Genomic DNA, 49,583 nt, shown 5'->3' on the forward strand with positions numbered 1-49,583 from the left:
GTACTGGTTTAAAGTTAATCCACTATACAAATATAAATATTGATACAAACATTACTTATGAAACCATCTTCTTACGCTGCCGATAAAAAAGGTAAAAGCGGTATCAAACGCATCATCAACGCATTCGGCTATTCCAAAGACGGGCTTGCCGCCGCCTACCGCTATGAAAGCGCGTTCCGCCAAGTATTGTGGCTGAACCTGATTTTGATTGTCTTGACCTTCATCCTCAATTTCGACTCCGCGACCAAAATGCTGCTGATTATTGCGTCGTTTGTTTCGCTGATTACCGAATTGTTCAACACCGCCGTTGAAGCCGCCGTTGACCACACTTCCACCGAAAAACACGAATTGGCAAAACGTGCCAAAGATGCCGGCTCCGCTGCGCAATTGCTCGCTTTGACGATGTTGGGTATCGTGTGGGCGATTGCATTGTGGCGCGGGTATGTTTAAATTTACTTTGAGATGATTTATACTTACTAAGTATTAATTCTCATGAATTAATTTGAATCATTTTGTTTAATCTGAGTCAAAGCATTCAGACGACCATTGCATGTAGGATAAGAACAGTATTACCGACATGCAATGTCGCGCGGAAAGCTTTTGCCGCAACAAAACCACCCATTTCATCATAAAGGAGCAATACATGAAAAAATTATTGGCAACCCTGATCGCAGCAGGTTTGGTATCCACCGCTTCCGCAGCCGGTGTTCACGTTGAAGACGGTTGGGCGCGTGCCACCGTCGAAGGCATGAAAATGGGCGGCGCGTTCATGAAGATCCACAACGATGAAGCCAAACAAGACTTCTTGGTCGGCGGCAGCAGCCCAGTAGCCGACCGTGTTGAAGTGCATACCCATGTCAACGACAACGGCGTGATGCGCATGCGCGAAGTCAAAGGTGGTGTTCCGCTGGCGGCAAAAGGCGTAACCGAGCTGAAACCGGGCAGCTACCACGTTATGTTCATGGGTCTGAAAAAACCGCTGAAAGAAGGCGAAAAAGTACCGGTTACCCTGAAATTCAAAAATGCCAAACCTCAAACCGTACAACTGGAAGTGAAAACTGCGCCGCAATCCGGTATGGATCACAGCCATGGTCATGACCACGGTGGCGCGCATCAACACTAATCGTTCATCGTTTGAACTCAAAAGGTCGTCTGAACATTTTCAGACGACCTTTTTGTTATTTGGGTTGGGCAAATTCAATCATTACTTGCAATATGAAATTCATCAGAACGCCATTCATCTTTTAGGGCCTTCCTTATCCCTTCATCAAAATGTGCTAAAATCCGCCTTTAAAAACCGCTGTTTCCTACCCATATCCCCTTCATGGACATTACTCAACAACCTTCAAACATCATCGTCGGGCTCTCCGGCGGTGTCGATTCCTCCGTAACCGCTGCCTTGCTCAAACAGCAGGGTTATCAAGTGCGCGGTGTGTTTATGCAAAACTGGGAGGACGACGACAATGACGAATATTGCAGCATCAAGCAAGACTCTTTCGATGCCATTGCCGTCGCCGACATCATCGGTATAGACATCGACATCGTCAATTTTGCCGCCCAATACAAAGACAACGTATTCGCCTATTTCCTCAAAGAATACAGCGCGGGGCGCACGCCGAATCCGGATGTGTTGTGTAACGCCGAAATCAAATTCAAATGCTTTTTGGACTATGCCATAGAGCAGGGCGCGGATACCATTGCCACCGGGCATTATGCGCGTAAAGAAGTCCGCAACGGCACTCATTACCTGCTCAAAGGTTTGGATCAAAACAAAGACCAAAGCTATTTCCTCTACCGCCTCAAGCCTTTTCAACTCGAGCGCGCGATTTTTCCGTTGGGCGGTTTGGAAAAACCTGAAGTCCGCCGCCTTGCCGCCGAATTTAATTTGCCGACCGCCGCCAAAAAAGACAGTACCGGCATCTGCTTCATCGGCGAACGTCCGTTCCGCGAGTTCCTGCAAAAATACCTGCCGACCAACAACGGCAAAATGGTCACGCCCGAAGGCAAAAACGTCGGCGAACACGTCGGGCTGATGTTCTACACGCTCGGACAGCGCAAAGGATTGGGCATCGGCGGCGCGGGCGAGCCGTGGTTTGTCGCCGCGAAGGATTTGACGAAAAACGAACTCATCGTCGTACAAGGTCATGACCATCCGCTGCTCTATACCCGCAGCCTCATCATGAACGATTTGAGTTTCACCCTGCCCGCACGTCCGAAAGAAGGGCGCTACACCTGCAAAACCCGCTACCGCATGGCGGATGCGCCCTGCGAATTGCGTTATCTCGATGATGACACGGTCGAGCTGGTGTTCGACGAACCACAATGGGCGGTAACGCCCGGTCAATCTGCCGTGCTGTACGACGGCGACGTCTGCTTGGGCGGCGGCATTATCATGTCCACAGATAAGCCCGTCATTATTACCGCTTGAATAAAAAAGATAAAAGGTCGTCTGAAAACTATTACAGCGGGTTTGCTCCCGTCTTTTCAGACGACCTCAAGACAACCATAAAACCAACGAAACAAGACTATTTATATGGAAAAACTCTGGCTCAACAGCTACGAACAAGGCGTCAATGCCGAAATCGACATCACGCAATACAGCTCTATCAGCGACGTATTCCGTCAAAGCGTTGAAAAATTCGCGCATCAACCCGCGTTTCAAAACATGGGCAAAACGCTCACTTACGCCGAGGTCGGCAAGCTGGCGGAAAATTTTACTTCCTATCTGCAAAACGTCCTGAAGCTGCCGCGCGGCGAGCGCGTGGCGATTATGCTGCCCAACCTGCTGCAATACCCGATTGCACTTTTTGGCATCCTGCAAGCGGGGCTGGTGGCGGTAAACATCAATCCGCTCTACACCCCGCGCGAGCTGGAGCATCAGTTGAAAGACAGCGGCGCGACCACAATCATCGTTCTGGAAAATTTTGCCAACACGCTGGAGCTGGTGCTGCCACGCACGCAAATCAAACACGTCATCGTCGCTTCTGTCGGAGAAATGTTCGGTTTCTTCAAAGGCACGCTGATGAATTTCGTGCTGCGCAAAATCAAAAAAATGGTGCCCGAATACCGTATTTCCGGTGCTATCCCTTTTCAGACGACCCTGAAAGAAGGTGCGGCACATACCTTTCGCCCCGTTACCCTGACCCGCGAAGATACCGCGCTGTTGCAATACACGGGCGGCACGACCGGTGTGGCAAAAGGTGCCGTCCTCAGCCACGGCAACATCTGCGCCAATATGCTTCAGGCGAAAGAATGGATTAAAAACCAACTGCGCGAAGGCAAAGAAACCGTCATCGCCGCGCTGCCGCTTTACCACATCTTCGCCCTGACGGTGAACCTGATGATTTTTACCAACGCCGGTTCCAAAATCATCCTGATTACCAACCCGCGCGACATGAAAGGCTTTATCGGCGAACTCAAAAAAGAGCGCATCAGCGTCTTCATCGGCGTGAACACCCTGTTTAACGGCATGGTCAACCAACCTGATTTCGCCACCGTCGATTTCTCCAACCTGCGCCTGACTTTGGGCGGCGGCATGGCGACTCAAAAAGCCGTCGCCGAAAAATGGAAAAAAATCACCGGTACGCCCATTGTCGAAGCCTACGGTCTGACCGAAGCCAGCCCCGGCGTGTGCTGCAACCCGCTCAATATCGAAACGTATAGCGGCGGCATCGGACTGCCCGTTCCCTCCACCGAAGTCGAATTGCGAGATGCGAACGGCAAAGAAGTCGGCATCGGACAGCCGGGCGAACTTTGGGTGCGCGGCCCGCAAGTGATGAAAGGCTACTGGAACCGTCCCGAAGAAACCGCTAAAACCATAGACGCGCGCGGCTTTTTGGAAACCGGCGACATCGCCGTCATGGACGAAAAAGGCTGGCTGAAACTGGTTGACCGCAAAAAAGACCTCATCGTCGTTTCCGGTTTCAACGTTTATCCGAACGAAATCGAAGAAGTCGTTTCACACAACGATAAAGTCATGGAAGTCGCCTGTATCGGCGTGCCCAACGAAAAAACAGGCGAAGCCCTCAAAGTCTTCGTCGTCAAAAAAGACCCAAGCCTGACCAAAGAAGAACTCATCGAATTCTGCCGTACCGAGCTGACCGCTTATAAAGTGCCGAAAGACATCGAGTTCCGCGACGAACTGCCCAAGTCCAACGTCGGCAAAATCCTGCGCCGCGAGCTTCGCGAACAAGCGCAAAACAAATAACACCGAAAGGTCGTCTGAAAAGCATCCCGCACCTTTCAGACGACCTTTAATCATCATGGAAACAAGATATGACCCATACCGTCCATCTTCAATTTGAAGACATCGACAACACCGTCCTCCAACGCCTCTGCGGTGCGCTCGACGGCAACCTCGAAGCCTTGGGCAAAGCCCTCGATATTCAAATCAGCCGCCGCTTCGAACACTTCACCTTCATGGGCGAACTCGCCCACGCCGGCCGCCGCGCCTTGCTCGCGCTCGCCGAAGCCGCCGAACAAGGCGATTTGGACGACAACGCCATCCGCCTTGCCGCCGTCGAAGCCAAAACCGCCGACGAGAAACACGAAGAAAAACATCACGACCAACAATATTATTTCCGCACCAAACGCGGCAGCATAGGCGGGCGCACCCCGCGCCAAAACGGCTACATCCGCGCCTTGTTAAACCACGACGTCGTCTTCGGATTGGGCCCCGCGGGTACGGGCAAAACCTATCTCGCCGTCGCCGCCGCCGTCGATGCCATGGAAAAACACCAAATCGAGCGCATCGTCCTCGTCCGTCCCGCCGTCGAAGCAGGCGAAAAACTCGGCTTCCTGCCCGGCGATTTGGCGCAAAAAGTCGACCCCTATCTGCGCCCGCTCTACGACGCGCTCTACGACCTGATGGGCTTCGACCGCGTGACCAAACTGATGGAAAAAGGCCTGATCGAAATTGCCCCGCTCGCCTACATGCGCGGCCGCACGCTCAACGGCGCGTATGTGATTCTGGACGAAGCGCAAAACACCACGCCCGAACAGATGAAAATGTTCCTGACCCGCATCGGCTTCGGCGCGAAAGCCGTCATCACCGGCGACATCAGCCAAATCGACCTCCCGCGCAACGTCAAATCCGGCCTGAAAGACGCCCGCGAAAAACTGCGTGATGTGGAAGGGCTGTATTTCCACACCTTCACCAGCGAAGACGTCGTCCGTCATCCGCTGGTACAGAAAATTGTGGAAGCGTATGAAGCGGCAGAAGAGCAAGCCGAAAGAAGCAGCGCCGCCGAACGGTAAACGATGAGGTTTAAAAAGGTCGTCTGAAAACCTGAAATACGGGTTTTCAGACGACCTTTTTATGTTTTAGAGCAGATTCAATTTAAATCGATACCGTCCCGTTAGCTTCGTACCACTTTACGTATTTGGGGGATAGTGTGCAGGTTGTGAATAATTTGGTTGATTTGATTCAAGTCCCTTACTTTGATAATAAAATTGAATTCGACAAAGCCTTCCGTACCTGCAAGCGCTTTATTGGGCGTTTCGACAGACTCAATGTCCGCGCCGGAATTGGAGATGGCTTGCGCCATAAGGGCGAGCAGGCCGTGGGCGTCTTCGGATTGTATAGTAAGCCCGCTGCGATACGTATGGCTGCCCATGCCTTCCCAGTTCGCATCAAGCTGCTGCTCGGGGTCGGATTTGAGCAGGGTCGGACAGGTATCGCGGTGGATAATCATGCCTTTGTCTTTGACCAAAAGGGCGCGGACGGAATCGCCCGGGACGGGATGGCAGCACTTGGCAAAATGGATGCTTCCCGTTTCTTGGTCGTTGACTTTGATGGGGCTGAGTTTGACTTCGCTGCCGAAGTGCTGCCCTGCCAGTTCGGCGATGTGCATGGCGACGTACACGGGCAGGGTATGCCCCATGCCGACGTTGTAGAGGACTTCTTCAAACGAGGTTTGTTTGTCGTTGAGGTCGGCGAGGTATTTTTCTTTGAGGTCGTCTGAAAGCAATACGTCTTTGGGCAACAGGCTGGACAGGGCTTTTTGCAGCAGGTTTTCTCCGAGGATGATGGCGTCGTGGCGGTTGAGGTTTTTGATGTATTGACGGATGGCGCTGCGCGCACGGCTGGAAACGGTGAAATTCAGCCATGCCGGATTGGGCTTGGCGTGTTCGGAAGTAATGATTTCGACGGAATCGCCGGTTTTGAGCTTGGTACGCAGGGGCATCATGGTGTTGTTGATGCGGGCGGCAACGGTTTTGTGTCCGATGTCGGTGTGGACGGCGTAGGCGAAGTCTATGGGTGTCGAACCCTTAGGCAGGGTGAGGATTTTGCCTTTGGGTGTCAGGATATAGACTTCGTTGGGGAACAGGTCGACTTTGACGTGTTCGAGGAATTCGATGGCGTTCGCGCTGCTGGCTTGCAAATCGAGGATGTTTTTAAGCCATTGGTTGGTATGGAGGACGGCTTGATCGACGGTGTTTTCGCCGGATTTGTATATCCAGTGGCCGGCGATGCCGCCTTCGGCTACGGCATCCATTTCGCGCGTGCGGATTTGGACTTCAATGGGTAAGCCGTAAGGGCCGACCAGGGTCGTGTGCAGGCTTTGGTAGCCGTTGCTTTTCGGGATGGCGATATAGTCTTTGAAGCGTCCGGGTTTGGGCTGATAGAGATTGTGCAGCGCGCCGAGGGCGGCGTAACACGCGGGAATGCTGTTGACGATGACGCGGAAGCCGTAAATGTCCATGACTTCGGCAAAGCGCAATTTTTTTGCCAACATTTTTTGATGGATGCTGTACAGGTTTTTTTCCCTGCCTTTGATTTTGGCTTCGATGTTCGCGCCGACCAAACGCTGGCTGAAGGCGCGCAAAACTTTGCCGACGACGTCGCGGCGGTTTTTGCGGCTGTTGTCCATCGCTTTTTTAAGGGTTTCGTAGCGGTTCGGGTGGAGGTTTTGAAACGATAAGTCCTGAAGCTCTTGGTAGGCGTTGTTCAAGCCGATGCGGTTGGCGATTTGGGCGTAGATTTCGAGGGTTTCTTTGGCGATGCGGCGGCGTTTGTCGGGACGCATGGAGCCGAGTGTGCGCATATTGTGCAGGCGGTCGGCGAGTTTGACGACGATCACACGCACGTCTTTGGTCATGGCGAGAATAAGCTTGCGGAAGCTTTCCGCCTGATGCTCGGCATGATCTTCAAATTTGAGTTTTTCGAGTTTGGAAAGCCCGTCCACCATCTCGGAGATGGTTTCACCGAATTCTGCCGCCATTTCGATTTTGGATACGCCCGTGTCTTCGAGTACGTCGTGCATCACGCCCGCGCACAAGCCTTGTATGTCCATGTGCCACAACGCAAGTTGCGTGGCGACGGCAAGGGGGTGGGTAATGTAGGGTTCGCCGCTTTTACGGGTTTGTCCGTCATGGGCGTGAAAGGCGTAGGCGACGGCTTTTTCAAGCTCGGCCTGTTCGGATGGGCTGAGATAGGAGGCGGTGCGGAACAAAAGTTCGCGTGCTTCGGCAGTCAGCGCGTCGTAGGGGGCAGTGGGCTGGGGGGCGGGCATTTCAGACGGCCTTCGGTGTGTGTTTTGTTTTGAGCCGTCAGACTGTATCGGTCGGATGTCGCGCCGATACAATCCGCGCGGCGGTTGGGCAGGTTTTGCCTGCCGGTATTATTTGTTGCGGGTCAGCAGTTCGGTACCGATTTGACCGGCGGCGATTTCGCGCAGGGCGGTAACGGTCGGTTTGTTGTTGCGGATGTCGTCAACCATAGGGGCGTTGCCGTTTTCAAGCTGGCGTGCGCGGCGGGCGGCGACGAGGGTCAGGTCGAAATGATTGGGGATTTTGCCTGTGCAGTCTTCAGTGGTGATACGGGCCATATGTTTGCTTTCTTTCTATTAATTTGTGATGGAATGTAAATGCGTATTTTCGCTGTTTTTCAGGAATTTTCCAACAGGTTTGAGATAAATCCTTGCTGGGAAGATTTTTTCAGACGACCTGCTTTGATGATGTGGAGCAAATCGGCTTCTGCCCTGTCCAAATCATCGTTGACGACAATATAGTCAAACAGGACGGATTGTTCGATTTCGTGACGCGCTTTGGAGAGGCGGGTTTGGATGACTTCCTCGCTGTCGGTGCCGCGCCCGATAAGGCGTTCGGCAAGGACTTCGAACGAAGGCGGCAGGATGAAGATGCTGCTGGCTTCGGGCAGCGATTTGCGCACTTGCGCCGCGCCTTGCACGTCGATTTCCAAAATCACGTCGTAACCCTCTTCGCTAAGGGAATTGACCCCCGCGATGCTGGTTCCGTAATAATTGCCGAAAACGTTTGCGTGTTCTAGGAAGGCTTTTTGTTCAATTAAGGATTCAAATTCTTCTTTGGGAACAAAATGATAATGCACGCCGTGCTGCTCTCCTTCGCGCGGCTGACGGGTGGTGTGCGATACGGAGACGCGCAAATCGCCGTTATTTTTCAAAAGACGGGAAACCAGCGTGGTCTTGCCCGTACCGGAAGCGGCGGAGATGATGAAAATATTGCCTTTTTTATGGGGTTTCATGATGTCGGTACCGATGGGATTATCTGTTGATTGTAGCATACGGGGCGTGTAATTTCATGTTCAGACGACCTTTCAGCACCGATGGATTTGGCAACCGACGGTCTGACGGCTACAATATCGCGTTAAAAACTTTTCATTTGGGAACACGCAAAATGTTGGTTCATCCTGAGGCGATGGGCGTCGCCGCATTGGCGGACAAAATCCGCAAAATCGAAAACTGGCCGCAAAAAGGCATTTTATTTCACGACATTACACCGGTGCTTCAAAGCGCGGAATATTTCCGCCTTTTGGTGGACTTGCTGGTTTACCGCTATATGGGTCAGAAAATCGATGTCGTGGCAGGCTTGGACGCACGCGGCTTCATCATCGGCGCGGCGTTGGCATATCAGTTGAACGTCGGCTTCGTCCCCATCCGCAAAAAGGGCAAGCTGCCTTTTGATACGATTTCGCAAAGCTACGCGCTGGAATACGGCGAAGCGACGGTCGAAATCCACAAAGACGCAGTCAAACCCGGCGCGCGCGTGCTGCTGGTCGATGACCTGGTCGCAACCGGCGGCACCATGCTCGCAGGCGTGGAATTAATCCGCAAACTCGGCGGCGAAGTCGTTGAAGCGGCGGCGATTTTGGAATTTACGGATTTGATTGGTGGCAGCAAAATCCGCGAAAACGGCGTTCCCCTGTTTACCCTGCTGCAAAACGAAGGCTGCATGTAAACTTTGCCCATGCCTCAAAGGTCGTCTGAAACAGCCATTCCGCTTTTCAGACGACCTTTTGTTGTCCCTGATTACGCGGTTAATGTAAATATCGGTTTCAGATTCGGATAATGCCGCCAAATCGTTTAGAATACGGCTCTAATTGATTCTAATAAAGATACGGCAAGTAATGAACGCACAACGCATATTTTCCCTCTCGCTCAGCCTGATTGCCGCCGCGATTTTGTCGGCGTGTGCCTCCGAAAACGACGCGACTTCATCCAAAGAGCCTGGCTCTTCCCTGACCGAACCCGCTTCCATCCCCGCCCGCCGCGCCGAAGGCGAATCCAAAGTATTGTCCGATTACGGTCAATATCAAGGCGCGCTGGACGCTGCCAAACGCGGCGACGATATGTGGGTGCAACAATTCTTGGCGCAGGCGGGCGACAGCGCGATGGCTGAAAACGTCCGCAACGAATGGCTCAAAAGCCTCGGCGCGCGCGGACAATGGGATATGTTCCGCCAAGAAAACAAAAAGCTGAATGCGGCGGGTCGGGTGCAGGAAGTGCAATGTTATGCCGAATTGAGCAGCGGCAGCTACAACATGGTGGCAGAGCTTATACGCGTTACCAACAAGCTGCCTGCGGGTTGTACCCGTTTGGTCGAAAGCGCGGCATCGGCAGGTCGTCTGAACAGCAACGACGCATGGCGCCGCGTACGCGGATTGTTGAGCAACAGCCAAACCACCGATGCACGCAGCTTGGCAGCCGCATTGGGCAGCCCGTTTGAGGGCGGCTCACAAGGTGCGCGCGAATACAGCCTTTTGAACGTCATCGGAAAAGATGCGCGCAAATCCTCCTCCGCAGCCTCTACCCTGTCAAGCATGGAATCCGGCTTGAGCCGCGAACAAAGCAGCTTCGCATGGGGCGTATTGGGACACCACCACGCGCAAAATCAAAACATGCAGACCGCGTTGAGCTACTACGGTCGCGTTTCCGACCGCAAACAACTGACCGACGAGCAGTTTGAATGGTACGCCCGTGCCGCCCTGCGTCTGCAACGCTGGAACGAATTGTCCGGCATCATCCAACAAATGCCCGACAAGCTGCAAAAAGACCCGACTTGGCAATACTGGTTGGGTCGAAGCTACGCCGCACAAGGCAACCAAAGCCGCGCTAAAGACATGTACGAAAAAGCCGCCGCAAGCGGACGCAATTTCTACGCCGTCTTAGCAGGCGAAGAACTCGGCCGCCGCGTCAATACCAAAAACAACGTTTCCGACGCCGATAAAAAAGACGTCCGCCGCATGGCAGACGACGGCGCAATCAAACGCGCGCTGGTTCTGTTTAAAAACAGTCAAAGCAGCAACGATGCCAAAATGCGCCGTCAGGCACAGGCAGAATGGCGTTTCGCCACCCGCGACTTCAACGAAGACAACCTCCTGACTGCCGCGCAAGTCGCCTTTGAAAACCAGTTTTACGACATGGCGATCAACAGCGCCGACCGGACCGAGCGCAAACTCAACTACAACCTGCGCTACCTCTCTCCGTTTAAAGAGACCACCGTCCGCTACGCCTCACAAGCAGGCATCGATCCCGCTTGGGTTTACGGTCTGATCCGCCAAGAAAGCCGCTTCGTCATGGGCGCGCAATCGAGCGTCGGCGCACAAGGCCTGATGCAGGTTATGCCTGCTACCGCCCGCGAAATCGCCGGCAAAATCGGCATGAGCAGCAGCGAACTCTACACCATGGACGGCAATATCCGCATGGGTACATGGTACATGGCAGACGCCAAACGCCGTCTGCAAAACAACGAAGTGATGGCAACCGCAGGCTACAACGCCGGTCCCGGCCGCGCACGCAACTGGCAAGCTTCTACGCCTCTGGAAGGCGCGATTTACGCCGAAACCATCCCCTTCACTGAAACCCGCGACTACGTCAAAAAAGTCATGACCAACGCGACCTACTACGCATCCCTGTTCAACGAACCGCAAACTTCGTTGAAACAGCGTATGGGAACCGTTCCGGGTCGTTATTGATTGACGCGGCTGCATACTATCGGATTGTTCGATAGGTGCGAAAGCTAAAAGGTCGTCTGAAAAACCTGAATCAGGTTTTTCAGACGACCTTTTGTATAAACCGGGTCTGACAAGGAGTTTATCGCAGGGATAGTCGGTTAGGATGAGCTACTTGCTATCCGTTGCTGTTCTTAGCCCCGATTGCACGGGGTGATATGACTGCTTTTGGTTTCATGGGGAAATAAAGAAAACCCGCCGAATAATCGACGGGTTTTCGTATGGTGGCGGAGTAAGAGGGATTCGAACCCTCGATGCAGGTTGACCCCACATGCTTCCTTAGCAGGGAAGTGCCTTCAGCCTCTCAGCCATTACTCCCAAGGAAGTGCGTAATATACTGGTTTGGTTCGGACGTGTCAAGCCGAGCCTGAGTGTATTTTTTAACCGTATGAAATCATTTGTATAAAATATAAAGAAACGTAAAATTGTAGCCCGTATGCGGCGGCTGGTACAATTCATGCTTGGTTTCAGGATGTGATGAAAATGAATGATTTGATTGTATTGAACAAGCCTTATGGCGTGATTTGCCAGTTTTCGGTGCATGAAAAGTATGGGTGTTTGAAAGATTATGTGGCGCTGCCGGACTTTTATCCGGCGGGGCGTTTAGATACGGACAGCGAGGGTTTGCTGCTGCTGACGAACGACGGACGTTTGCAGGCGCGGATTGCGGATCCTAAGTTTAAACTGGAGAAAACTTATTGGGCGCAGGTGGAAGGTTCGCCCGACGAAGCGAAGCTGGATATGCTGCGGCGCGGGGTGGATTTGGGGGATTTTGTCACGCGTCCGGCAAAGGTTCGCGTATTAGAGGCGGGCGAAGCGGATGTTTTGTGGCCGCGCGTGTCGCCTATCCGCATGCGTAAATCCGTGCCTGATTTTTGGGTGGAAATTCGGATTTCGGAAGGGAAAAACCGTCAGGTCAGGCGTATGACGGCTAAGGCGGGTTTTCCGTGTCTGCGTTTGGTCAGGGTGGCGATAGGTCGTCTGAATCTATTCGATTTGGGCTTGGCGCTTGGGCAATGGACGTTTGCGCCGCATAAGCCTTGATGAAAGGCTGCCCGTTAAATAAATGGGTCAATAACGAAAAGGTCGTCTGAAAACCCTGCAATACGGTTTTCAGACGACCTTTGTTATTGGATATTAATGATGCGTATGACCGATTTGGAAGGTCATGGTGGTGTAGTTCGCCTGTTTTTGGCACACGCTTTGATCGGGGAAATCGGCTTTGTGTTCTACGCTGGCTTTCCAGAAGCCTTGACGCAGGGGGATGATGCTGACTTCGCCTTTGTCGTCCGTAGTGTCGGAGAAGGCTTGGGCTTCGGTTTTGTGGGTTTTGCTGCGGTCGCTGGTGTCGAAACCGTCAAATGTGGCGGTAACGGTGGCGTTGGGCAGCGGCTCGCCATTGAAAAGGACGCGGACTTTGAAGCGTTCGCCGACGTGGACGTTGGCGGGATTATCCAGCGGAACGATTTCTAAATGTTGTCCGACTTGCTTGGTGATGACGACGGTGTCTGCGCTTTCGTGTCCGACGTTGACGATGTTTTTACCGAACATTCGGGTTTGTTCGCAATAGCTGGCATCAGGCATTTCTTTGATGCTCGCCTGTTTCCAGCCTGCGCTGTTTTTAGACCAGAAGGTCGGCTGGTATTCGGCGGTAACGAGGTAGCTGCCGTCTTTAACCGGCTGTTTGCTGCGGTATTGGTAGTTAAACGTCCCTTTTTGAATCAGATTTTCTTTGCCTTTTTCGGTAACGAGCTGCATGGGTTTGCTGAAAATGTGCAGGCGGTCTTTGGCGATGGGTTCGAGTTCGGGAAACTCGCCGTAGCCCAATTCGGCTTGCAGGTATTCGCCGCCGTGCGTATGGGCGGTTTCGACCCAGACGCGGTGTGCTTGGGCGGTTGTGCTGAACAGGAGTGCGGATGCGATGAACAATGCGGTTTTTTTCATGGGTTCTCCAAATGTATCGGGTAGAAATTTGATTGGTTATAATATAACAATTTTATTTATAACAAAACGGGTTCATGAAAAAAAAGGTCGTCTGAAAACAGGATTTCTGTTTTCAGACGACCTTTCGCTTAGCCGATGTTTAAGCGTTAACCGGCTTTAGAAGTAATATGGTGTACTCATTTTTAAATTGAATCAATAAATTGACAGATCTATTTTTGAAATAACTTTATTTTGCTTGTCGCTTTTGATAAGCACAAAAAACCTCCTGCGTACAGGAGGTTTTTTGAGAAGCGGATTAGCGCAGTTCCGTATGCAGGCGGCTGATGAGCGTAGAGGCATCGCTGCCGTTGTATGCGCTGCCGTCTTTGTTGAGAAGGCGGATTCGCGAACCGCCGTTAACAGGTTCGACGAATACGATGATCTCGGGGTAGGCGGCCGGTTTCTCAACTTTTTTGCCTTTACCGAACATGCGGCCGAAGAAGCCCGGTTTTTTCGTGGAAACGGCGTCGCTTTCGTTAGGCGCCTGTTGAACCAAGAAGGCGTGGCGTTCGATGTTTTGACCCAAGACATTCAAGCCGATGCGGTCGAGGGCGAGCGCGGTGCGGCGCCAGTTGCGGCCGTAGTCGCCGGAGACGAGCAGGGTGTTGCCGTCGATTCGCGCCAATTCGCTGCCGCTGCGTTTGGCAACGCTTTGGGTCAGCGCGTTTTCGGCTTGTTGCTGATCGACGCCCAAGTATTGCATGAAGCGTGCGAGGAAGGCAGCTTCAAGATTCGGATCGTTGGCGGCAGGCTGCCAAGTGGTTGTATCTTTGTTTTTGTCTGCGTAAACTTCTTTCATGCCTTTGTGGGCGAAAAAGACGTCGGTTGTGCCGTTTCTGCCTTGTTCGATGCGGATGATGAATTTATCGCGCTCGCTGGTGGAATAGATGCCGCCCAAGCCGACTTTGTCCAAGAGGCGGCGCAGGCCGTCTTGCGGGATTTTGGCGCGGTTTTCAGCCCATTCGGTTTCCATTTGGCCGATGCCGGGTTCTTCGGATTTGATGTCGAAACCGTTTTCTTGCCAGAATGCTTTCAGCAAAGGCCAAATTTCGGCTGGGGATTTGCCTTGGACTTCAACCCAGCGTTGGTTCCCGTCGCGTTCCAAACGGACGCCTTTGACGGATTTGAGGACTTCGGAGTTGGCGGCCTGTTGCGTTGCCGATGTGCGGCGGCTCAGGTCGCTGGCACGGACGGCGCCGCTGCCGGCGGGTACTTGATAGAGGTTGCCTTGATCGGGATTGTTCAGATCAGGCGGTACTTCTAATTTGACGATTTTGCGTGTCTGGGTTTGGTAGTCCAGCTTAGGCAGGTCTTTTTTGTTGCCCGAACAGGCAGTTATGCTGATCAGGGCGATTGCTACGACGACAGGTTTCATATAGGCCATATTGGTTTCCTGTTGGATGTGATGGGTTAACGGCAGGTCGTCTGAAAACGGTTTTCAGACGACCTTTGCGGTTTATGCGGTGAGTTGTCCGGATTCTTGCAATGCGGCGCGGACTTTTGCCTGTCCGGCTTCGGTCAGGGGAACGAGCGGCAGGGGGGCATAAGGGTCACATTTGCCCAACGCTGATACGCCCCATTTGGGCGCGGCAGGGCTTGGTTCGCAGAACATAGTGTTATAAATAGGAATCAGGCGGTCATTTAATTGACGGGCGGTCGCAATATCGCCTGCAAGGGCGGCGCGGCACATATCGGCGAAGAGTTTGGGAGCGACATTGGCGGCAACGGTCACAACGCCTTTCCCGCCGCAGAGCATGAAGGGCAGGCCGGTAGGGTCGTCGCCGGAAAGGACGGTGAAGCCTTCGGGCGCGTGTTTGATTAATTCGAGATTGCTGCCGATGTTGCCGCTGGCTTCTTTGACGCCGACGATGTTCGGGATTTTGGCAAGGCGCAGGATGGTGTCGTTGGTCATGCTGACGACGGTGCGGCCGGGTACGTTGTAGATAATCATCGGAATCGAGGTGGCTTCGGCGATGGTTTTGAAATGTTGGTAAATGCCTTCTTGGGAGGGTTTGTTGTAATAGGGGACGACGGAGAGGGTGTAGTCTGCACCGGCTTTTTCGGCGGCGCGGGAGAGCGCGATGGCTTCGAGGGTGTTGTTGGCGCCGGTGCCGGCGATAACGGGAACACGCTTGTTGACGTGTTTGACCGTTTCTTCGATTACGCTTAAATGTTCTTCGACGGAGAGGGTGGCGGTTTCGCCTGTCGTGCCGACGGCGACGATGCCGTCGGTACCGTTTTCGATATGCCAGTCGATCAAATCGCGGAGTTGTTCGTAATGGATGCTGCCGTCTTGATTCATGGGGGTAATCAGGGCAACCAAACTGCCTTGTAACATAAGGAAACCTTTTATTTGTAGGGCGGAAGAGGGTTTGCTTCCAAAGGGAAGGAAATGCTTGGAATTGTAGCTTACTTTGTTGTTTGTGTGAAACATCTTGACCGGACGGTAGCTGTGCGAAGCTGAACGTAATGTTTATCTTAATGAATAATGATGTTTTTAATCAAAAATTTAGCATATTTTCATAGTGAAATGCCTGTCAAGGATTAAAAAGTGTTAAAGTCTTGCGGCGATGATTTTTGCTTTATCGAAGCCCGTTTCAGACGACCTTTTTAAGTTTGTCCGACTGTGTATAATATCTTCCCTAATTTTTCATCTTCACACTCTATTTAAATTTCTCAACAAAATGACACACCCAAATTCCCCGCAATCCGAATTTTTACGCGGCATCAAAGAATGTTCGCCCATGCTTATCGGGCTTTTGCCGTGGGCGCTGATACTCGGCGTACAAGGCGGGCAGAAAGGGATGAGTTGGCTGGAAATGCTGCTGATGACGGGCATGAACTTTGCCGGCGGCTCGGAATTTGCAGCGGTCAACCTTTGGACAAACCCGCTACCGATACTGATCATCGCTACCGTTACTTTCATGATTAATTCGCGCCATATTCTGATGGGGGCGGCAATCGCGCCTTATATGCGGGATATGCCGCTGAAAAAAGCCATGCCTGCGCTGTTTTTTATGTGCGACGAAAGTTGGGCGCTGGCGTTTGCGGAAATCCAAAAGCGCAAGGCGATGGGGCTGCCGGCGTTCAATATTCCTTATTACGCGGGCGTGTGCTTTATCCTGTATACCACTTGGATCGGCTTTGCGGCGTTTGGCGCGGCGGTCGGGCCGATGTTCGGCGATGTTGCGGCATGGGGTTTCGGCATGGCGTTTCCTGCCGTGTTTCTGGTGCTGCTGCGGGGTATGTGGAAAAGCTTTAAGGCGGCACGCCCTTGGTTTGTCAGCCTGATTGTGGCGGGCGGGACTTATTTGTCGGTGGACGGGCATTGGTATGTGCCGATGGGCGCGATTTCCGGCCTGCTTGCCGCCTATCTTTGGGGAGAGAAGGAATGAAGGATTTGCTCTCTTGGCAGTCGTTCCTGCTGTTTGCCAGTATGCTGGCGGTAACGTATTCCACCCGCCTTATCGGTTTTTTCGCCTTGCGCAATCGCACTTTAAGCCGCCGTGCACAAATTGTGATGGAAGCCGCGCCGGGTTGCGTGTTGATTTCCGTCATCGCGCCTTATTTCGTGTCCAACAAGCCGCACGAGTTGATTGCCATTGCGCTGACCGTGCTTGCCGCAAGCAGGTTTTCCATGTTGGTTACCGTGTTGATCGGCGTCGGCAGTTCTGGGCTGTTGGGGTATTTAATGCGCTAGGCGGCTGCGTTTTAGCGAAACCGGTTATCTGCTTTCAGACGACCTTATCTTGTTATAATGTCGTCTGAAATTTTTTATAAAGCAAAATCATGGCAAACCAAAGACTCATCTACGGCTTCCACGCCGTCAACGCCCGCCTGTGGCAAAACCCGAAATCGATTACCGAACTCTACGTTCAAGAAGGCAAAAACGATGCCCGCACGCGCGATGTGTTGGAAAAAGCGGCAAACGAAAACGTGCGCGTACACTTCGCCGACGCCGACCGCCTCAACGCCATCAGCAAAGGCGCACGGCATCAAGGTGTGGTCGGGTTTATCGACGCTTCCAAAAACCACGTCCACCTCGAAGACGTATTGGAAAACCTGAGCGAACCGCCGCTCTTGCTGATACTCGACGGCATCACCGACCCGCACAACCTTGGCGCGTGCCTGCGTACCGCCGACGCAATGGGCGTACACGCCGTCATCGCGCCGAAAGACAAAAGCGCGGGACTGAACGCCACCGTCAGCAAAGTCGCCTGCGGCGCGGCGGAAACCGTCCCCTACATCACCGTAACCAACCTCGCCCGCACCCTGCGCGAGCTGAAAGAATACGGCATCTGGATCATCGGCACCGACATGGGCGGCGATTCCGACCTCTACCATTGCGACCTGCCCGACAGCGCGGCATGGGTGATGGGCAACGAAGGCGAAGGCATGCGCCGCCTGACGCGAGAACATTGCGACATGCTGGTGTCGATACCCATGTTCGGCACGGTCGAAAGCATGAACGTCTCCGTCAGCGCAGGCATGGTGTTGAGCGAAACGCGCCGTCAACGGGTGTTGAAAGCAGAAAAATAGAGCTTAGGTTTGTAAACAGAAAACTTCGTCTGAAAACCGGAAATTTGGTTTTCAGGCGACGTTTTACTTAGAGGCGATTCTCTTTACCCGACCATTTCATCGACTTTGCGTTGATAGCTTTTCAACAGCTCCGCCGAGCGGGCAAAGCGTTCGGCTTCATCGTCTGAAAGTTGCAGGTCGATGATGCGGACCGCGCCTTGGCGGTTGACGACGGTCGGTACGCCGATATACACGCCGTTTTGTCCGAACTCGCCTTCAAGCAGGGTGGAGACGGGCAGCACGACGCCTTGATTGTGCAGGATGGCGTTGGAGATGCGGCTCAAGCCCATGCCGATGCCGTGGCTGGTCGAACCTTTGGCGGCAATGACTTCGTAGGCGGCATTGCGCACGGTGGTATAGATTTTGTCCATACGCGCCTGCCCGTCTTCTGATTGTTCCAACATCTTCTGAACTGACATACCCGCGATGTTGGCGGTGCTCCAAAGCGCAATGATGCTGTCGCCGTGTTCGCCGATCATCATGGCATCGACGCTCCAAGGCGCGACGTCGAATTCGTTGCCCAGACAAACGCGGAAACGGGCGGAGTCAAGGATAGTGCCCGAGCCGATAACGCGCTCTTTGGGCAGGCCTGAAAAGCGCAGGACGGCATAAGACAGTACGTCCACAGGATTGGAGGCGACCAAGAAAATGCCGTCAAAGCCCGAAGCCATGACTTTCGAAACGATGTCGCGGAAGATGCGCAGGTTTTTGTCGATTAAGTCCAAACGTGTTTCGCCGGGAGCCTGCGCCGCGCCCGCACAAATACACACGATATCTGCATCCGAGCAATCATCGTAATCGCCGACGTAAATACGCGCGGGCGAGGCGGCATAAGGCATTCCGTGGCGGAAGTCGCGCGCTTCGCCTTCCGCGCGCGTGCGGTTGATGTCGATTAAAACCATGTCGTCGCACAAGGCTTGGTTGAGCATGGAATAGGCGTAGCTGACACCGACCGCGCCCAAGCCCACAACCACTACTTTATTACCAACTTTTTTCATGTTTGTTCCTGTTTGTTTGTGAATAGGAATTATTAATAGCACCAAGGCAGGGTGGCGTCAAATTTCAGACGATCTGTTTGCTTTGTAGCGGATTGTAGTGGAAAAATAAGCACATAAGCCGTTTGCCGGTCAGGGCGGAAGCAATGGCAAGAAAAGCAGGGAAGAGGATTGATATAATGCAGTATATTTATTTTGATTTAAGTCATGAATATCATCATAAAACCGTTATATTATAACTTACGGAGTGTATCCGAAAATTCGGACGGATTTTGTTTGCAGACATTGCCACCGAAATACGGAGACACAATAGTCATGAATCATGATAATGAAAGGAAACGAATGAAAGCGAAATCTTTATTGGCGGTTTTGGCTGCCACCTGCATTTTGTCCGCTTGCAGCAGCGCAGGCAGCAGTTTGGCGGACGGACTGACCAAGCCGTTTGATCCTAATGTAAAAGATTGGAAGCAACTGACTGTTTCCGAATCTGTTCCCGACGGCGGCGTACTGGAGTTGACCGACAGGGGCAGTAAAACCCAAACCCTGAAAAAAGGCGGGGTTTTGGATACGGGTTATCTGAAAAACGACCGTGTTTCCGATTTTGACTATGTGAAAAAAATCAATGTAAACGGACAACTTATCGAATTGGAACGCGGTGATTTCTTGGTGTATAAACAAAGCCATTCTATCGTTGCCGCCACTTTGGCAAAGCAGAAAACCAATCCGTCAGATGGAGCGCGTTCCGAGGCATTCGATTTTCATGTTAACGAAATTCAGGGGCAGGACATTGCTTTCGGTAATCTGCCTAAATTGGGACAAATAAACTACAAAGGTATCGCGTTCAACGGCGACGACCGTAGCGGGCGTTTGTCTTACACGGTTGATTTTGAGAAGAAACAAGGCAGCGGCAGCATCAGCGGAATGCATAGCGGCTATAACGTCGAATTGGCGAAAACCGACATCCAAGCCATGGGCAACGGCTCAGGCTTGAGCGGCAAGACTATGAAGGACGGTGTGGAAAAAGGCAGTTACGAGCTGAAGCTTTTCGGCAGTAAAGCCGAAGAAATTGCCGGTAAGGCTAAAATCAACGACGGGGGTAAAACTCAGGAAATCGGTTTGGCCGGTAAGAAAGAGTAGGGCGGGACAATCCTCAGCCTGACGGATAAGGTCGTCTGAAACCTTTATTTTAGATAAAAGGTTTCAGACGACCTTTTTGTATCGGCAATTTGGAAAATATAGCTATAGCTAAATGACTTTATTTTCGATACGCAACTTACCGGGAATGACGGAATTCCATGACATTCTGTATTTAAAGTTAAGCATGTTTGCTATATGGTTTGTAGGCGTGGATGCTTTGGATTCAAGCAACTTTCATGATGCGTTCGATTTCATGCCAAAAGCCGTCGGGGCGCAATTCGAGTTTGGCGATTAAGCCGCTTTCGATTTGGCGGACGTCTCGGTCGGACAGGGTTTGCGCCTCGGCGACACGGGCGGGGGCAAGGTATGCCATGCGGTCGATGAGGTGGTAGTGTGCGTCCTCTGTGGTCGGATATGCCGGCCAGTCTCGGATAAAGACGCCGCGCCAGCAGTATGGGTTTAACGGGGCTTCGGCGGAATCTGCGCCGACGGGGAAAAAGCCGATGCCGCGTATGATTGAGGCGGGTTGTGGCGCGTCGGGGAGGCGGTTTTGCCGCAGGGTTTCGCTGCCTTCGGGGGATTGAAGCAGGGCGAGTTGGCGGGGCAGTTTGGCGGCTTTGGCGGCGAGGGTGTCTTTGGAATTGAGTCCGCACAGGTCTGCGGATTTGCCGCTGTCGCTGCCGTAATATTTGCAGGTCAGTTCGATATGATAGGGTTTGCCGTTGATGGAGGCGATGAAATCGGCGGCGCCTTGCGTGAGGTCGTCTGAAAACACGGGCAGGTTATAGGCGTGCAGCTCGGTATGCGGCGCGTGGGCGAACCAAAATGCGAGCAGGCGCTCGGCGTAGATGCCGAGGCGGTTGCCGAAGGGGGCGTGTTCGGCGAGATAGTCGTCTAAGGGGGTGGGATTGTCGTCCAAATCCAAAAGATAGCGGAAGCCGCGTTCGCTCAATAGCTCGCGGACGCTCAATTCGCAACCGCTTTGCCAAAGCGGCGGGGCGGTCAGCAGGGTGGCGAGGTCGCGGACGGTCGGGGTGGTGAGTTTCCACCATAGGGCATCTAGGGCGTAGTTCATGGCTGTATCTGGTTGATAGTTTGGCTGAGATCGTCTGAAAACTTGATTGAAGGTTTTCAGACGACCTTTTTCAGTCTTTCTTCTTCAAGCGATGGCTGACGGTATTGAAAAAGCCGCGCAGGATGTCGATGTCTTCGGTTTGCGTGTTGGCGCGGCCGAACAGGCTTTGCATACGGCGCATCAGGCGTTCGCTGTTGCGGCGGTTGAAGAAGCCGATGTCGTCCATGACGCTTTCCATGTGGGCGACCATGCCTTTGATTTGTTCGTGTGTGGCGGCGTGGTCTTCTTGTTGCAGGTGGGTCATGGGCATATCGGTCTGGCTGAAGATTTCGTAACACACGACCTGAACGGCTTGGGCGAGGTTGAGCGAGAAATAGTCGGGGTTGCCGTTGATGGTCATCAGACGGTTGCATGCCTGCACTTCTTCGATGCTCAAGCCGAAGGTTTCGTTGCCGAAGACGAGGGCAACTTGTTCGCCGCGCCGCGCCGCCTGCAATAATTCGGGAACCAGTTCGCGCGGGGTTTGCAGCGGTGCGGTGATTTCGCGGCGGCGGCTGGTAAGGGCGCAGGCGAGCGTGGTGTCGGCGAGGGCTTCGTCGAGTGTGGCGGCAATCACGACGTTGTGCAATACGTCTGCCGCGCCGGAAGCGAGGATGAAACTTTCCTCCGGCAGTTGGAAATCTTGCGGGCTTTCGGGATTGAAAACGGGCGGCTGCCCAGTCATCGGCGTGGACATCAAATTCGGGGCGACGATGGTGAGTTTGTGCAGCCCCATGGTTTTCATGGCGCGGGCGGCGGAGCCGATATTGGCGGGATGGCTGGTGCGGGTGAGGATGATGCGGATGTTGCCGAGATAGTCGGGCAATTCGGGCTTGGCTGAAGTCATGTTTTGTTTTCGGTTTGTTCGGGAATCGGGTATAATGCGCCATCTTTTTGTTTTCAGACGACCTTTCGCCTTTGGGCTTGAGAGGTCGTCTGAAATGTTCTTTAACAACGTCGGAAACGTACAAACGTTGCGTCCGGTGCAGATGCGCCGGACGGTATTTTACCTGATTTAGAAAGAAAACCCATGAATCCGTTTTTAAATACCGCTTTCAAAGCCGCCCGTAAAGCCGGGCAGATGATGATCCGCGCAAGCGGCAATCTGGATGCCGTCAAAGTTGACAGCAAGGCATTCAACGATTTCGTTTCCGACGTTGACCGCAATTCCGAGATGATTTTGGTGGAAGCGCTTAAAGAAGCCTATCCGCATCACAAAATCACTTGCGAAGAAGGCGGTTCTCACGGCAAAGCCTCTGCGGAATACGAATGGATTATCGATCCGCTCGACGGCACGACCAACTTCTTACACGGCCATCCCCAATACGCGATTTCTATGGCGCTGCTGCACAAAGGTGTATTGCAGGAGGCTTTGGTGTACGCACCTGAGCGCAACGACGTTTACATGGCTTCGCGCGGCAAAGGCGCGTTGCTCAACGACCGTCGTATCCGCGTTTCTTCACGCATTGAATTGAACCGCTGCTTGATCGGTACTGGCTTCCCTGTTGTCGATCAAAGCATGATGGACAAGTATCTGGCTATTTTGAAAGACTTTTTGGCAAAAACTGCCGGAGGTCGCAGAGAAGGCGCGGCTTCATTGGATTTGTGTGCCGTGGCGGCCGGCCGTTTGGACGGTTTCTTCGAGTTTAACCTCAAGCCTTGGGATATTGCCGCAGGCGCGCTGATTGTGCAGGAGGCGGGCGGTATCGTTACCGATATGTCCGGCAACGAAGGCTGGCTGGAAAGCGGCGATATTGTGGCAGCCAATCCGAAAGTGCTGGCGCAAATGTTGCAAATCATTAGCGGACATCTGTAAACAGGAGGTCGTTTTCAGACGACCTTTTGCTCGTTTTTAATACGGTGTCGTGATTTAGCAATAGTAGGAATATCATCCATGTTACTTTCAGGAGCAGATAACTACCTTTTATCGCAATCTGAAAACAGGGATTCCGATTAATGATAATATGCTTAAAGAATTGATTTGCAACAGGCCACCCCTATGCCAATCTGATAAATGACGAACCGTATTGTTGTGAATAATATGAAGAAAAAAACTTTTTTGAATCGTCCCAAGACATCCGTTTTCCGCACCGGGCAAATTGCTGCCGCGGTGTGCGCGGCAGTATGCGCTGCAACGGCTCAGGCGTATCCTTTGCAGGCTATTTTAAGGGATGCCATGGTGTCTGACCCGATTGTGAAGGAAGCGAAAGCAACCGAAGATTCGGTCAAAAGTACGACGAAGGCGACCCGTGCGCGCCATTATCCCGTGTTGACGCTGACAGGTACCAAAGTTTTGGCGCAGAAAAACAAATATTCCAGCAACGATATGAATGACGGTGTCGGCATACGCGGAACTTTGAATGTATATTCATGGGGCGCCATCAATGCGGCGGTACGGCGCGATAAAAACAGAGAGCAATACTACCATCATCGTTATTTCGAAAATCAGGAACGTCTGGGCAGCGACATCGGCAAACTCTATTTGACCGCATTGCGCGCGAAAGAAATCCTGCGCATCAACCGTCAGAGCTTGGTCCGACACAATAATCTTCTGAAGGATTTGAACATTATCGTGAAATACGACAGCGGCCGCCGTTCCGAACTCATTGAAGCGCGTGCGCGCCTGTTGCAGGTCGAATCATCCATCGCGCAACAACAACGCACGATGGAATTGGCGTTGAGCCGTTTGTCCCGCTACACCGGACGGCAGTTGACGGCAGAGGATTTGGAAGATCCGTTTGCCAACGACAGCGCGGAATCATTGGTCCGCCGTTTCAAAGCAGCTGATAACAATACCAATCCTTCCTATCGGGCGCAGGTGGCAGAACGCGACAGCGTGAAGGCAGATTTGGACGTTTCCAAAGCAGAGCGCCTGCCCGCCGTGAATCTGGAAGGTAATGCGAACCGCGACAACAGACAGCTTTATTTAAATGTGGCATGGAATGTCTTGGACGTTGCCGCGCGCCATAATGTGCAGAAAAATGCCGATGCCCTGATTGCCGCCGAATCGAAATCCGAGCAGATTATGCGCGACATCACCGAGAAAACCCAAACCGCCGAAATCGACATGCGCGAGAGCGAACGCCGTGCCGATATTGCCGCACAACATATTGCCGCTCAAAAAGATGTGGTTAAAACTTACGAGCTGCAATTCAAAATTGCCCGCCGCACGCTGACCGACGTTTTGGGCGCATACAACGAATTGTCCAGCATCGAGCAGGAAAACATTTCGGCGCGCAACGACTTCCGCGATGCCGCGTTGGATTATCTGGCTGCGCAGGCGCAAATGGCGAATTGGGCAGGCTTGAAGCAATAACATAAAATCTTAACATCATTACTCATTACGCGAATTATCATGAAAGCAATCATTGAACATATTGTGTTGGTTACCCGTCTCTTAGGGGCGCCTGTGTCAGAAGCCGCGCTGACGGCAGAGGTGGTGCGGGATAAAAAACTCAATGTCAACTATCATTCCCTCGTCGAAGTCTTGCGCAGCCACGGCTTCGAAAACACATTGTCCAAGCGCAATCTGGAAGACATTCCATCGCTTGCCGTTCCTGTGATGATCATTCTTCACAACGAAGAGGCTGCCGTCATTACCAATATCGAAGGTTCGGGTCGGAACAGGAAATATCATATCCGTCAGGTAGATGGCTTGGAGCAGCAGCTTGATCATGACCAGCTTTCCGGTCTGTATCTGGGTTACTGCTGGTTTATCAAGCCCAAAATGGCGGCGGACACGCGTTCCGAACTGCCTGAATACCACCTTCCCAAAGCATGGTTTTGGAAAGTCATTTGGCGTTTCCGCAGCTATTACTATCAAGTGATTTTGGCGACCGTCATTATCAACTTCCTCGCCTTGGTCAGCTCGTTGTATGTCATGAACGTGTACGACCGCGTCATTCCCAACCAAGCCTATGAAACCCTGTGGGTTTTGAGTATCGGCGTTGTCCTCGCCATTTTGTTCGAATTTGCCGCCAAGATGATACGCGGCCATTTGACCGACATCGCCGGTAAAAAAGCCGACCTGATTATCAGCTCCGCCTTGTTCCGTCGCGTGATGGCATTGCGCCTTGCCGACCGTCCCGCTTCGTCCGGTTCATACGCCAACAACCTGCGCGAATTTGAATCCGTACGCGAATTCATGACCAGTGCGAGCCTGTTGACTTTGGTGGACTTGCCGTTCCTGTTGCTGTTTATTTTTGTTATTTCGATAGTCGGCGGCAAACTGGCATTGGTTCCTTTGGCGATTATTCCGATTGTCGTCATTGTCGGCTTTATCGTCCAACGCCCCTTGTCGCGCCACATTAACGAATCCATGAAAGAAAGCTCGCAACGTTCAGGCCTTGCCGTAGAAGCCATTGAAGGCATCGAAACCCTGAAAACCAACAATGCGACTTCATGGGCGCAACAACGCTGGGACGAATACACCGCTAAAACCTCCGCTTCATCCATCAAAGTAAAAGATACCAGCAACTTCATGGTCAACTTCGCTGTTGCCATGCAGCAGCTCAATACTGTCTTTTTGGTCGTTGTCGGTACCTATCTGATTCATGCCGACAACCATGCGGAACGGATTACCATGGGTGCGCTGATTGCCTCCGTTATTCTGTCCGGCCGCGCGTTGGCGCCGTTGGCTCAAGTTGCCGGCCTTGCTACCCGCTTCCAACAAGCGAAGCTGGCGTTAAGAGGCGTGAACGACATTGTTTCCCGTCCGATCGAACGCAGCCCCGAACGCAAATACATTACTTTGGACAACGTTCAAGGCAATATCGCTTTTGAAAACGTAACGTTCAAATACAAAAACGAAAGCAACAACGCAGTTGACGAGTTACGCATCAACATCCGACCCGGTGAAAAAGTCGGTATTCTCGGACGTATCGGCAGCGGTAAAAGTACCATGCTGAAGCTGGCGAGCGGTCTGTACGACACCGAAAAAGGCAACGTAACCCTCGACGGCGTCGATATGCGCCAACTTGATCCGAATTTCCTGCGTAACCAAGTCCTCCTGTTCAGCCAATCTCCACGCCTTTTCTTGGGTACATTGCGTGAAAACATGGACTTGGCGCGTACCGACAGCTATTCGACCGACCAAGACCTGCTGACCGCACTCAAACGTTTCGGTCTGGACCAAATCATCCGCAACCACCCGAGAGGCTTGGATATGCCTTTGGGTGAAGACGGCTTGGGTCTGTCCGGCGGTCAAAAACAAATCATCGCCCTCGCACGCATGACACTGCGCGACCCCAAAGTTGTCCTTTTGGACGAGCCGACGACCAGCCTCGACCAAGGTACCGAACGCATGGCATTGAACGCGATTGCCCACTGGGGACGCAACCGCACCATGCTCTTGGTCACCCACCGTCCGCAAGTGCTGCAAATCGTTAACCGCATCATCGTAATGGAAAACGGCAAAGTCGTTATGGACGGCCCGCGCGATTTAGTGTTGCAAAAACTAATGCAAAACGAGCAAAACAAAGTCAAAGCAGCACAACAAGCGCAGGAAAACCAACGTCCCGGCGAAGCGGCGCAAGCATGACGAAAAGGGAAAAGGTCGTCTGAAAACACAAGCAGAAAACGTTTCAGACGACCTCTTTGAAAACAACAAACAGATACCGAAGATTCATCATTATGAGCGAAAACAACGTTAAATCCAAAGACCTGCATCTCATTAACGATTTGAATGCAGCCTTGCAAAAAGAAAAACACAGCGGCCAATTTTGGGTCATCATCCTGTTTTTCCTGCTGCTCGTCGTCTTTGTCGTATGGGCATACAACAGCACCGTCGAAGAAGTAACCCGCGGCAACGGCAACGTCATCCCCAGCAGCCGCGAACAAGTCATCCAAAGTCTGGACGCCGGCGTCATTACCCAAATGATGGTTAAGGAAGGCGATTTGGTCGAAAAAGACCAAATCCTGCTGAAGCTCGACGATACGCGCAGCCTTGCCGTATTGCGCGAGAGCGAGGCCAAAGTCCAAAACCTCGAGGCCACTATCGCCCGCCTGAAAGCCGAAGCTTACGGCGGCAAACTCACGTTCCCCAACAGCGTCAGCCCCGAACTCCGCCGCCGCGAAACCGCCGCATATAACGCCCGCCGCCAAGCCATGACCGATGCCGTACAAAGTCTGGTACAAAGCAAAGCGGCGCTTGATCGCGAAATCGCCATTACTGCGCCTATGGTGGCACAAGGCGTCATGTCCGAAGTCGAACTCCTCAAAATGCGCCGCGAATCCAGCGATCTGACCCTGCAAATTGCCGAACGCCGCAACCGTTACAGAACAGATGCCAACAACGAACTCGTGCAATCCGAATCCGAGCTGGCGCAATCTAAAGAAAACATGGCAATGCGCGCCGACCCGGTTGACCGCTCCCAAATCCGCTCCCCCATGCGCGGCATCGTCAAAAACATCAAAATCAATACCATCGGCGGCGTAGTCAACCCGGGCGAAGAAATCATGCAAATCGTCCCCGTTGACGACAAACTCCTTGTCGAAGCCTATATCCGTCCGCAAGACATCGCCTTCGTCCGCGCAGGACAGCCCGCACTGGTCAAAGTCAGCGCATATGACTACTCCATCTACGGCGGATTGGAAGGCAAAGTTACCCTTGTCGGCGCAGATACCGTCAGCAACTCCATGCAAAGCCGTGCCAACGATCTGAAGCTCGACCCCAACCAAGTTTACTACCGAGTCATCGTCCAAACTGAGAACAACGCCCTGAAAGACAAAAACGGTAAAGACATGCCGATTATCCCGGGCATGGTTGCCACAGTGGACATTAAAACCGGAGAAAAAACCATCTTCCAATACCTGATCAAACCGATTACCCGTATGAAACAGGCATTGAGCGAGCGCTAATTTTCCGAATCAAACTTGCTTAACAGTCAAAAGGTCGTCTGAAAAACCGGTACAGGTTTTCAGACGACCTTTTTGTCAGATAGGGAATATTTTGGCAGCGCTCATGCCTATCTGTACGGAATAGGGGCTTACAGTATTTTCAATCCAATCCGCTTTTTTACGAATATAACGAAATCATCTTTTTTTAAAACCAAGCATTCTTTCCCATTTTCAGACGACCTCATTAAAGTAACGTGCAATCCGAGAATTAAGGAAAGAACCATGACCGCAACCACCGCCCCGCTTTTGCGCTTCATCACTGCCGGCAGCGTCGACGACGGCAAATCCACCCTCATCGGCCGCCTGCTCTACGACAGCAAAACCCTGCTGACCGACCAGCTCGACAAACTCAACCGCGCTGCCGAAAACGGCGAAACGCCCGACTTCGCCAGCCTCACCGACGGCCTTGCCGCCGAGCGCGAACAAGGCATCACCATCGATGTCGCCTACCGCTATTTCGCCACGCCCAAGCGCAAATTCATCATCGCCGACACGCCCGGACACGAACAATACACCCGCAACATGGTAACGGGCGCATCAACCGCCGATGCCGCCATCGTCTTGATAGACGCAACGCGCGTCGATTTTTCCGGCAGCGAACCCGTCCTCCTGCCACAGACCAAACGCCACAGCGCGATTCTGAAACTCTTGGGCTGCCCCAACATCATCGTCGCCGTCAACAAACTCGACCTGCTCGACTTCGACGAAACCAAATATCAGGCCATTACCGCAGCCTACCGCAAGCTGGCGGAACAAATCGGCCTCCAAGCCCAAATCCACTTCCTGCCCATCAGCGCGTTAAAAGGCGACAACATCGTCAACGCCAGCAGCCAAACCCCGTGGTATCAAGGTTTGCCGCTGTTACCCCTGCTCGAAAGCCTGCCCGTCAACCGCCAAAACGCCGCCGACCAAGCCGCCCACTTCCCCGTGCAGCGCGTCGCACGGCAAGACGGCAGCAGCAGCGACGACTTCCGCGGCTATCAAGGCAGGCTGGAAGCAGGCCGTCTGAAAACCGGCGACGAAGTCAAAATCCTGCCTGGCGGACATACCGCCAAAATCGCCGAAATCTACAATCCAAACGGCAAAACCGAATCCGCCGAAGCGGGCGAAGTGCTGACCGTCACGCTTGATACCGACCTCGACATCTCGCGCGGCAACAGCATCGCCGCCGCCGACAGCCCCGTCGCGCCCGAACAGCAGTTCCAAGCCGCGCTGTGCTGGTTCGACGACATCCCGCTCAACCTGCGCCGCAAATACCTGCTGAAACACACCATCCAAACCACCCCCGTCAAAATCAGCGCGATTTCCTACGTTTGGGACGTGAACACCCTCAGCCGCGTCGAATCCGCCGACACGCTCAAACTCAACGACATCGGCAGCGTCAGCCTCAAAACCCAGCAGCCGATTGCCGCCGCGCCCTACGAAGAAAACCATGCCCTCGGCGCGTTCATCCTGATAGACGAAGCCACCAACCACACTGTCGCCGCAGGCATGATACGCAAGGCTGACCAAACGGACAGTTTTGAAATTTAAAACAAGGCATCTTGAATTGAAGAGGTCGTCTAAAAAACCGAAGCAGAGTTTTCAGACGACCTCTTCAGTTTGGCAGATTAAGGCAGGGAATATGGCAGGTAGGCTTTAAGCCATACGGCGTTGCCTTATCCTCAGCCAGCGCGGTGGGAAATCACAGTGAATTAAAATAACAAAATCGCGGCATGGCATTTTTCATTTGGATACATGGTAAAAGGTCGTCTGAAATCGGAAAGGAAGGTTTTCAGACGATCTCTCATGACGGCTCGTCTGAATCAAACAAGCCTCGGCACGCATACAGCAGCCCGCCCGCCAATACGGCCAGACCCACCGCCGCCCAATACGCATCGGCATAGCCGACTGCCTTTGCCAGCCGTAGGGCGGCGAAACCGGCCGCGTAACTGCCGAGTAGAACCACGGAAAATTGCAGGCTGCTATCGAGTGCGGCGGTGGCGCGGTCGGATTTGTCCATCACCAACACCAGTATCACCGGCAGCAGCAGCGTGTAGCTCAGGCTCAGGGTGATGATTTGCGCGGGCGGCAGCCAAGGGTGGACGCGTGAGAGCGTGTCGATGGCGGTCATGGACGCCAAAAGCGGCAGTTGCAGCGCGTAGAGCAGGAACACGAGTTTGCGGCGCGGATAATTGCGCGAAAACCAGCCCGACAGCGGCGTCACAATCAGGCAGGCAACAGGAATACCCACCGCCAGAATCCCGCCCGTCTGCTTCGGGTTGAAGCCCAAATCCGCCAGCTTGGGCACAAAAGTCGCCGCTGCAAACGCATACGGCGCGGCAACGGCAAACAGCAAAACCAGCCACCGCCAGCCCGTTTCAGGCCGCCGCCAAAAGGAGACCAGCCGCGCCGCCAACGCCGTCAAACCGCCTTGCGCCGTCGGGCTTTCCGGCTCACGGTAGCACAAGAGTTGCAGCAGCATCAGCAGGGTGAACGCCAGCATAAAGCCCGCCGCCGCCGTCTGCCCGTATTCCTGATACAGCCACAATACCAGTGCGCCGCCGATCATTTTGCCGCCGCGCGCCGCCATCGTCTGAATCACGCCGCCGAAACCGCGTTCGCGGTGCGGCAGGACGATGCACGACAAGCCCAGCATCGCGCAGCCGTACACCGCCGACATTGCCGAGAGCAAAACGCAGCAGGCCAGAAGCAGCGGGAAGTTCTGCGTGATGTCGGTACAGGCCATCAGCCCGAACACTGCCGAAAGCCCCAGCGTCGCCGCCGGCAGCCAGCCGCGAAACCGCCCGAACCGCCCCGCCGGCCGCCGCTCCATCAGCGCGGCAAACAACACCTTCGCCGCTTCGATACCGCCGATTAAATGTATCCAGCTCAGTTGGTTCAGGCTGTAACCGTGGTTTTTCAAAATAGCGACCAGCGCGACCAGATAAAAACCGGTCAGCGTGAATTTGTAGGTGCTGCCGCCGATAAGCAGCAGCCAGTCGCGCGGGGCGGGGAATGTCGGGTTTTGCGGCATGGTGTTTCCTTGGTTTCTACAGGTAAGTCTATAGATTGGATCACAACCTTCGTTTTTACGCTTGATAATGGTATCCCCGCATTTTTACTGTAGTAAGTATCGTTTCCTAAATCACCGTAGAATATGGTATGTCCCAAACTGCCATATAAAGTATCATTATGGTCCGTACCGGTAATAAGGACGGATGGGTTGTTTTTTAAAGAAAGCAATGTCTCAGCCATAATAGTTCTCCTGTGGAAAAATAGATGGCAAGAGTGAATAATAATTTATATCTAATTGAAATTAATAATTTTTTTATTATATAGCATGATGTCGATTGTATCGGGGAAAGCAATAATAGAGAAAGTATATTAAATTAATATATTATTTAGTATGTTAATTTAGAATTAGAAATAATCAGGTGAAATATTTGGTGTGCCGATAATAGGGAAAGTAAAACAGAAAAGGTCGTCTGAAAACTGTTTTTCAGACGACCTTTTTACCGTTTATCACTCAAGAAAGGACGGATTACTCCCGTACCTGTCCGTCGCCCAACACTATCCATTTCTGCGAAGTCAGACCGTGCAGGCCGACGGGTCCGCGGACGTGGATTTTGTCGGTGGAAATGCCGATTTCCGCGCCGAGACCGTACTCGAAGCCGTCGGCGAAGCGGGTGGAGGCATTGACCATGACGCTGGCGCTGTCGACCGTACGCAGGAAGGTGCGGGCATCGGTGTAGGATTCGGTGACGATGCTGTCGGTGTGGTGGCTGCCGTGGGTGTTGATGTGGGCGACGGCTTCTTCGAGGCTGTCGACGATTTTGACGGAGAGGATGGGGGCGAGGTATTCGGTGTCCCAGTCTTCTTCGGAGGCCGTCTGAATGTGGGGCAGGATGGACAGGGTACGCGGGCAGCCGCGCAGCTTGACGTTGCGGGCGGCGTATTTCTCTGCCAGTACGGGCAGGATTTCGGCGGCGTGGCTTTGGTGGACGAGCAGGGTTTCCATGGTGTTGCAGGTGCCGTAGCGCGAGGTTTTGGCGTTAAAGGCGATGTTGACGGCTTTTTCGGCGTCGGCGGCGCGGTCGATATAGACGTGGCAGATGCCGTCGAGGTGTTTGATGACGGGTACGCGGGCTTCGGCGGCGATGCGGGAAACCAGCGATTTGCCGCCGCGCGGGATGACGACGTCGATAAATTCAGGACTTTGCAGCATGGCGCCGACGCTTTCGCGGTCGGTGTTTTCAATCAGGCTGACGGCCGCTGCGGGCAACCCGTTTTCAACTAACGCCTGCGTAATCAGTTTGGAAAGCGCCATATTGCTGTTGAAGGCTTCGCTGCCGCCGCGCAGGACGCAGGCGTTGCCGGACTTGAGGCAGAGGGCGGCGGCATCGACGGTTACGTTGGGGCGGGATTCGTAAATGATGCCGACAACGCCCAACGGTACGCGCATTTTGCCGATTTGCAGGCCGTTTTCACGGGTGCGGAATTCGTCCATTTCGCCGACGGGGTCGGGCAGGGCGGCAATCTGGCGCAAACCTTCGCACATGGCGTCTATGGTTTTTTCGGTCAGCCGCAGGCGGTCGAGCAGTGCGTCGTTCAAACCTTTCTGCGCGGCTTGTTCCATATCTTGAGCGTTGGCGGCAAGGATGGCGGTTTGATGGTGTTTGATCAGTTCGGCGGCGCGCAGGAGCGCGGCGTTTTTCTGCGCGGTCTCGGCGGCGGCAACAATATAAGATGCCTGCTTGGCGGCGGACGCGGTGCGGCGGACGTAGTCTTGGATGTTTTGCATGGTGTTTCTGCGGGACAAGTGGGAATGGGTTGATGATAAGGTCGTCTGAACGGGAATTCAATACAAAACAGGGTGGAGGCGGCTAACTTTCGGTTTGTTTCACGGCAGTATGGAGTTTCGGGGTCAATGGTGGAAAGGTCGTCTGAAAATTTGAAAGTGGGTTTCAGGCGGCAGTAAATCGGGCAGTTATTCCCACTTCTGCATAGGCAGGGGCGGGAATAACGATGGTGGATAAACACCGTATCGGGAATGGGTGGATTTCGTGGGCAAAGCCCACGCTACTTCTGTCTGAAAAGATAGGGTAAAGGAAAATAAGAAGCCTCTATGCTGTCATTTCCGCGCAGGCGGGAATCCAGAGATTTCAAGCCTTATCAATCTTTAAACATTCCTAAAAATCAAAGTCTGGATTCCCGCCTGCGCGGGAATGACGGCATGGGTATTGCCATTTTAATCTGTTTTGGAAGGCAGGTTTCAGACGACCTTTTGTCGTATGGTCTTACTGCTGATTACAGGATTGTCGGTTGATGTTTATTAGGATTCCGTTTCCGCCAATTCCTCCGCTGCTTTTTGAACCATGTCCGGCGTGAGTTTGTTCAGACAGTCGGTGTGTCCCAGCGGGCATTCGCGTTTGAAGCAGGGCGAGCATTCGAGGTGCAGGCTGACGATTTTGGCTTTTTGGCTCAAGGGTGGGGTGTGGTGGGGGCTGGACGAGCCGTAGGCAGCGACGAGTTTGCGGTCGAGGGCGGCGGCGAGGTGCATCAGGCCGCTGTCGTTGCAGACGACGGTGTCGGCGCAGGAGAGCAGGTCAATCGCTTCGGAAAGGTTGGTTTTGCCGCAGAGGTTGGTACAGAGGTCGTCTGAAAGTCGGTTGATTTCTTCGGCGATGTCGAAATCTTTTTGCGAGCCGAACAGCCAAACCTGCCAGCCTTGCGCCAGATAGCGGCGGCCGAGTTCGGCGAAATGGCGCGCGGGCCAGCGTTTGGCAGGACCGTATTCCGCACCCGGACAGAAGGCGAGAACGGGTTTGTCCGTGTTTAAGCCATATTTGGCAAGGGCGGCGGCGCGGCTTTCTGGGGAAATGGTGAAACGCGGGTTATCGGAATGTCCGTTGAAGTCCGCCTGCGTCGGGTGGGCGAGGGCGGTGTAGCGGTCAACCATCAGGGGCAGGGCGGCTTTGTCGAGCTTGCGGATGTCGTTGAGCAGCAGATAGCGCGATTCTCCGACGTAGCCGGTGCGCTGTTTGATGCCGGTGGCGAAGGCGATGAGGGCGGATTTCAGCGAGCCGGGCAGGACGATGACTTGGTCGTAACCTTGTTTGCCCAGTTCGCGCCCGATGCGCCAGCGTTTTTTCAGATCCAACGCGCCGTGTCCGAACGGGTTTTCAATGACGCGGCTGATTTCGGGCATACGCTCGAACACCGCCATCGACCATTTGGGCGCGAATGCGTCTATGGTGCAGCCGGGATGGAGTTCATGCAGGCGGCGGTAAAGCGGCTGGGTCATGACGCAGTCGCCGATCCAGCTCGGGGTGATGATGAGGATTTTTTGGGACATGGTGGTAGGGTAGGTTTGTATTGCGCGATATTGTAGCCGATTTGAAAAGGTCGTCTGAAAAACATTTTCAGACGACCTTTTTGCATTGTGGGCGATTAATGCCAACGGCTGTCGTTTTCGCACGGAATACCGTCATGATCACCGTCCATTTTGGTATTTGGGCAGTTTTTGATAAAAAATTCCGCCTCTTCCAAAGAATTCATTTGAGAACAGTGCTGACGGCCGTCGCATTTGAATGCAGTGGTAGTGCCAGTGATAGCAGCGGAGCCGGTTGAGGCAGTTGAACCGTGTTTGAAAGCAGTACGCCCGCTTGCCGCGTCTTTCCATGCCTTGCGTTCGGCTTTCATCTTTTCGGCAACTTCGGACACCATTGTAACCGGTGCAGCCGCAGTTGCTTCCTGTGTCTGACGGCGGTATTCCTGCCAATAGTTCCAGCCGAACCATCCGCCTGCGGCAAAGAGGGCAATGACGGGGATGATCCACAGGAGTTTGGAAAAGGCTGCTTTAAAAGGCTCGGGCTCGGGGGCGAAAAAGTCGGCTTCGCCGATGCAGTCGGAAGCGAAGCAGATGTTTTCCGCTTCGTCGCGTCCGCGTCTGCCTTTGATAATTTCAAACGATACGCGCTGGCCTTCGGCGGGCGGGTGCGGCAGCGTGGTGAAGGCGGAGAGCGGGGCGAATATTTCTTTACCCAAGTTTTCTTCACGGATGGCTCCGAACCTCCGATTGTCGTTCCAGCGGATGATGGTTCCGTAATGACGCATTTTATCTATATAGAATAGTTGTTGTTTAGGTCGGTATTTTAAACGAAATATATAAATGGACAAGGGGAGGGGTTGATATTTATATGTAAATTTCGGGTTTTAAAGTTAAGATAGATATTTTTGAAAACAGGTTGTTAATATTTTTATGATTTTATGGGTGCTTTGTTGTTGTCGTGCCGGGGTCGTCTGAAAACTCGTCTTCATATTTGAGCGAACGTGCTTTATCCGCTTTCAGACGGCCTGTGTGTTGCATCAAAGCAAAGGCTGCTGCCGCACGATGGCGCGGATGACGGCGCGGTTGGGGTGCAAGGCGGTGCGCAGGCGTTGGGACAGGGGCTGGGGCAGACCGAGGATGTCGGCGGCAATGGCGGCGGCGCAGACGGGGGCGGTGGCGAGGCCGCGCGTGCCGTGGGCGGTGTTGATGTAGGCGTTCGGCAGGTAGGGGCAGGGGATGTTGTCGAGGCGGTAGTTTTTGTCCAACGCGAGTTTGGCGTAGGCGGTCTGCATGGCGGCGATGTCGCCGAGCGTGCCGACGACGGGCAGGTGGTCGGGACTGTCGCAGCGCAGGGCGGCGTGTCCTTGCGGCGGGGCAGAGGGGTCGTCTGAAACCGAACGAAGCGGGTTTTGCTCAAACAATGATTGCGCCAATGGCTGGTTGAGCTGTTGCAGGGCGGCGCGGTTGGCGGCTTCTTCGTGCGGGTGCCAAGCATCGTCGTTGCTGTTGAGGACGAAGGTTGCGCCGTAGCAGTGTTGCCCTTGCCAGCTCGGGCTGATGTAGCTTTCACCGGATAGGGCGCAGCGCAGGCGTGTGGAAAAACCGCTTGCCGCCGCTACGCCGGTTTGCCCGCGGATTTGGCGGAACGGCAGGGCGGAGACGTTGGCATCGGCGGCGTTCGGGCTGTGCGCACCCATGCAGTAAATGATGCAGCGTGCGCTGAAGCTGCCGCGCGGCGTGTGTACCGTCCAGTTTGCGCCATCGTATTCGGCGGAGGATAAGGGCGTGTTTTCGTGCAACGCAATCAGCGGATGATTCAGCAAGGCGCGGACGACGGCGGGCGGGTTCAGCCATACGCCCTGCGGCCAGTAGAGACCGTCTGAAAAGACGTCTATGCCTGCGATTTGCGCGGCTTCGTCGGCGGATATGCTGCGGTAAAGGTGGGCGTGATGCTGCTGTAAACCCAATGCCTGATTACGTTTGCGTTCAGCCTCGTCGAAATTGAGGTGCAACACGCCGTCGCCGCCCCATGCGTCGGAATCGGGCAGCAGGTCTTGCAGCAGGCGGCGGGTATAGCCGTAGCCTGCCAGCAGCAGTTCGGTCTGCTCGGTGTCGTGCGGCGAGATTTTGGCGTAGAGCAGCCCTTGGCGGTTGCCGCTGCCGCCTTGCGCCGCTTTGCCCGCTTCCAAAACGGTAACGCGCACGCCGTGTTCCGCCAGTTTACGCGCGGTCGCGGCGCCGGCAATACCCGCGCCGATAACCAATGCGTGTTCGGGCGGAGTGGTAGCTTGAGGTCGTCTGAACCAAGGTTTGACGGGCTTGGGCGCAGCTTGCGGTACGACTTCGGTCTGCCATTCGATATGGTCGAAATGTTCATGCAGGCTGTCGGCGCAGTGCGGCGGGACAAGCCAGAGGTGTACATTAGGCAACAGGTTTTCCAAAAAGTTGACGCTGTTGAACTGAAGGCATTTTACGGCTTGGTCGAGGCGGTTTTTCAGACGGACTTCCAACTCGGTCGAGGCATCGGACAAAGGAAAATCGGGCATGCGGTTTTCGGTCAGACAGGCAACCAGATGCAGCGGCGCGGGATGAGTTTCAATCACGCGGGCAAGTTCGGCGGGGGCGGGCGGGGTATTCCAAGCGAGGATGGGCATGGCGGGGTCGTCTGAAAAAGTGGGGGAACAGATAAAAGTATCTCAGTAATTTTTATCGTCTTTTATCATCAATTTTTAGTGTAAATGATTGATGAATTTTGTTATTCCAGCCTGCGCGGGAATGACGGGATATGCGTATTTGGGATTTGAACGGATGGTTATTAAAGGTCGTCTGAAAACTTGGCAATCGGGTTTCAGACGACCTTTTGCGTTTATACGAGCTGTTCGCCCCAGTGTAATTTTTGGCGCAGGGTTCGGAAGTATTGGTAGTCGGTGGGATGGAGGATGCGCAGGGGGTTGTGGTAGCGGCGGATGATGATGCGGTCGAGGTTTTGCACGTCGATAAAGGATTGTCCGTCGAAATGGACGCGGGCATCGCCGCTTTGGGTAACGAGGATTTCGATTTCGGAGGTATCGGGGATGGCGATGGGGCGGTTGGTCATGGATTGGGGGCAGATGGGCACGAGGGTGAAGGCGTGCAATCCTGCCTGCATGATGGGGCCGCCGGCGGCTAGTGAGTAGGCGGTGGAGCCGGTGGGGGTGGAGACGATGAGGCCGTCGGAGCGTTGGGTATAGACGAATTCTTGGTTGATGAAGACTTCGAACTCTATCATTTGTCCGGCACCGCCGCGCGAGAGGACGGCGTCGTTGAGGGCGAGGGCGCGGTGAAAGGTTTGTCCGTCGCGGACGAGGGCGGCTTCGATGAGGATGCGCTCTTCGGGCAGGTATTTACCTTCGAGGACGGGCAGCAGCTCTTCGGTCATGTTTTCGCGGGGGATTTGGGTGAGGAAGCCTAAATGCCCTTGGTTGATGCCGATAACGGGTACGGCGCGGGGAGCGATTTCGCGGGCGACGGAGAGGAATGTGCCGTCGCCGCCGAGGACGATGACGAGGTCGCAGTGTTTGCCCAAGTCGGATTTGCTGACGATGTGGCAGCCGACGGTATCTTGAACATAGATGCAGCGTTCTTCTATGCCGATTTCGTCCAGATAGACGGTGAGGCCGTGTCCCTGCAGGAAGTGGATGAGGGTGTGGGCGGTGTTTTGGATTTCGGGGGTATTGGGGCGGGTTACGATACCGATGTTGTGAAACGGGCTGTTCATAGGCATGGGTCGTCTGAAAATTAGTCTATCCAGATGTCGCGTTCGAGCCGGTCAAGGCGTTCGTTGAGGCGGGCGACGTCGTCGCGCAGTTTGTCCACTTCTTCCATCCAGGCGGACAGGGTGGCGGCGTCGATAACGGGGGATTCGGGTTCGCGGGAAAAGTCGCTGATTTGCTCGGCTATGCTTTGCCCGATTTTTTTGACGGTTTGCCCGATGTTGGCGGCGCGTTCGCTGATGCTGCCTGCGAGTGAGTCGCCGAAGATGCGGGCGAGGTCGTCTGAAGCGTAGTAGCGCAGGCTGCCGAGTATGGGCAGGACGGTCATGCCGAGCATGAGGTCGCCTTCGAGGCTGATGTCGCCGACACCAGGTTCTTGTCCGGTCAGGATTTTGCGGATGGCGCTTTGGTGGAAGGTGATGAGGGTGTCGGCGGGTTGGTCGGCGGTTTCGAGGAAGCCGTCGTGATTGATGCGTCCGGTCAGTCCGAATCCGGCGAGGTTGAGGCTCAGGGTTTTACCTGACAGGCGGGACAGGTCTTGTTGATGTTCCGGATTTTGCTGTATCAGGTGGTTGATAACGGGAAATAGGGCGGACATAGGGTGTTCTCGATACTTTCGGGCTTGGGGTTGTTAAGTAAGACTGCGTTTTTTGGTTTTGGTTTTGCCGCTGCCGAAAGGTCGTCTGAAACGGTCGCGGAGCCGTAATTTTACAGGCTTAAGCCGTCGGCGGAAACGGTATTTACAATTTTGCCGCTGCTTGTGTCATCAGGTGCGAAATCGGGCGGCGGGAGACCGAGTTTGGCGGCCTCGGCGGTATAGAAATCGCGGCGGGTCGGGTGGCGCGGTTCGACGATGTTGCGGATGCGCCTGCCGTTTGGATGGAGGGTCGTCTGAAACAGGGTTTCGACGGCGATGTCGCGGTGGACGATATTGACGGGCTGGTTGCCGCCCGGGATGTTTTGCTTTTGAACAAGGCGGCTGACGGGATGGCGTTCGGCGCAATAAAGCCCGCCCAGCCGCAGGATGTCGATATTCGGAACGCCGCTGTCGAGCAGGTATTGCTCGGCAGCAAGGATTTGGCGGGCGGACTCGGTTTGCGGGTCGGGAGTTGCAGTTTCGTCACATTCCCGCGCTTTATCGCCGTAAACGCTGGTGCTGCTGGTGAAAATCAGGTGTTGCACGTTACACGCTCGGGCAAGTTCTGCCCATTGTTTGACGGTGTCGGCGTAATGCGTCAGCGAGGATGGCGGCAAGAGGCAGAACCAAACGGGTTTGTCGGCGTGGTGCCGCCAAAAGCTTGTATCGTGGGCAAGGTTCGTGCTTTGAAACACGCTGTCTTGATTGAGGTTGATGGTGTCGAGATGTATGGGCAGATTAATATCGTCCGAAGTCAGGCTGCGTTTGACGGCGGCGACGCTGCTGCCGTTTTCGTAGAGTTTCTGCGCCAAAGGGCGGCCGAGGTAGCCTAGGCCTAAGATGGATGCGTCGGGGGAAGTATTCATGATTTTGATGGTTTAGATATAGTCTTTTACGTTCGGGCTTCTGCCGAACACGGCCTCGTGAGATTGGCGGATACAGAGCCGGTTGAACATGACGCGTTGGGTTTGGTCGCCGTCGATAACCTTCACTTTGCCTTGCAGTTTCGGCGTGTCATGATGGAAAGTATTTTTAAAATCGTGCCAGCGTGCGGCTTGCAGGTGGACGACGGCAAACATATCGTGGGAAATATTGACGCCGATGCTGATGAGTTCGGACGATGCCTGAAGGCAGAAACCGCTGTCGCCGAAGAGGCACAGCCCTGTATCGTCGGGATAGCGGAACAGCTCGATTTTCACGGCTTGAGGTTCGGCAAAAACGGCGCAGAACAACCGCTCAAACAGCGACGGTTGTGAAACGCCTTCGCTCAACATGCCATACAGCCCTGAGAGCCAGTTGACATAGCCGAGGAAGGAAAAATGGAAATCCTGCATGATGGATTCGATGCGTTTCGGGTCGCGGCGGCTGATGAGGCTGACGAACTCGAATCCCGCTTCGGGGAGCCGTGAGCGCAGGACTTGAAGCAGGCGGTAGGCAAACGGGTTTTGATGGTTGCGGGGATTGCGCAAAATGCCGAGGAATTTGAGCCGCAGCACGCGCCACAGCGCGTCAGGAACTTTGACTGAATCGGTTTTATCCAAACCCGCTTTGCTTGTTTTGGCGAAACTCGCTTCGCTCGTTTTAGCGAAACTCGCTTCGCTCGTTTTTAGACGACATCCGGGCAGCGTGCGCAGGTGTTCGCAGGCATCTTCGTAGCCGCTTTCGTGGCGGTTGAACCAGCTTTCGAGGTTGTATTGGTTGCCGGTGTTTTCAACGAAAGCCAGCGTGTAGAGGTTTTTCGCCGCCAGATTGCCGATGATGTTGACGCTTGCCGCTTCGGGCGGGGCGGCCGGTTTGGCGGCGTGTTTGCGTTTTTTCCTTTCATCATGCGGCTGATGGGGATGAGTGCCAAACAAGGATAGGGGCAGCCGGTAAACATTTTGGTTTTGCGGGCTGACTTGGGGATTGTGCGCATGCTGCCGTTGTTCGGTTTGGGCGATATAGTGGTGTTCCTTGGTCGGATTCGCCGTCAAAAGCGCATAGGGCTTACTGCTGCCTTCGGGGAGCGGCTGGTCGCCTAGAATGAAAACTTGTCGGGTCATGGCTTGGGAAAGGTCGTCTGAATGTGCCGATTATAGTTTATCGGGGCAAAGATGTTCAAAATCCCTGCAATAGAGTGGAACGCAGGTTTTATGGCCGATTGAAATAAAAGGGCTGTCATTCCCGTCCGTGTTTATTCAGGGACGGGAGAAGGCATTAATTGTTTTGGTTTGAATTGGCTGGATTGAGTTTTCAGACGACCTAAAACCGGTTTTTCAATTCCCGCAGCGCCGCGAACACTTCCAAACCGTTGTTCAATCGCTTCCCTGCCAATTCCTCAACCCGTTCGCGGACTTGGGGCAAATCGACCCGTAAAAACGGATTGATTTTGCGTTCATGTGCAAGGGTAACGGGCAAGGTCGGCGTATGTTCCGCCGCGCGTAAAGCCGCTTGAATATCGGGATTTTCCGGTTCGATAAATTCGGCGAAACGCAGATTAGAGGCGGTGTATTCGTGCGCGGGATAAAACAGCGTGTCTTCGGGCAACTGATTGAATCTTTGGAAACTGTCGTACAACTCTTCTATCGTTCCCGTAAACATCCTGCCACAGCCGGCGGAGAATAAGGTATCGCCGCAGAAAACGTGCAGACCTTCGGCGTTTTCCAAAAGATAGCTGACGTGGCGGTCGGTATGGCCGGGCGTCGCCCACACGGTAACCAGCCCGTCGCCGAAAGGAAACTGCGTACCCGCCGTAACCGTGTGCGTTGCCAAGTCAATATCCGCCTCGCCGTACACGGGCGATTCCATAAAACCGTTTTTAAGGGATTGAACTCCGCCGATATGGTCGTGATGCAGATGGGTAATCCACGTTTGCGCCAGCATCAGGCGGTTGCGGACGAGGAATACCAAAACCGGCGTGGCATCGGACGGATCGATGCAGGCGGCGTGATTGCCGTCTTGAATCATCCAGATGTAGTTGTCGTTCAGGGCTTTGACAGGGGTGATGTTCATAATGTGGTTTCCTCACTTGGAAATAGCGGATTTTAGCTGATGATGAAAAGGTCGTCTGAAAATCTTGAACAAGTTTTTCAGACGACCTTTTGTATGAACGGATAAAAATAGCGGCAGAGGGTTCGGATTATTTTTGATCTATGTGTTCATATCCGGGGCAATCTGCGTTGCTTGCCCAAAAGATACCGTCGCTGTCGAGATAGACGGAGCAGGTCTCTTTGTTTTTGTATCCGTCATTCGGCTTGGCTTCGAGCAGGAAGCCCGAGGCGGACGGATTCTCTTTCCCTTTTTGGGTGTTTTGATAGTTGAAAAACTGGATGGTGAAGTATTCGTTTTGAACCAGGTCTGTTGCCGGGAAATTCTCAAACGTACGGTTTTGCGCGTAGAAGCGTTCGAGATTATGGGCATTGATCATGAGCTCGGAACGGACGTTCTCCAAACGGCTTTTACGGATAAAGCGTTCGTAGGACGGATAGGCAAGGGTGGCAAGGATGGCGAGAATGACGATGACGATGAGCAGCTCGACCAGCGTGAAGCCTTTTTGTAATGTGTTTTTCATGATATGTCGTAATTTTTATTGTATGGGCGGGAATTCAGACTGCAATTATAGTTCTTTTCTCCCATTTTGAATGTTTGGATAAATTTCAGGATTGGGAAAATATGTAAATGCGTTGCAATATCTTGGAAATAGTATTTTATAAAATGATTATAAAACAGATTATTATGATTTTATTTGATTTACCGTTGACTTGGCTGGAGTAAATGCTTGCAGTAAAATCCGCTCGTTTTCAGCGTTTTCGGCGGATAACTGTTGGGATTATGCGACATGAATCGGGTGCCGGATTGAACAGATGAAATGGATGAATCAGAAAGTCAGTTATGGCAAAGATTATTAATAAATGGACGGTTGGAATAACGGTTGCTGCGGTGCTTGGGTTTGCTGCGTGGTCTTATTTCCAGCCCGAACCGCAAACTTCTTACATCACGGAAACGGTTAAACGCGGCGACATCAGCCAGACGGTATCCGCCACGGGCGAGATTTCGCCGTCGAATCTGGTGTCGGTGGGCGCGCAGGCTTCGGGGCAGATTAAGAAGCTGTACGTCAAGCTCGGACAGCAGGTTAAGAAGGGCGATTTGATTGCGGAAATCAATTCGACCACTCAGGTGAACACGCTGAATACGGAAAAATCCAAGCTGGAAACGTATCAGGCGAAATTGCTTTCTGCCGAAATTGCGCTGAACAGCGCGGAGAAGAAATACAAGCGCGAGGCGGCGTTGTGGAAGGAAAACGCGACGTCCAAAGAGGATTTGGAAAGCGCGCAGGATGCGTTGGCTGCGGCTAAGGCAAACGTTGCCGAGCTGAAGGCTTCCATTAAACAAACCAAAATTTCCATCAATACTGCCGAATCGGAATTGGGCTATACCCGCATTACTGCGACGATGGACGGTACGGTGGTGGCGATTCCGGTGGAAGAAGGGCAGACCGTGAACGCGGTGCAGTCCACGCCGACGATTATCCAATTGGCGAATCTGGATACGATGTTGAACAAAATGCAGATTGCCGAAGGCGATATTACGAAGGTGAAGGCGGGGCAGGATATTTCGTTTACGATTTTGTCCGAACCGGATACGCCGATTAAGGCGAAGCTTGACAGCGTCGACCCGGGCTTGACCACGATGTCGCTGGGTAGCTATACCACCAGCACGGACACGACTTCCAATGCGATTTACTACTACGCCCGCGCTTTGGTGCCTAATCCCGACGGCAAACTTTCCATCGGTATGACGACGCAGAACACGATTGAAATCAACGGCGTGAAAAACGTTTTGCTCGTGCCGACGCTGACGATTAAAAAACACGACGGCAAATCGTTTGTCAGCGTTTTGGGTGCGGATGGTAAAGCTTCGGAACGCGAGATTACGGTCGGTCTGAAAGACAGTATGAATACCGAAGTGAAAAGCGGTTTGAAAGAAGGCGACAAGGTGGTGATGTCGGAAATGAGCGCGGCGGAGCAGGCTGAAGCGGCGCAACGCGCCATGCAGGGGCCGCCGAGATAAATAGGCAACAGGTCGTCTGAAAGTTTTGTTTCTGAGCAAAACTCCCCTTTCAGACGGCCTTTCCACTCCCTACATCATTATCGGTCGGAAACACTTATGAGCTTAATCGAATGTAAAAACATCAACCGCTACTTCGGCAGCGGCGCGAACCGTGTTCATGTTTTGAAAGATGTCAGCCTGTCGATAGAGAAGGGCGATTTCGTCGCCATCATCGGGCAGTCCGGTTCGGGCAAATCCACGCTGATGAACATCCTCGGCTGTTTGGATAGCGCGACTTCAGGTTCGTATCAAATCGACGGCATCGAAACCGCCAAAATGGAGCCGGACGAACTGGCGGCATTGCGGCGCGAACGCTTCGGCTTTATTTTCCAACGCTACAACTTGTTAGGCTCGCTGACGGCGCGGGACAACGTTGCCCTGCCTGCCGTGTATATGGGTATGGGCGGCAAAGAGCGTTCTAATCGTGCGGAAAAACTGTTGCAGGACTTGGGTTTGGAAGGCAAGGAAGGCAACAAACCCAGCGAACTTTCCGGCGGTCAGCAACAGCGCGTCTCCATCGCCCGCGCCCTGATGAACGGCGGCGAAATCATCTTCGCTGACGAACCGACCGGCGCGCTCGATACCGCCAGCGGTAAAAATGTGATTGAAATCATTCAAAAGCTGCATAAAGAAGGGCATACCGTGATTATGGTTACACACGATCCCGGTATCGCCGCCATCGCCAACCGTATCATCGAAATCCGCGACGGCGAAATCATCTCCGACACTTCAAAAAATCCCGAAATCCCCGAAAGCAAAATAGAACGCATCAAAGAAAAATCTTCGTGGCTGTTTTATTACGACCAATTCGTCGAAGCCTTCAAAATGTCGGTGCAGGCGATTATGGCGCACAAAATGCGTTCGCTCCTGACCATGCTCGGCATCATCATCGGTATTGCCTCGGTCGTGTCCGTCGTCGCTTTGGGCAACGGCTCTGAGAAAAAAATCCTCGCAGACATCAGCGCGATGGGGACGAACACCATCAGCATCTTTCCTGGACGCGGATTCGGCGACAGGCGCAGCGGTAGGATTAAAACCCTGACCATTGACGACGCCAAAGTCATCGCCAAACAAAGCTATGTTGCTTCCGCCACGCCGCAGACGACTTCCGGCGGCACGCTGACCTACCGCAATACCGACCTGACCGCCTCGCTCTACGGCGTGGGCGAACAATATTTCGACGTGCGCGGGCTGAAGCTGGAATCAGGCCGTCTGTTTGACGAGGCTGATGTGAAAGAAGACGCGCAAGTCGTCGTGATTGACCAAAATACCAAAAACAAACTTTTCGGCGAAGACACCGATCCTTTGGGTAAAACAATTCTCTTCAGGAAACGCCCGCTGACCGTCATCGGCGTGATGAAAAAAGAGGAAAATTCTTTCGGCAACGTTGATGTATTGATGCTCTGGTCGCCCTATACGACCGTGATGCACCAAATTACCGGCGAGAGCCACACCAACTCGATTACCGTCAAAATCAAAGACGATGCAAACACCCAAGTCGCCGAAAAAGGACTGACCGAGCTGCTCAAAACGCGGCACGGTACGGAAGACTTTTTCATGAACAACAGCGACAGCATCAAGCAGATGGTTGAAAGCACCACCGGCACCATGAAGCTGCTGATTTCCTCCATCGCCTTGATTTCGTTGGTGGTCGGCGGTATCGGCGTGATGAACATCATGCTGGTGTCCGTAACCGAGCGCACCAAAGAAATCGGCGTGCGCATGGCGATTGGCGCGCGGCGCAACAACATCCTGCAACAATTCCTGATTGAAGCTGTCTTAATCTGTATCATCGGCGGTTTGGTCGGAGTAGGACTGTCCACGGCCATCAGCCTCGTGTTCAACCATTTCGTTACCGAATTTCCAATGGAAATTTCCATCGGCTCTGTTATCGGCGCGGTTGTCTGTTCCACCGCCATCGGCGTAGCGTTCGGTTTTATGCCCGCCAACAAAGCCTCCAAACTCAACCCGATTGATGCCTTGTCTAAGGATTAAAATTTCAGACGACCTCCAAACCCAAAAGGTCGTCTGAAAACCCCGTTTGGCTATTGTCATCACAATGAACATACACACCGAGGAAAACCGAATGATTACCCTGCATGTATTGGCACAGTCCCGCGCCCTGCGCATCGTCTGGCTGCTCGAACTCATCGGCGCACCGTATCAAATCAAAACCTACGCGCGCCATCCCGAAACCCTGCTCGCGCCCGACGAACTCAAAGCCGTACACCCGCTGGGCAAATCCCCCGTTATCGACGACGACGGATTCGTGCTCAACGAAAGCGGCGCGATTACCGACTACCTGATTCAAACCTACGGCGGCGGACGCTTCATGCCCGAACGCGGCAGCCAAGATTACTGGCATTACCAACGCTGGCTGCACTATGCCGAAGGTTCGCTGATGCCCTTGCTTTTGCTCGGGCTGGTGTTCCGCAAAATAGAAAACGCCCCCATGCCGTTTTTCGTCAAACCCGTTGCACGCAAAATCAGCGGCAACGTCAAAAACGGCTTTATCGAACCGCAAGCCTCCCTGCATCTTGCCTATGTCGAAAACGAATTAAACGGCAAAGACTGGCTGGTCGACAACCGGCTCAGCGGCGCCGACATCATGATGAGTTACCCGCTGCAAGCCGCCGCCGACCGCTTCGGATTGGCGGACTATCCCAACATCCGCGCCTATTTGCAGCGCATCGAAAACGACCCCGCCTATCAAACGGCGGTACAGAAAGCAGGCGGCCCGCTGCTGCGTTTGGATAAATAAGGTCGTCTGAAAAAGCAAAAGTCGGGTCAGACAGCCCGACACAACACCGAACACACGATTCACACAATACATTGCGAAAACAGCCCGAGCGTCGTCTGAATCCGCAACATATAGTGGATTAACTAAATCAGGACAAGGCGAGGCAACGCCGTACTGGTTTAAAGTTTAATCCACTATATTTCAGACGACCCCTCCCGAAACAGGCATCTTCAGCCTTCAATACAAGGAAACCTATGGACGTTTACGCAACATACACAGCCTATCCGCAAAGCGGCATCGAACAAATCAAAGCCTCCTCCGGCACGCCTGCCGCCGTATCCGAATGCAGCGCAGGCAAACTATGGGACGCGCTGCATTTCGTCCTGACCGGCAAAGGCTCGGACGATGCAGACGCGGCAAACCCGTTGAGCAAAGCCATGATTGGCAACATCCTGCGGCAGGATGAAGAAGCGGGCGAACACACCGGATGGATCGACGATACTGAAATTGCCGAAGTGGCTAAAGCCCTGAACCAAGCCGATTTCGCCGCGCTGCTCGACGGTAAAGCTGCAGCAGATTTTCAAAACAACCAAATCTATCCCGATATTTGGGGCGACGAAAAAGCCTTTGCCGAAACCCGCGCGGAATTGGCGCAGCGGTTTAAAGAACTTGCCGCGTTCTACCAAGCCGCCGCCGAACAACATTGCGGCGTCGTGGTCAGGATTTCATGATTTCAGACGACCTTTTTGAATGGAAAGAGGTCGTCTGAAAAAAGTAGGTCGGATACTTGTATCCGACATAAATTCAAATAAGAAATGCCTTTGCCATCATTACCGCCTGCGCGGGAATGGCAGCGGCGAAAGTAGCGCGAGCTTTGCCCGCGAAAACAAGTTGATCCATCCGATTGCTGGTTTTCAGACGACCTCCAAATCAAAGGCTGAAACATGAACCCCGACAAAGTACAACGAAGCAAGCTGAATACATTGACCGACCTGCCCAATGTCGGCAAAGCCGTGGCGGAGGACTTGGCTTTGCTCGGTATCACGCAGCCGCAGGATTTGGCGGGGCAGGACGCTTACGAAATGTACGACCGCCTGTGCAGCCTGACCGCAACCCGACACGATCCCTGCATGATCGATATTTTCCTGTCGCTGGTTGATTTTATGCAGGGGAACGAACCGAAGCCGTGGTGGCATTTTACGGAACAGCGAAAAGCGTTTTTAGCCGATAAATAAACGCAGCCGATGAGATTGTTCAGACGACATCCCAACCAACCCTCCATGCCGTCTGAAAATTTAAACCGAAAGACACAACATGCAGAAAAAACCTTTTTTTCAGACGGCATTATCCCTGTCGCTCGCCCTAGCCTTAAGCGCGTGTGCCGTCCACAGCACCGAACAAAACCTCACGCTCGAATCGACGGGGCAGGTAATGAGCGCGGCGGAGACCGCCGAACGCTACGACGTGAACGGCAACTGGTGGGAAATCTACCAAAGCCCGCAGCTCAACGCCCTGATGGCACAGGCTTTGGAAAACAATATCGATTTGAAACAGGCTGCCATCAGCGTCAATAAAGCCCTGTATCAGGCGAATATTTTGGGGGCGGATTTGGTGCCGTCGTTCAGCGGCTCGCTGGGCGCGTCCACATCCAAAAACCTAAAAACCGGCAGCCACGGCAACACCTTCAGCAGCCAGCTCGGTTTGAGCTACGAATTGGATTTATGGCGCAAACTCAGTGCCACCGCCGACGCGCAAGTGTGGGAATACCAGGCCACACAGCAGGATATGGCAAATACGCGCCTGACTTTGATCAACAATGTCGCCGACGCCTATTTCAATATCGCCTACCTCAACGAAGCCATCGAATTGGCGCAAAAATCCCTCAAGCAATATCAGGAAATCAACCGCATTGCCGATGCCAAGTTCCGCTACGGCAGAGCCGATTCCAGCCAGCCGACGCAGGCGAAACAATCGCTGTTGAGTGCGCAAAACAACCTGATTTCCCTGAAAAACAGCCTCGACACGCAAAAACAGGTTTTACGCAACCTGCTCAACCTCAAGCCGAACGAAGCCATCGCCGCCGACCCCGCGCAATACCGACTGCCGTCCGTCAAAGGCGTGAACCTCGACGTACCGATTACCGTCTTGGCGAACCGCCCCGACCTGCGCGCCGCCGAATACCGCCTGCAATCCTCGCTCCAATCCGTCGAAGCGCAAAAACGCAGTTGGTATCCCTCGATTACCTTGGGCGCAAGCTTGAGCACGTCGTCTGAAAAAGCCAAAAGCGCGTTTAACATCCCGCTCTTGGGCGGCTCCGCCACCATCAACCTGCCGTTCCTCAACTGGCAGACCATGAAATGGAAAGACAAAACCGCCCAAGCCAATTTCGAAAGCGCCAAACTCGACTTTGAAAAAGCCCTGACCACCGCGTTGAACGAAATCAACACCAACTACCTCGCCTACCAAAACGCCCAAGCCGCGCTCAACAACCAAGAGCAGCGTTACGCCTTGGACAAGAAAAACAGCCGCTACTACCAAGTGCGCTACCAACACGGCAAAAACGAGCTGAAATATTGGCTGGAAGCGTTGAGTACGGAATACGGCTCCGCCCAAAACGTGTTGAATCAGCGGTACGAAACGCTGAAATACGAAAACATGGTGTATAAAGCGATGGCGGGACGTTATACGCCGAAGTAGGAATGAACAAATTAATCGAAGATGCCGGTTCTTTATTTGACTGACCTGATGCACAAGAAATACTTACTTTAAAACCACGGCAAATGGCTAATTACGGCGGATTTAAGCATTGGTTCTTTCTGATTTTTCCGCACATCGCAAAGAGCAGCAGTCTCAATAGTTTTGTCGGTGCTTTTTTGATGCATTGTGCCATGCAACAACAAAAGCACCGACATTTTTATGCCGATTCGGGTAGATTTGTGTAAACGGGAAAAGACGAGAAACGGGGAACAATAAAATGTAATACTGAATAAAATTATTTATATACAAATGGTTGTATAAAAGTAGGGCGGAGATACAAGCAAGCAGCGGGCGTTTTCGGCGGCTTGGCGGGCTTCTAC

The 49,583-nt window shown here is 53.4% G+C and carries 45 protein-coding genes and 1 tRNA gene; 24 read left to right on the forward strand and 22 right to left on the reverse strand.

Annotated elements, in window-relative coordinates; translation table 11 throughout:
• The first annotated feature begins 57 nt into the window (after nucleotides 1–57).
• The 5 genes from HMPREF2907_RS04900 (at nucleotide 58) to HMPREF2907_RS04920 (ending at nucleotide 5,256) form a co-directional block, all read left to right on the forward strand.
• Nucleotides 58–450, forward strand: a complete 393-nt coding sequence (locus HMPREF2907_RS04900; RefSeq protein ID WP_003756111.1) for a diacylglycerol kinase — start codon at nucleotides 58–60, stop codon at nucleotides 448–450.
• Nucleotides 451–643: 193 nt separating this feature from the next.
• Entirely contained in the window at nucleotides 644–1,123 is a 480-nt protein-coding gene (locus HMPREF2907_RS04905) for a copper chaperone PCu(A)C (protein ID WP_045072870.1), read from the forward strand.
• A 201-nt stretch (nucleotides 1,124–1,324) separates the two neighbouring features.
• Entirely contained in the window at nucleotides 1,325–2,428 is a 1,104-nt protein-coding gene (mnmA, locus tag HMPREF2907_RS04910) for a tRNA 2-thiouridine(34) synthase MnmA (RefSeq protein ID WP_070680643.1), read from the forward strand.
• Between the two features lie 105 nt (nucleotides 2,429–2,533).
• Complete coding sequence (locus HMPREF2907_RS04915; protein WP_070680647.1) at nucleotides 2,534–4,207, forward strand: AMP-binding protein; 1,674 nt, start codon at nucleotides 2,534–2,536, stop codon at nucleotides 4,205–4,207.
• A 68-nt stretch (nucleotides 4,208–4,275) separates the two neighbouring features.
• A complete protein-coding gene (locus HMPREF2907_RS04920) occupies nucleotides 4,276–5,256 on the forward strand; it encodes a PhoH family protein (RefSeq protein ID WP_003777291.1) in 981 nt (326 codons plus the stop codon).
• 101 nt (nucleotides 5,257–5,357) lie between these two features.
• On the opposite strand, the gene HMPREF2907_RS04925 is transcribed toward HMPREF2907_RS04920, so the two are convergent.
• From HMPREF2907_RS04925 to gmk, 3 genes are all read right to left on the reverse strand, one after another.
• The gene (locus HMPREF2907_RS04925) at nucleotides 5,358–7,514 is read right to left on the reverse strand and encodes a RelA/SpoT family protein (protein ID WP_070680650.1); all 2,157 of its coding nucleotides are present in this window, start codon (nucleotides 7,512–7,514) and stop codon (nucleotides 5,358–5,360) included.
• Between the two features lie 108 nt (nucleotides 7,515–7,622).
• Nucleotides 7,623–7,829 (reverse strand): DNA-directed RNA polymerase subunit omega, encoded by a 207-nt coding sequence (gene rpoZ / locus HMPREF2907_RS04930; RefSeq protein ID WP_003740638.1) that lies wholly within the window; start codon nucleotides 7,827–7,829, stop codon nucleotides 7,623–7,625.
• 59 nt (nucleotides 7,830–7,888) lie between these two features.
• Nucleotides 7,889–8,506 (reverse strand): guanylate kinase, encoded by a 618-nt coding sequence (gmk, locus tag HMPREF2907_RS04935; RefSeq protein ID WP_070680915.1) that lies wholly within the window; start codon nucleotides 8,504–8,506, stop codon nucleotides 7,889–7,891.
• A gap of 152 nt (nucleotides 8,507–8,658) precedes the next feature.
• On the opposite strand from gmk, the gene HMPREF2907_RS04940 reads away from it, so the two are divergent.
• Both HMPREF2907_RS04940 and HMPREF2907_RS04945 read left to right on the forward strand, forming a co-directional pair.
• Entirely contained in the window at nucleotides 8,659–9,219 is a 561-nt protein-coding gene (locus tag HMPREF2907_RS04940) for an adenine phosphoribosyltransferase (protein ID WP_009311093.1), read from the forward strand.
• A 169-nt stretch (nucleotides 9,220–9,388) separates the two neighbouring features.
• Complete coding sequence (locus tag HMPREF2907_RS04945; RefSeq protein WP_070680653.1) at nucleotides 9,389–11,236, forward strand: lytic transglycosylase domain-containing protein; 1,848 nt, start codon at nucleotides 9,389–9,391, stop codon at nucleotides 11,234–11,236.
• 261 nt (nucleotides 11,237–11,497) lie between these two features.
• Here HMPREF2907_RS04945 and HMPREF2907_RS04950 read toward each other — a convergent pair.
• Nucleotides 11,498–11,590: transfer RNA gene (locus tag HMPREF2907_RS04950), tRNA-Ser, on the reverse strand.
• Between the two features lie 165 nt (nucleotides 11,591–11,755).
• Here HMPREF2907_RS04950 and HMPREF2907_RS04955 point away from each other — a divergent pair.
• Complete coding sequence (locus tag HMPREF2907_RS04955; protein ID WP_070680919.1) at nucleotides 11,756–12,316, forward strand: pseudouridine synthase; 561 nt, start codon at nucleotides 11,756–11,758, stop codon at nucleotides 12,314–12,316.
• Between the two features lie 93 nt (nucleotides 12,317–12,409).
• On the opposite strand, the gene HMPREF2907_RS04960 is transcribed toward HMPREF2907_RS04955, so the two are convergent.
• The 3 genes from HMPREF2907_RS04960 to dapA form a co-directional block, all read right to left on the reverse strand.
• Nucleotides 12,410–13,216: a DUF4198 domain-containing protein gene (locus tag HMPREF2907_RS04960; RefSeq protein ID WP_070680657.1), complete on the reverse strand. Its 807-nt coding sequence runs from the start codon at nucleotides 13,214–13,216 to the stop codon at nucleotides 12,410–12,412.
• A 295-nt stretch (nucleotides 13,217–13,511) separates the two neighbouring features.
• Nucleotides 13,512–14,639 (reverse strand): outer membrane protein assembly factor BamC, encoded by a 1,128-nt coding sequence (gene bamC / locus HMPREF2907_RS04965; RefSeq protein WP_070680660.1) that lies wholly within the window; start codon nucleotides 14,637–14,639, stop codon nucleotides 13,512–13,514.
• A gap of 72 nt (nucleotides 14,640–14,711) precedes the next feature.
• Nucleotides 14,712–15,593 (reverse strand): 4-hydroxy-tetrahydrodipicolinate synthase, encoded by an 882-nt coding sequence (dapA, locus tag HMPREF2907_RS04970; protein WP_070680663.1) that lies wholly within the window; start codon nucleotides 15,591–15,593, stop codon nucleotides 14,712–14,714.
• A 346-nt stretch (nucleotides 15,594–15,939) separates the two neighbouring features.
• Here dapA and HMPREF2907_RS04975 point away from each other — a divergent pair, with 346 nt between their 5' ends.
• The 3 genes from HMPREF2907_RS04975 to rlmB all read left to right on the forward strand — a co-directional run bounded on the left by HMPREF2907_RS04975 (nucleotide 15,940) and on the right by rlmB (nucleotide 17,794).
• Nucleotides 15,940–16,650 carry an AzlC family ABC transporter permease gene (locus HMPREF2907_RS04975; protein ID WP_070680666.1) on the forward strand — a complete coding sequence of 237 codons (711 nt, stop codon included), beginning with the start codon at nucleotides 15,940–15,942 and terminating at the stop codon, nucleotides 16,648–16,650.
• The gene (locus HMPREF2907_RS04980; RefSeq protein ID WP_003757495.1) at nucleotides 16,647–16,955 is read left to right on the forward strand and encodes an AzlD family protein; all 309 of its coding nucleotides are present in this window, start codon (nucleotides 16,647–16,649) and stop codon (nucleotides 16,953–16,955) included. The genes HMPREF2907_RS04975 and HMPREF2907_RS04980 overlap by 4 nt, the downstream gene beginning before the upstream one ends.
• 89 nt (nucleotides 16,956–17,044) lie before the next feature.
• Nucleotides 17,045–17,794 carry a 23S rRNA (guanosine(2251)-2'-O)-methyltransferase RlmB gene (gene rlmB / locus HMPREF2907_RS04985; RefSeq protein WP_003757497.1) on the forward strand — a complete coding sequence of 250 codons (750 nt, stop codon included), beginning with the start codon at nucleotides 17,045–17,047 and terminating at the stop codon, nucleotides 17,792–17,794.
• An 83-nt stretch (nucleotides 17,795–17,877) separates the two neighbouring features.
• On the opposite strand, the gene HMPREF2907_RS04990 is transcribed toward rlmB, so the two are convergent.
• Nucleotides 17,878–18,831, reverse strand: a complete 954-nt coding sequence (locus HMPREF2907_RS04990) for an L-lactate dehydrogenase (RefSeq protein ID WP_003740659.1) — start codon at nucleotides 18,829–18,831, stop codon at nucleotides 17,878–17,880.
• Nucleotides 18,832–19,170: 339 nt separating this feature from the next.
• On the opposite strand from HMPREF2907_RS04990, the gene HMPREF2907_RS04995 reads away from it, so the two are divergent.
• Nucleotides 19,171–19,965, forward strand: a complete 795-nt coding sequence (locus HMPREF2907_RS04995; protein ID WP_070680669.1) for a factor H-binding protein — start codon at nucleotides 19,171–19,173, stop codon at nucleotides 19,963–19,965.
• Between the two features lie 223 nt (nucleotides 19,966–20,188).
• Here HMPREF2907_RS04995 and HMPREF2907_RS05000 read toward each other — a convergent pair whose 3' ends face one another.
• Both HMPREF2907_RS05000 and HMPREF2907_RS05005 read right to left on the reverse strand, forming a co-directional pair.
• Nucleotides 20,189–21,040, reverse strand: coding sequence for a DUF1853 family protein (locus tag HMPREF2907_RS05000; protein WP_070680672.1), 852 nt, complete (start codon nucleotides 21,038–21,040; stop codon nucleotides 20,189–20,191).
• 70 nt (nucleotides 21,041–21,110) lie between these two features.
• Complete coding sequence (locus HMPREF2907_RS05005) at nucleotides 21,111–21,926, reverse strand: RNA methyltransferase (protein WP_070680676.1); 816 nt, start codon at nucleotides 21,924–21,926, stop codon at nucleotides 21,111–21,113.
• 183 nt (nucleotides 21,927–22,109) lie between these two features.
• Between HMPREF2907_RS05005 and HMPREF2907_RS05010 the strand changes: the two genes are divergently transcribed.
• The 5 genes from HMPREF2907_RS05010 to HMPREF2907_RS05030 all read left to right on the forward strand — a co-directional run bounded on the left by HMPREF2907_RS05010 (nucleotide 22,110) and on the right by HMPREF2907_RS05030 (nucleotide 29,509).
• A complete protein-coding gene (locus HMPREF2907_RS05010; protein ID WP_070680681.1) occupies nucleotides 22,110–22,895 on the forward strand; it encodes an inositol monophosphatase family protein in 786 nt (261 codons plus the stop codon).
• Between the two features lie 198 nt (nucleotides 22,896–23,093).
• Nucleotides 23,094–24,395 (forward strand): TolC family protein, encoded by a 1,302-nt coding sequence (locus HMPREF2907_RS05015; protein WP_070680684.1) that lies wholly within the window; start codon nucleotides 23,094–23,096, stop codon nucleotides 24,393–24,395.
• Between the two features lie 39 nt (nucleotides 24,396–24,434).
• Nucleotides 24,435–26,618: a type I secretion system permease/ATPase gene (locus HMPREF2907_RS05020; protein ID WP_003767962.1), complete on the forward strand. Its 2,184-nt coding sequence runs from the start codon at nucleotides 24,435–24,437 to the stop codon at nucleotides 26,616–26,618.
• A 92-nt stretch (nucleotides 26,619–26,710) separates the two neighbouring features.
• Nucleotides 26,711–27,937 carry an HlyD family type I secretion periplasmic adaptor subunit gene (locus tag HMPREF2907_RS05025; protein WP_003756845.1) on the forward strand — a complete coding sequence of 409 codons (1,227 nt, stop codon included), beginning with the start codon at nucleotides 26,711–26,713 and terminating at the stop codon, nucleotides 27,935–27,937.
• A gap of 261 nt (nucleotides 27,938–28,198) precedes the next feature.
• A complete protein-coding gene (locus HMPREF2907_RS05030) occupies nucleotides 28,199–29,509 on the forward strand; it encodes a sulfate adenylyltransferase subunit 1 (protein ID WP_070680688.1) in 1,311 nt (436 codons plus the stop codon).
• A 253-nt stretch (nucleotides 29,510–29,762) separates the two neighbouring features.
• On the opposite strand, the gene HMPREF2907_RS05035 is transcribed toward HMPREF2907_RS05030, so the two are convergent.
• Both HMPREF2907_RS05035 and HMPREF2907_RS05040 read right to left on the reverse strand, forming a co-directional pair.
• A complete protein-coding gene (locus HMPREF2907_RS05035; protein ID WP_070680692.1) occupies nucleotides 29,763–30,992 on the reverse strand; it encodes an MFS transporter in 1,230 nt (409 codons plus the stop codon).
• Between the two features lie 507 nt (nucleotides 30,993–31,499).
• Complete coding sequence (locus HMPREF2907_RS05040; RefSeq protein ID WP_070680695.1) at nucleotides 31,500–32,759, reverse strand: glutamate-5-semialdehyde dehydrogenase; 1,260 nt, start codon at nucleotides 32,757–32,759, stop codon at nucleotides 31,500–31,502.
• Between the two features lie 324 nt (nucleotides 32,760–33,083).
• On the opposite strand from HMPREF2907_RS05040, the gene HMPREF2907_RS12500 reads away from it, so the two are divergent.
• On the forward strand, nucleotides 33,084–33,284 hold the full coding sequence (locus HMPREF2907_RS12500) for a hypothetical protein (RefSeq protein ID WP_141754409.1): 201 nt from the start codon (nucleotides 33,084–33,086) through the stop codon (nucleotides 33,282–33,284).
• Between the two features lie 6 nt (nucleotides 33,285–33,290).
• On the opposite strand, the gene waaF is transcribed toward HMPREF2907_RS12500, so the two are convergent.
• The 9 genes from waaF to HMPREF2907_RS05085 form a co-directional block, all read right to left on the reverse strand.
• Entirely contained in the window at nucleotides 33,291–34,313 is a 1,023-nt protein-coding gene (gene waaF / locus HMPREF2907_RS05045) for a lipopolysaccharide heptosyltransferase II (protein WP_070680697.1), read from the reverse strand.
• 95 nt (nucleotides 34,314–34,408) lie between these two features.
• Nucleotides 34,409–35,074: an excalibur calcium-binding domain-containing protein gene (locus HMPREF2907_RS05050; protein WP_070680700.1), complete on the reverse strand. Its 666-nt coding sequence runs from the start codon at nucleotides 35,072–35,074 to the stop codon at nucleotides 34,409–34,411.
• A 252-nt stretch (nucleotides 35,075–35,326) separates the two neighbouring features.
• A complete protein-coding gene (gene mnmC1, locus HMPREF2907_RS05055) occupies nucleotides 35,327–36,943 on the reverse strand; it encodes an FAD-dependent 5-carboxymethylaminomethyl-2-thiouridine(34) oxidoreductase MnmC1 (protein ID WP_070680703.1) in 1,617 nt (538 codons plus the stop codon).
• A gap of 212 nt (nucleotides 36,944–37,155) precedes the next feature.
• A complete protein-coding gene (locus tag HMPREF2907_RS05060) occupies nucleotides 37,156–38,046 on the reverse strand; it encodes an NAD(+) kinase (protein WP_039407581.1) in 891 nt (296 codons plus the stop codon).
• A gap of 20 nt (nucleotides 38,047–38,066) precedes the next feature.
• Nucleotides 38,067–38,639 carry a ubiquinone biosynthesis accessory factor UbiJ gene (locus HMPREF2907_RS05065; RefSeq protein ID WP_003756986.1) on the reverse strand — a complete coding sequence of 191 codons (573 nt, stop codon included), beginning with the start codon at nucleotides 38,637–38,639 and terminating at the stop codon, nucleotides 38,067–38,069.
• Between the two features lie 110 nt (nucleotides 38,640–38,749).
• Entirely contained in the window at nucleotides 38,750–39,544 is a 795-nt protein-coding gene (locus HMPREF2907_RS05070) for an SDR family oxidoreductase (protein WP_070680706.1), read from the reverse strand.
• Nucleotides 39,545–39,556: 12 nt separating this feature from the next.
• On the reverse strand, nucleotides 39,557–40,720 hold the full coding sequence (locus HMPREF2907_RS05075; RefSeq protein ID WP_070680709.1) for a hypothetical protein: 1,164 nt from the start codon (nucleotides 40,718–40,720) through the stop codon (nucleotides 39,557–39,559).
• 199 nt (nucleotides 40,721–40,919) lie between these two features.
• Nucleotides 40,920–41,669, reverse strand: a complete 750-nt coding sequence (gene gloB / locus HMPREF2907_RS05080; protein ID WP_070680712.1) for a hydroxyacylglutathione hydrolase — start codon at nucleotides 41,667–41,669, stop codon at nucleotides 40,920–40,922.
• Nucleotides 41,670–41,796: 127 nt separating this feature from the next.
• Complete coding sequence (locus tag HMPREF2907_RS05085; protein WP_070680715.1) at nucleotides 41,797–42,228, reverse strand: type IV pilin protein; 432 nt, start codon at nucleotides 42,226–42,228, stop codon at nucleotides 41,797–41,799.
• Nucleotides 42,229–42,548: 320 nt separating this feature from the next.
• Here HMPREF2907_RS05085 and HMPREF2907_RS05090 point away from each other — a divergent pair, with 320 nt between their 5' ends.
• The 6 genes from HMPREF2907_RS05090 to HMPREF2907_RS05115 all read left to right on the forward strand — a co-directional run bounded on the left by HMPREF2907_RS05090 (nucleotide 42,549) and on the right by HMPREF2907_RS05115 (nucleotide 49,203).
• Nucleotides 42,549–43,727: a MacA family efflux pump subunit gene (locus HMPREF2907_RS05090; RefSeq protein WP_070680718.1), complete on the forward strand. Its 1,179-nt coding sequence runs from the start codon at nucleotides 42,549–42,551 to the stop codon at nucleotides 43,725–43,727.
• Between the two features lie 96 nt (nucleotides 43,728–43,823).
• Nucleotides 43,824–45,761 (forward strand): MacB family efflux pump subunit, encoded by a 1,938-nt coding sequence (locus HMPREF2907_RS05095; RefSeq protein WP_070680722.1) that lies wholly within the window; start codon nucleotides 43,824–43,826, stop codon nucleotides 45,759–45,761.
• A 91-nt stretch (nucleotides 45,762–45,852) separates the two neighbouring features.
• The gene (locus HMPREF2907_RS05100; protein WP_070680725.1) at nucleotides 45,853–46,527 is read left to right on the forward strand and encodes a glutathione S-transferase family protein; all 675 of its coding nucleotides are present in this window, start codon (nucleotides 45,853–45,855) and stop codon (nucleotides 46,525–46,527) included.
• Between the two features lie 233 nt (nucleotides 46,528–46,760).
• A complete protein-coding gene (locus tag HMPREF2907_RS05105) occupies nucleotides 46,761–47,237 on the forward strand; it encodes a DUF1877 family protein (RefSeq protein ID WP_070680729.1) in 477 nt (158 codons plus the stop codon).
• Between the two features lie 213 nt (nucleotides 47,238–47,450).
• Complete coding sequence (locus HMPREF2907_RS05110) at nucleotides 47,451–47,741, forward strand: helix-hairpin-helix domain-containing protein (protein WP_003758071.1); 291 nt, start codon at nucleotides 47,451–47,453, stop codon at nucleotides 47,739–47,741.
• A 79-nt stretch (nucleotides 47,742–47,820) separates the two neighbouring features.
• The gene (locus HMPREF2907_RS05115) at nucleotides 47,821–49,203 is read left to right on the forward strand and encodes a TolC family protein (protein WP_070680732.1); all 1,383 of its coding nucleotides are present in this window, start codon (nucleotides 47,821–47,823) and stop codon (nucleotides 49,201–49,203) included.
• A 153-nt stretch (nucleotides 49,204–49,356) separates the two neighbouring features.
• Here the strand turns inward: HMPREF2907_RS05115 and HMPREF2907_RS13170 are convergent.
• Nucleotides 49,357–49,583 (reverse strand): hypothetical protein (locus tag HMPREF2907_RS13170; RefSeq protein ID WP_210388587.1); only part of this gene is annotated, 227 nt, incomplete at its 5' end.

Origin of the sequence: Neisseria sp. HMSC055H02, from assembly GCF_001813335.1 — a bacterium.
GTDB lineage: Bacteria > Pseudomonadota > Gammaproteobacteria > Burkholderiales > Neisseriaceae > Neisseria > Neisseria sicca_C.

Bases quoted from the DNA above. Each gene is read 5' to 3' on its own strand.
- HMPREF2907_RS04980 (WP_003757495.1), top strand. From the start codon at position 16,647: ATGAAGGATTTGCTCTCTTGGCAGTCGTTCCTGCTGTTTGCCAGTATG.
- HMPREF2907_RS05075 (WP_070680709.1), bottom strand. From the start codon at position 40,720: ATGACCCGACAAGTTTTCATTCTAGGCGACCAGCCGCTCCCCGAAGGC.
- HMPREF2907_RS05040 (WP_070680695.1), bottom strand. From the start codon at position 32,759: ATGCAAAACATCCAAGACTACGTCCGCCGCACCGCGTCCGCCGCCAAG.
- HMPREF2907_RS05095 (WP_070680722.1), top strand. From the start codon at position 43,824: ATGAGCTTAATCGAATGTAAAAACATCAACCGCTACTTCGGCAGCGGC.
- waaF (WP_070680697.1), bottom strand. From the start codon at position 34,313: ATGTCCCAAAAAATCCTCATCATCACCCCGAGCTGGATCGGCGACTGC.
- HMPREF2907_RS05025 (WP_003756845.1), top strand. From the start codon at position 26,711: ATGAGCGAAAACAACGTTAAATCCAAAGACCTGCATCTCATTAACGAT.
- HMPREF2907_RS05065 (WP_003756986.1), bottom strand. From the start codon at position 38,639: ATGTCCGCCCTATTTCCCGTTATCAACCACCTGATACAGCAAAATCCG.
- HMPREF2907_RS05110 (WP_003758071.1), top strand. From the start codon at position 47,451: ATGAACCCCGACAAAGTACAACGAAGCAAGCTGAATACATTGACCGAC.
- HMPREF2907_RS04905 (WP_045072870.1), top strand. From the start codon at position 644: ATGAAAAAATTATTGGCAACCCTGATCGCAGCAGGTTTGGTATCCACC.
- rpoZ (WP_003740638.1), bottom strand. From the start codon at position 7,829: ATGGCCCGTATCACCACTGAAGACTGCACAGGCAAAATCCCCAATCAT.
- gloB (WP_070680712.1), bottom strand. From the start codon at position 41,669: ATGAACATCACCCCTGTCAAAGCCCTGAACGACAACTACATCTGGATG.
- HMPREF2907_RS04960 (WP_070680657.1), bottom strand. From the start codon at position 13,216: ATGAAAAAAACCGCATTGTTCATCGCATCCGCACTCCTGTTCAGCACA.
- HMPREF2907_RS04955 (WP_070680919.1), top strand. From the start codon at position 11,756: ATGAATGATTTGATTGTATTGAACAAGCCTTATGGCGTGATTTGCCAG.
- HMPREF2907_RS05100 (WP_070680725.1), top strand. From the start codon at position 45,853: ATGATTACCCTGCATGTATTGGCACAGTCCCGCGCCCTGCGCATCGTC.
- HMPREF2907_RS04920 (WP_003777291.1), top strand. From the start codon at position 4,276: ATGACCCATACCGTCCATCTTCAATTTGAAGACATCGACAACACCGTC.
- HMPREF2907_RS04945 (WP_070680653.1), top strand. From the start codon at position 9,389: ATGAACGCACAACGCATATTTTCCCTCTCGCTCAGCCTGATTGCCGCC.
- HMPREF2907_RS05115 (WP_070680732.1), top strand. From the start codon at position 47,821: ATGCAGAAAAAACCTTTTTTTCAGACGGCATTATCCCTGTCGCTCGCC.
- rlmB (WP_003757497.1), top strand. From the start codon at position 17,045: ATGGCAAACCAAAGACTCATCTACGGCTTCCACGCCGTCAACGCCCGC.
- dapA (WP_070680663.1), bottom strand. From the start codon at position 15,593: ATGTTACAAGGCAGTTTGGTTGCCCTGATTACCCCCATGAATCAAGAC.
- HMPREF2907_RS04975 (WP_070680666.1), top strand. From the start codon at position 15,940: ATGACACACCCAAATTCCCCGCAATCCGAATTTTTACGCGGCATCAAA.
- HMPREF2907_RS04940 (WP_009311093.1), top strand. From the start codon at position 8,659: ATGTTGGTTCATCCTGAGGCGATGGGCGTCGCCGCATTGGCGGACAAA.
- HMPREF2907_RS05070 (WP_070680706.1), bottom strand. From the start codon at position 39,544: ATGAATACTTCCCCCGACGCATCCATCTTAGGCCTAGGCTACCTCGGC.
- HMPREF2907_RS05030 (WP_070680688.1), top strand. From the start codon at position 28,199: ATGACCGCAACCACCGCCCCGCTTTTGCGCTTCATCACTGCCGGCAGC.
- HMPREF2907_RS05005 (WP_070680676.1), bottom strand. From the start codon at position 21,926: ATGACTTCAGCCAAGCCCGAATTGCCCGACTATCTCGGCAACATCCGC.
- HMPREF2907_RS05090 (WP_070680718.1), top strand. From the start codon at position 42,549: ATGGCAAAGATTATTAATAAATGGACGGTTGGAATAACGGTTGCTGCG.
- mnmA (WP_070680643.1), top strand. From the start codon at position 1,325: ATGGACATTACTCAACAACCTTCAAACATCATCGTCGGGCTCTCCGGC.
- HMPREF2907_RS04915 (WP_070680647.1), top strand. From the start codon at position 2,534: ATGGAAAAACTCTGGCTCAACAGCTACGAACAAGGCGTCAATGCCGAA.
- HMPREF2907_RS04990 (WP_003740659.1), bottom strand. From the start codon at position 18,831: ATGAAAAAAGTTGGTAATAAAGTAGTGGTTGTGGGCTTGGGCGCGGTC.
- HMPREF2907_RS12500 (WP_141754409.1), top strand. From the start codon at position 33,084: ATGCTGTCATTTCCGCGCAGGCGGGAATCCAGAGATTTCAAGCCTTAT.
- bamC (WP_070680660.1), bottom strand. From the start codon at position 14,639: ATGGCCTATATGAAACCTGTCGTCGTAGCAATCGCCCTGATCAGCATA.
- HMPREF2907_RS05050 (WP_070680700.1), bottom strand. From the start codon at position 35,074: ATGCGTCATTACGGAACCATCATCCGCTGGAACGACAATCGGAGGTTC.
- HMPREF2907_RS05000 (WP_070680672.1), bottom strand. From the start codon at position 21,040: ATGAACTACGCCCTAGATGCCCTATGGTGGAAACTCACCACCCCGACC.
- HMPREF2907_RS04900 (WP_003756111.1), top strand. From the start codon at position 58: ATGAAACCATCTTCTTACGCTGCCGATAAAAAAGGTAAAAGCGGTATC.
- HMPREF2907_RS05020 (WP_003767962.1), top strand. From the start codon at position 24,435: ATGAAAGCAATCATTGAACATATTGTGTTGGTTACCCGTCTCTTAGGG.
- HMPREF2907_RS05085 (WP_070680715.1), bottom strand. From the start codon at position 42,228: ATGAAAAACACATTACAAAAAGGCTTCACGCTGGTCGAGCTGCTCATC.
- HMPREF2907_RS05015 (WP_070680684.1), top strand. From the start codon at position 23,094: ATGACGAACCGTATTGTTGTGAATAATATGAAGAAAAAAACTTTTTTG.
- HMPREF2907_RS04995 (WP_070680669.1), top strand. From the start codon at position 19,171: ATGAAAGCGAAATCTTTATTGGCGGTTTTGGCTGCCACCTGCATTTTG.
- HMPREF2907_RS04925 (WP_070680650.1), bottom strand. From the start codon at position 7,514: ATGCCCGCCCCCCAGCCCACTGCCCCCTACGACGCGCTGACTGCCGAA.
- HMPREF2907_RS05035 (WP_070680692.1), bottom strand. From the start codon at position 30,992: ATGCCGCAAAACCCGACATTCCCCGCCCCGCGCGACTGGCTGCTGCTT.
- HMPREF2907_RS05010 (WP_070680681.1), top strand. From the start codon at position 22,110: ATGAATCCGTTTTTAAATACCGCTTTCAAAGCCGCCCGTAAAGCCGGG.
- gmk (WP_070680915.1), bottom strand. From the start codon at position 8,506: ATGAAACCCCATAAAAAAGGCAATATTTTCATCATCTCCGCCGCTTCC.
- HMPREF2907_RS05105 (WP_070680729.1), top strand. From the start codon at position 46,761: ATGGACGTTTACGCAACATACACAGCCTATCCGCAAAGCGGCATCGAA.
- HMPREF2907_RS05060 (WP_039407581.1), bottom strand. From the start codon at position 38,046: ATGAACAGCCCGTTTCACAACATCGGTATCGTAACCCGCCCCAATACC.
- mnmC1 (WP_070680703.1), bottom strand. From the start codon at position 36,943: ATGCCCATCCTCGCTTGGAATACCCCGCCCGCCCCCGCCGAACTTGCC.